Origin of the sequence: Sphingomonas sp. Ag1, from assembly GCF_000980895.1 — a bacterium.
GTDB classification, from domain to species: Bacteria; Pseudomonadota; Alphaproteobacteria; order Sphingomonadales; family Sphingomonadaceae; genus Sphingomonas; species Sphingomonas panaciterrae.
The window spans coordinates 54,846-111,613 of the sequence record NZ_LAZX01000088.1 but is presented as its reverse complement, the minus strand read 5'-3'; the positions used below and the strand labels follow the sequence as shown (position 1 = coordinate 111,613).

Annotated in this window: 57 protein-coding genes (2 of these 57 cut by a window edge); 29 read left to right on the top strand and 28 right to left on the bottom strand. The window is 65.1% G+C overall.

Features of this window, described 5'->3' with window-relative positions; all coding sequences use genetic code 11:
* From XM50_RS08030 to XM50_RS08010, 5 genes are all read left to right on the top strand, one after another.
* Positions 1-903, top strand: the 3' portion of a protein-coding gene (locus XM50_RS08030; protein ID WP_046408812.1) for a hypothetical protein. Its footprint begins 708 nt before the window's first position; 903 of the gene's 1,611 nt are visible here — the last part of the coding sequence; the start codon falls outside the window, past its left edge; its stop codon occupies positions 901-903.
* Positions 904-1,037: 134 nt separating this feature from the next.
* On the top strand, positions 1,038-1,499 hold the full coding sequence (locus tag XM50_RS08025; protein ID WP_205499273.1) for a hypothetical protein: 462 nt from the start codon (positions 1,038-1,040) through the stop codon (positions 1,497-1,499).
* A gap of 126 nt (positions 1,500-1,625) precedes the next feature.
* Positions 1,626-2,384, top strand: coding sequence for an ImuA family protein (locus XM50_RS20825; protein ID WP_231621901.1), 759 nt, complete (start codon positions 1,626-1,628; stop codon positions 2,382-2,384).
* A gap of 271 nt (positions 2,385-2,655) precedes the next feature.
* Positions 2,656-4,083 (top strand): Y-family DNA polymerase, encoded by a 1,428-nt coding sequence (locus XM50_RS08015; RefSeq protein ID WP_046408811.1) that lies wholly within the window; start codon positions 2,656-2,658, stop codon positions 4,081-4,083.
* Positions 4,080-7,343, top strand: coding sequence for an error-prone DNA polymerase (locus XM50_RS08010; RefSeq protein WP_046408768.1), 3,264 nt, complete (start codon positions 4,080-4,082; stop codon positions 7,341-7,343). Before XM50_RS08015 ends, XM50_RS08010 begins: the two co-directional genes overlap by 4 nt.
* Positions 7,344-7,765: 422 nt before the next feature.
* On the opposite strand, the gene XM50_RS08000 is transcribed toward XM50_RS08010, so the two are convergent.
* Positions 7,766-9,172, bottom strand: coding sequence for a hypothetical protein (locus tag XM50_RS08000; RefSeq protein WP_205499285.1), 1,407 nt, complete (start codon positions 9,170-9,172; stop codon positions 7,766-7,768).
* Between the two features lie 151 nt (positions 9,173-9,323).
* Between XM50_RS08000 and XM50_RS07995 the strand changes: the two genes are divergently transcribed.
* The gene (locus XM50_RS07995) at positions 9,324-9,881 is read left to right on the top strand and encodes a hypothetical protein (protein ID WP_046408764.1); all 558 of its coding nucleotides are present in this window, start codon (positions 9,324-9,326) and stop codon (positions 9,879-9,881) included.
* Positions 9,882-9,888: 7 nt separating this feature from the next.
* On the opposite strand, the gene XM50_RS07990 is transcribed toward XM50_RS07995, so the two are convergent.
* A complete protein-coding gene (locus XM50_RS07990; RefSeq protein WP_046408763.1) occupies positions 9,889-10,725 on the bottom strand; it encodes a GIY-YIG nuclease family protein in 837 nt (278 codons plus the stop codon).
* Positions 10,726-10,829: 104 nt separating this feature from the next.
* Here XM50_RS07990 and XM50_RS07985 point away from each other — a divergent pair, with 104 nt between their 5' ends.
* Entirely contained in the window at positions 10,830-11,360 is a 531-nt protein-coding gene (locus XM50_RS07985) for a hypothetical protein (RefSeq protein ID WP_052742499.1), read from the top strand.
* Between the two features lie 32 nt (positions 11,361-11,392).
* Here XM50_RS07985 and XM50_RS07980 read toward each other — a convergent pair whose 3' ends face one another.
* On the bottom strand, positions 11,393-12,253 hold the full coding sequence (locus tag XM50_RS07980) for a hypothetical protein (protein WP_052742498.1): 861 nt from the start codon (positions 12,251-12,253) through the stop codon (positions 11,393-11,395).
* 119 nt (positions 12,254-12,372) lie between these two features.
* Here XM50_RS07980 and XM50_RS07975 point away from each other — a divergent pair, with 119 nt between their 5' ends.
* Positions 12,373-13,524, top strand: coding sequence for an ImmA/IrrE family metallo-endopeptidase (locus tag XM50_RS07975; protein ID WP_046408762.1), 1,152 nt, complete (start codon positions 12,373-12,375; stop codon positions 13,522-13,524).
* Positions 13,525-13,534: 10 nt separating this feature from the next.
* Complete coding sequence (locus XM50_RS07970) at positions 13,535-14,032, top strand: DUF4411 family protein (RefSeq protein ID WP_046408761.1); 498 nt, start codon at positions 13,535-13,537, stop codon at positions 14,030-14,032.
* Here XM50_RS07970 and XM50_RS07965 read toward each other — a convergent pair.
* The 7 genes from XM50_RS07965 to XM50_RS07935 form a co-directional block, all read right to left on the bottom strand.
* Positions 14,007-14,492, bottom strand: a complete 486-nt coding sequence (locus XM50_RS07965; protein WP_046408760.1) for a hypothetical protein — start codon at positions 14,490-14,492, stop codon at positions 14,007-14,009. The genes XM50_RS07970 and XM50_RS07965 overlap by 26 nt on opposite strands.
* Positions 14,493-14,680: 188 nt before the next feature.
* On the bottom strand, positions 14,681-15,775 hold the full coding sequence (locus tag XM50_RS07960) for a site-specific integrase (protein WP_046408759.1): 1,095 nt from the start codon (positions 15,773-15,775) through the stop codon (positions 14,681-14,683).
* Positions 15,772-17,037, bottom strand: coding sequence for a hypothetical protein (locus tag XM50_RS19185; protein ID WP_052742497.1), 1,266 nt, complete (start codon positions 17,035-17,037; stop codon positions 15,772-15,774). Before XM50_RS19185 ends, XM50_RS07960 begins: the two co-directional genes overlap by 4 nt.
* A 158-nt stretch (positions 17,038-17,195) precedes the next feature.
* Positions 17,196-18,731: a hypothetical protein gene (locus XM50_RS07950; protein WP_046408758.1), complete on the bottom strand. Its 1,536-nt coding sequence runs from the start codon at positions 18,729-18,731 to the stop codon at positions 17,196-17,198.
* Complete coding sequence (locus XM50_RS07945) at positions 18,728-20,122, bottom strand: toll/interleukin-1 receptor domain-containing protein (RefSeq protein WP_046408756.1); 1,395 nt, start codon at positions 20,120-20,122, stop codon at positions 18,728-18,730. Before XM50_RS07945 ends, XM50_RS07950 begins: the two co-directional genes overlap by 4 nt.
* A gap of 51 nt (positions 20,123-20,173) precedes the next feature.
* Positions 20,174-20,569: a type II toxin-antitoxin system VapC family toxin gene (locus tag XM50_RS07940; protein ID WP_046408755.1), complete on the bottom strand. Its 396-nt coding sequence runs from the start codon at positions 20,567-20,569 to the stop codon at positions 20,174-20,176.
* Positions 20,562-20,810, bottom strand: a complete 249-nt coding sequence (locus XM50_RS07935; protein ID WP_046408754.1) for an AbrB/MazE/SpoVT family DNA-binding domain-containing protein — start codon at positions 20,808-20,810, stop codon at positions 20,562-20,564. Before XM50_RS07935 ends, XM50_RS07940 begins: the two co-directional genes overlap by 8 nt.
* A 233-nt stretch (positions 20,811-21,043) precedes the next feature.
* Here XM50_RS07935 and XM50_RS07930 point away from each other — a divergent pair, with 233 nt between their 5' ends.
* A complete protein-coding gene (locus XM50_RS07930; protein ID WP_046408804.1) occupies positions 21,044-21,700 on the top strand; it encodes a recombinase family protein in 657 nt (218 codons plus the stop codon).
* 111 nt (positions 21,701-21,811) lie between these two features.
* Here XM50_RS07930 and XM50_RS07925 read toward each other — a convergent pair whose 3' ends face one another.
* The gene (locus tag XM50_RS07925) at positions 21,812-23,182 is read right to left on the bottom strand and encodes a DUF4403 family protein (protein ID WP_231023657.1); all 1,371 of its coding nucleotides are present in this window, start codon (positions 23,180-23,182) and stop codon (positions 21,812-21,814) included.
* A gap of 361 nt (positions 23,183-23,543) precedes the next feature.
* On the opposite strand from XM50_RS07925, the gene XM50_RS07920 reads away from it, so the two are divergent.
* Positions 23,544-24,098, top strand: coding sequence for a DUF4142 domain-containing protein (locus XM50_RS07920; RefSeq protein ID WP_231621900.1), 555 nt, complete (start codon positions 23,544-23,546; stop codon positions 24,096-24,098).
* A gap of 66 nt (positions 24,099-24,164) precedes the next feature.
* Here XM50_RS07920 and XM50_RS07915 read toward each other — a convergent pair whose 3' ends face one another.
* From XM50_RS07915 to XM50_RS07885, 7 genes are all read right to left on the bottom strand, one after another.
* Positions 24,165-24,659, bottom strand: a complete 495-nt coding sequence (locus XM50_RS07915; protein ID WP_046408752.1) for a MarR family transcriptional regulator — start codon at positions 24,657-24,659, stop codon at positions 24,165-24,167.
* 36 nt (positions 24,660-24,695) lie between these two features.
* A complete protein-coding gene (locus XM50_RS07910) occupies positions 24,696-26,123 on the bottom strand; it encodes an efflux transporter outer membrane subunit (protein WP_046408751.1) in 1,428 nt (475 codons plus the stop codon).
* A complete protein-coding gene (locus tag XM50_RS07905) occupies positions 26,123-27,649 on the bottom strand; it encodes a DHA2 family efflux MFS transporter permease subunit (RefSeq protein ID WP_046408750.1) in 1,527 nt (508 codons plus the stop codon). The genes XM50_RS07910 and XM50_RS07905 overlap by 1 nt, the downstream gene beginning before the upstream one ends.
* Positions 27,649-28,785 carry an HlyD family secretion protein gene (locus tag XM50_RS07900; protein WP_046408749.1) on the bottom strand — a complete coding sequence of 379 codons (1,137 nt, stop codon included), beginning with the start codon at positions 28,783-28,785 and terminating at the stop codon, positions 27,649-27,651. Before XM50_RS07900 ends, XM50_RS07905 begins: the two co-directional genes overlap by 1 nt.
* A gap of 438 nt (positions 28,786-29,223) precedes the next feature.
* Positions 29,224-30,030, bottom strand: coding sequence for an NUDIX hydrolase (locus XM50_RS07895; protein ID WP_046408748.1), 807 nt, complete (start codon positions 30,028-30,030; stop codon positions 29,224-29,226).
* Between the two features lie 23 nt (positions 30,031-30,053).
* Entirely contained in the window at positions 30,054-30,503 is a 450-nt protein-coding gene (locus XM50_RS07890; protein WP_046408747.1) for a PaaI family thioesterase, read from the bottom strand.
* A 1-nt stretch (position 30,504) separates the two neighbouring features.
* Positions 30,505-31,314 (bottom strand): enoyl-CoA hydratase-related protein, encoded by an 810-nt coding sequence (locus tag XM50_RS07885; protein WP_046408802.1) that lies wholly within the window; start codon positions 31,312-31,314, stop codon positions 30,505-30,507.
* A gap of 135 nt (positions 31,315-31,449) precedes the next feature.
* Here XM50_RS07885 and XM50_RS07880 point away from each other — a divergent pair, with 135 nt between their 5' ends.
* Genes XM50_RS07880 through XM50_RS07840 form a run of 9 tightly spaced genes read left to right on the top strand, consistent with a single transcriptional unit; the run spans position 31,450 to position 41,565 of the window.
* A complete protein-coding gene (locus tag XM50_RS07880) occupies positions 31,450-32,205 on the top strand; it encodes a FadR/GntR family transcriptional regulator (protein ID WP_231621899.1) in 756 nt (251 codons plus the stop codon).
* Positions 32,206-32,251: 46 nt separating this feature from the next.
* Complete coding sequence (locus tag XM50_RS07875; RefSeq protein WP_046408745.1) at positions 32,252-33,388, top strand: NAD(P)H-dependent flavin oxidoreductase; 1,137 nt, start codon at positions 32,252-32,254, stop codon at positions 33,386-33,388.
* Positions 33,389-33,417: 29 nt separating this feature from the next.
* Positions 33,418-34,590, top strand: a complete 1,173-nt coding sequence (locus tag XM50_RS07870; protein ID WP_046408744.1) for a thiolase C-terminal domain-containing protein — start codon at positions 33,418-33,420, stop codon at positions 34,588-34,590.
* Entirely contained in the window at positions 34,587-35,045 is a 459-nt protein-coding gene (locus tag XM50_RS07865; RefSeq protein ID WP_046408743.1) for a Zn-ribbon domain-containing OB-fold protein, read from the top strand. The genes XM50_RS07870 and XM50_RS07865 overlap by 4 nt, the downstream gene beginning before the upstream one ends.
* Positions 35,046-35,049: 4 nt before the next feature.
* Entirely contained in the window at positions 35,050-36,270 is a 1,221-nt protein-coding gene (locus XM50_RS07860; RefSeq protein WP_046408741.1) for an acyl-CoA dehydrogenase family protein, read from the top strand.
* Positions 36,271-37,365, top strand: coding sequence for an acyl-CoA dehydrogenase family protein (locus XM50_RS07855; protein WP_046408740.1), 1,095 nt, complete (start codon positions 36,271-36,273; stop codon positions 37,363-37,365).
* 17 nt (positions 37,366-37,382) lie between these two features.
* The gene (locus XM50_RS07850; protein WP_046408739.1) at positions 37,383-38,996 is read left to right on the top strand and encodes an acyl-CoA synthetase; all 1,614 of its coding nucleotides are present in this window, start codon (positions 37,383-37,385) and stop codon (positions 38,994-38,996) included.
* Between the two features lie 5 nt (positions 38,997-39,001).
* A complete protein-coding gene (locus XM50_RS07845; RefSeq protein ID WP_231023660.1) occupies positions 39,002-40,597 on the top strand; it encodes a flavin-containing monooxygenase in 1,596 nt (531 codons plus the stop codon).
* A complete protein-coding gene (locus tag XM50_RS07840) occupies positions 40,594-41,565 on the top strand; it encodes an alpha/beta fold hydrolase (RefSeq protein WP_046408737.1) in 972 nt (323 codons plus the stop codon). The genes XM50_RS07845 and XM50_RS07840 overlap by 4 nt, the downstream gene beginning before the upstream one ends.
* 5 nt (positions 41,566-41,570) lie before the next feature.
* Here XM50_RS07840 and XM50_RS19180 read toward each other — a convergent pair whose 3' ends face one another.
* Together XM50_RS19180 and XM50_RS07830 are read right to left on the bottom strand one after the other, a co-directional pair.
* Positions 41,571-42,002, bottom strand: a complete 432-nt coding sequence (locus tag XM50_RS19180) for a PaaI family thioesterase (RefSeq protein ID WP_052742494.1) — start codon at positions 42,000-42,002, stop codon at positions 41,571-41,573.
* Positions 41,999-42,394 (bottom strand): PaaI family thioesterase, encoded by a 396-nt coding sequence (locus XM50_RS07830; protein WP_168770733.1) that lies wholly within the window; start codon positions 42,392-42,394, stop codon positions 41,999-42,001. Before XM50_RS07830 ends, XM50_RS19180 begins: the two co-directional genes overlap by 4 nt.
* A gap of 131 nt (positions 42,395-42,525) precedes the next feature.
* Between XM50_RS07830 and XM50_RS07825 the strand changes: the two genes are divergently transcribed.
* The 4 genes from XM50_RS07825 (at position 42,526) to XM50_RS07810 (ending at position 46,725) form a co-directional block, all read left to right on the top strand.
* Positions 42,526-43,470, top strand: coding sequence for an MlaD family protein (locus XM50_RS07825; protein WP_046408735.1), 945 nt, complete (start codon positions 42,526-42,528; stop codon positions 43,468-43,470).
* 124 nt (positions 43,471-43,594) lie between these two features.
* Positions 43,595-44,272, top strand: coding sequence for a TetR/AcrR family transcriptional regulator (locus XM50_RS07820; protein WP_231023661.1), 678 nt, complete (start codon positions 43,595-43,597; stop codon positions 44,270-44,272).
* A complete protein-coding gene (locus tag XM50_RS07815; RefSeq protein ID WP_046408733.1) occupies positions 44,272-45,870 on the top strand; it encodes an ABC1 kinase family protein in 1,599 nt (532 codons plus the stop codon). Before XM50_RS07820 ends, XM50_RS07815 begins: the two co-directional genes overlap by 1 nt.
* Positions 45,871-46,047: 177 nt before the next feature.
* Entirely contained in the window at positions 46,048-46,725 is a 678-nt protein-coding gene (locus XM50_RS07810) for a sigma-70 family RNA polymerase sigma factor (protein ID WP_231621898.1), read from the top strand.
* 145 nt (positions 46,726-46,870) lie between these two features.
* Here XM50_RS07810 and XM50_RS07805 read toward each other — a convergent pair whose 3' ends face one another.
* From XM50_RS07805 to XM50_RS07780, 6 genes are all read right to left on the bottom strand, one after another.
* Positions 46,871-47,695 (bottom strand): SDR family NAD(P)-dependent oxidoreductase, encoded by an 825-nt coding sequence (locus tag XM50_RS07805; RefSeq protein WP_046408732.1) that lies wholly within the window; start codon positions 47,693-47,695, stop codon positions 46,871-46,873.
* Positions 47,692-48,678, bottom strand: a complete 987-nt coding sequence (locus XM50_RS07800; protein ID WP_269430564.1) for an aldo/keto reductase — start codon at positions 48,676-48,678, stop codon at positions 47,692-47,694. The genes XM50_RS07805 and XM50_RS07800 overlap by 4 nt, the downstream gene beginning before the upstream one ends.
* A gap of 68 nt (positions 48,679-48,746) precedes the next feature.
* Positions 48,747-49,226, bottom strand: a complete 480-nt coding sequence (locus tag XM50_RS07795) for a YciE/YciF ferroxidase family protein (protein ID WP_046408731.1) — start codon at positions 49,224-49,226, stop codon at positions 48,747-48,749.
* 445 nt (positions 49,227-49,671) lie between these two features.
* Positions 49,672-50,817 carry a TniQ family protein gene (locus tag XM50_RS07790; protein WP_082102867.1) on the bottom strand — a complete coding sequence of 382 codons (1,146 nt, stop codon included), beginning with the start codon at positions 50,815-50,817 and terminating at the stop codon, positions 49,672-49,674.
* Between the two features lie 3 nt (positions 50,818-50,820).
* Positions 50,821-51,744 (bottom strand): TniB family NTP-binding protein, encoded by a 924-nt coding sequence (locus tag XM50_RS07785; protein WP_046408728.1) that lies wholly within the window; start codon positions 51,742-51,744, stop codon positions 50,821-50,823.
* On the bottom strand, positions 51,741-53,423 hold the full coding sequence (locus tag XM50_RS07780; RefSeq protein WP_052742492.1) for a Mu transposase C-terminal domain-containing protein: 1,683 nt from the start codon (positions 53,421-53,423) through the stop codon (positions 51,741-51,743). The genes XM50_RS07785 and XM50_RS07780 overlap by 4 nt, the downstream gene beginning before the upstream one ends.
* Before the next feature lie 294 nt (positions 53,424-53,717).
* Between XM50_RS07780 and XM50_RS07775 the strand changes: the two genes are divergently transcribed.
* From XM50_RS07775 to XM50_RS07760, 4 genes are read left to right on the top strand one after another with little or no spacing between them, the layout of a single operon-like run.
* Positions 53,718-53,960 carry an AbrB/MazE/SpoVT family DNA-binding domain-containing protein gene (locus XM50_RS07775; RefSeq protein WP_046408726.1) on the top strand — a complete coding sequence of 81 codons (243 nt, stop codon included), beginning with the start codon at positions 53,718-53,720 and terminating at the stop codon, positions 53,958-53,960.
* Positions 53,957-54,346 carry a type II toxin-antitoxin system VapC family toxin gene (locus XM50_RS07770; protein WP_046408725.1) on the top strand — a complete coding sequence of 130 codons (390 nt, stop codon included), beginning with the start codon at positions 53,957-53,959 and terminating at the stop codon, positions 54,344-54,346. The genes XM50_RS07775 and XM50_RS07770 overlap by 4 nt, the downstream gene beginning before the upstream one ends.
* A 45-nt stretch (positions 54,347-54,391) precedes the next feature.
* A complete protein-coding gene (locus XM50_RS07765; RefSeq protein WP_046408723.1) occupies positions 54,392-55,276 on the top strand; it encodes a Shedu immune nuclease family protein in 885 nt (294 codons plus the stop codon).
* Complete coding sequence (locus tag XM50_RS07760; RefSeq protein ID WP_046408722.1) at positions 55,273-56,139, top strand: restriction endonuclease; 867 nt, start codon at positions 55,273-55,275, stop codon at positions 56,137-56,139. The genes XM50_RS07765 and XM50_RS07760 overlap by 4 nt, the downstream gene beginning before the upstream one ends.
* Positions 56,140-56,165: 26 nt before the next feature.
* On the opposite strand, the gene XM50_RS07755 is transcribed toward XM50_RS07760, so the two are convergent.
* Positions 56,166-56,429, bottom strand: coding sequence for a hypothetical protein (locus XM50_RS07755; protein WP_231621897.1), 264 nt, complete (start codon positions 56,427-56,429; stop codon positions 56,166-56,168).
* Between the two features lie 128 nt (positions 56,430-56,557).
* On the opposite strand from XM50_RS07755, the gene XM50_RS07750 reads away from it, so the two are divergent.
* Positions 56,558-56,740: a hypothetical protein gene (locus XM50_RS07750; RefSeq protein WP_046408719.1), complete on the top strand. Its 183-nt coding sequence runs from the start codon at positions 56,558-56,560 to the stop codon at positions 56,738-56,740.
* A gap of 8 nt (positions 56,741-56,748) precedes the next feature.
* Here the strand turns inward: XM50_RS07750 and XM50_RS07745 are convergent, their stop codons facing one another.
* Positions 56,749-56,768, bottom strand: the final stretch of a protein-coding gene (locus XM50_RS07745) for a conjugal transfer protein TraG N-terminal domain-containing protein (RefSeq protein ID WP_046408718.1). Its footprint extends 2,812 nt past the window's final position; 20 of the gene's 2,832 nt are visible here — the last part of the coding sequence; the start codon falls outside the window, past its right edge; it ends in the stop codon at positions 56,749-56,751.

Below are 56,768 nucleotides of genomic sequence, written 5' to 3'. Positions count from 1 at the left end.
TGGGTCCAGCCAAGCGGGCTGAGTACACGCATCCGGGGCGACAAGGATCCCCATACCACGAGCTTCATACTGGAGAGTGACGGCACCCGCAGGTCGGGCGATGGTCTGGCTGGGGTGTCGACATGGTTATATTTCGATCCCACCGTCGTCTCCACCTTGATGCGCCATCGCGGCGCGAGCCTGCATTGGTACAGCGCGGAAACCGGAGGCCTGGGCGCCAGCACCGGTGTCCACTTCGGGGTCAACCGGCTCGGCCTGATCACGGTCTTCGCAAAAGACATCGGAGCACTCGATCCTTGGGAGCAGCGGCTGTGGAGCGCTCATAACGTAACGCCCGACGGCGGCGTGGCAGAGGAGTTGTTCGCCGCTCAGATGGATGTGACACCGGCCAGTACGATCGCACCAGAATCGCAGCTGGCCGCGGCGCTTGCGGAGATCGACGCGGCTTTCAGCGGCAAATATGGCGTCCCGCTCCTCCGCGACGACCAGGCCGTGCCTCGGCTGTTGCGCCGCGCGCACCGCTTCCAGGCGGCTGAAGCAGACGGTTTGCTGGAGCTAGCCAAGGAGGTCACTCGCCTTTTCATGGAGCGGGTCGACGTCGATGCCGTCCTTGCGCCTCTCAACCTGCCCAAACCCAAGGATGGTCGGAAGCCGGGTTCGAATAAGGCGCTGGAGAAACTCCTCGGCAGTCTAATCCCTGGGAACGACGCGAGCACGATGATGGCGCCGCTCTTCGGGATCTACGATCTTCGGCTCGCCGACGCACATCTTGGTTCGAGCAACATCGCCAGCGGCAAGGAGCGGGCAGGGGTCGATGATACCGCGCCAGCAGCGATGCAAGGCCGTCAGCTGCTGGATACCTTCGTGGCTACGCTTCGCCAGATATCGGCGGCGATCGCCTAATCGGGAAGCATATCGACGATGGTCACTTCAGCAATTTTCGATCGCTCGACCCGGAAACGGCCGATCTTGCACACGAGCTGATCGATAACGCTGACCGGCAACGCTCAGCCTTCATGTCATTTATGAGCCTTTGGATGGGCTTCAACGGCTGGATGGAATCGGTGACCGGCGCGGACCATGACGCGGCCATGATCACCGCGATTGCCGAAAACCGGCGGGCTACCGATGCCTATGAAGAGCTGATGCAGGATGACGATTTTCAACGACGCGTGATGGCCTTCTCGCAATTATGGCCGGTGCTCAACGTCCGGGACGTGCGGCAGAAGCTCGGTCGTGATGCCTTCTGGGCGCAGGACCGCGACGAGCTTTTCGACCGCCGTCGACGCGTGGGCGTCCGGATGCAACCAGTGGGCTGGACAGACGGAGATGTTCCAACCTGGCCGCAGCTCTTACGGACCATATATTGCGTTCGCTGCAACCTGTTTCACGGTGCGAAATCGCCCCAGCACGGTCGCGATCGTGACTTGGTGCGGCGATCCGGTCGTATCCTGCGGATGTTCATCGAGCGTGGTCGCTGTTTCGAGTGGACGGACTAGGGCTGCCGCCGAGCCGATGCGCGGTCTGAAAAGGTCGTCCTCGGACGGGAGCTCGACACGATCGAACTGTTGACCCAAAGACAAGGATGGCAGAACATAAGGGGAACGCTCCGAGTCTTTGTTTTTATGCCTGCCGTCGATTCCCGCCTTGCGAACATAGCCCAGCTTCGCTCCATCGCGACACCCATCGCCGAGTACCGGACGATGCCCTTCGGGGTGCCCGAGTTTGACCAGCGGCTTGCCAGCGGGGGCTTGAGAGCGGGAGCGCTCCATGAGGCGACCGCGCATTCATGCTCGCTCGTTGACGATGCGGCGGTGACCCTGTTTTTGTGCGGTATAGCCGCTCGGGAAGCTGCAATCAGCGCAGGACCGGTCCTTTGGGCAAGCTGTCGCAGCGATCTGTACGCCCCGGCGTTGTCTCAGGCGGGGTTGTCCTCAGCTGCCGTCATTCACGCCCAGCCGCGCGATGATGCTGAGTTGCTCGCGGTGGTCGAAGATGCGATCCGAGACGGTACGCCTGCTGCCATCGTTGCCGAGGCTGAGAAGGTCTCGATGGTCGCCTCCCGCCGCCTTCAGCTTGCTGCAGCTGATGCCGACCTCCCGGTCCTGCTCCTGCGACGGCGGCGGCGCCGTGATCACGATCCGTTTGGCGAGCCATCGGCTGCCTGGACTCGCTGGCGGATCGCGAGCGCCCCTTCGGAGAGGCTCGGCGTCGCCGGTGTAGGACGGCCACGCTGGACGGTCGAACTCGCGCGCCAACGAGGTGGCGAGGCTTTTTCCCTGATCGTGGAAGGCAGCGATGAGACGGGTCGTCTCCGCGTTCCTGCCGCACTTGGCCATCGAACGGCTGAGACGGCAGGAACGGTCCGCCACGCGGCCGCCTAAACGGCCGAGCCTCCAGCTACCCGTCGACGACGATCCCGGCGCTTGCTCGGTCCCGCGCGGGGGCGGATGGCGGCCGGGCGCCCGGTGGGCCCGCAGCGGAATGCTCACGCGCGCGGATGTTGAGGCACAGATCGTGACCTTGCCACGGCATGCGCAGCCGCCTGCCCGCGAGCTGGGCCGTCGATCGGAGGCCGCCCAGCATCCATTCAAAGCGCCGCCAGCGGCGAAACCGCAACAGACCGCACCTGTCGCGGAGGCGGTCGCTACCCCGCTGGCTCTCTTCGGGAAGGTTGGGCGAAGAGAAGAGATCGTCGCGGCGTGCGCTGGCGCGCAAGCGCTCGGAATCCATGTCGGCATGGCTGCCACGCACGCGCGTGCGCTTGTGTCGGACCTGGACCTTCGTCCCGCCGAGCCGGAGGCCGACGCGGCGCTGCTCGATCGGCTGGCGCTTTTCGCAGTTAGGCAATGGTCGCCGATCGCAGCGGTGTCGCCCCCCGATGGCCTGTGGATCGACCTCACCGGGTGCGAGCACCTCCATGGCGGCGAGTACCAGTTCTGCCAGAGACTGCTCGTCTTTTGCCGACGGGCGGGATTTACCGCTCGCGTGGCCGTCGCCGATACCCCCGGTGCGGCTCACGCAATCGCCCGGTTTGGCGCCGACGATCTCGCCTGCGTGACGCCGGGTGCCACCACGGTCGCGCTCTCCTCGCTGCCGATCGCAGCACTCAGGCTCGACCCAACGGCGCTCAGCGCAGCGCGGCGCTTCGGCTTCGAGAGAGTAGCTGATCTCCTGCCGGTGGCGCGCGGTCCCCTAGCGCGGCGACTAGGCTTGCCGGCCATCACCCGGCTCGATCAGGCGCTTGGCTCGACCGCGGAGCCGATCACTTCGCGCGACGATCCATCCATCCCCGTGGTGGAGCGCCGCCTTCTGGAGCCGATCGGCACCGCCGACGCGATCGAGCAGGTCATGGGCGATCTCCTGCATGATCTCGCCGAACTGCTGCAGGGGCGGGGGCTTGGCGTCCGCTCGCTCCGCCTTGCCGGCCTGCGGGTTGATGGCAGCGAACAGATCGTGGGCATCGGCACGTCGCGGCCGACACGCGAGGTGCCGCATCTTCTGCGACTGCTGAAGCTGCGCATCGAGCGCATCGACCCAGGCCTGGGTGTCGAGCGGTTTTGGCTGGCAGCGCCCCACACGGAGCCTCTCGACGCGATTGATCTAGGGGCGGTGCTCGCAGGAGACACGCTCGTCCGCGACCCAGCTCGCTTGGTGGATGTGGTCGCTGGCCGTATCGGCAGTGGCTCGGTTTTTCGGATCGCTCCCGTTGAAAGCCATGTTCCGGAACGCGCGGTAGCACGCACGAACCCTGTCCATATTCCAGGCGACTGGCCCAAATGGCAGCGTCCGGTTCGACTGTTCGCTCGACCAGAGCCGCTATGGGGCGTCGTAGCACTCCTTCCCGATCAGCCGCCCCGCCGCTTCGAATGGCGCGGCACAGCTCACCGCGTCGTCGCCGGCGACGGACCCGAACGCGTCCATGGCGAATGGTGGCGGCGCGATGCAGAGGTCTGGGCCGTCAGGGACTATTATCGGGTCGAGGACGAAGATGGCGGCCGGTACTGGCTGTTCCGGCGCGGCGATGGGATGGACGACAACACTGGCGACCTTAGCTGGTGGATCCACGGCGTCTTCGCATGAGCGCCTATGTCGAGCTTCAGGTGCTGACGCACTTTTCCTTGCTGCGCGGCGCATCGAGCCCGGAAGAGCTATTTTCAGCCGCAGCCCTGCTCGGCTATCCCGCTCTCGGGATAGGTGACATCGGCACCGTCGGAGGCGTCGTGCGCGCCTGGGAGGCGCAGAAAGCGACTGGGGTGCGATCGATAGCGGGCACACGCGTCGATTTGTCGTGCGGTCGTCGCCTCATCCTGTATCCGACCGATAGACCAGCGTGGTCGCGCGTCACCAGGCTTTTGACCGTCGGGAAGAAGCGCGCGGGGAAGGGCGGGTGCCTCCTTCATTGGCATGACCTGCAGCCGTGGTCAGCGGGCGTCATCGCGATCCTCTTGCCGCACGAGGCTGACACAGAAAATCTGAGCAGCCTTGCCGACCTGAAGGCCATTTATGGTCGCAGGGCCTACATGGCGCTGTTTCAGCGTCGCCGTCCCGACGACGCGGTGCGGATTGACGCGCTTGCCCGTCAGGCGGGCGGTGCCGGCGTCCGTGCCGTCGTGACCGGCGACGTCCTCTATCACGCGCCTGAGGCTCGCCTCCTGCAGGATGTCGTGACTGCGGTTCGCGAGAAGTGCACCGTCGACGAGCTCGGCTACCGGCGGGAGGTGAATGCCGACCGAGCGCTCAAATCACCCGACGAAATGGCCCGGCGCTTTCGCGCCTACCCCGATGCGCTGCAGGCCAGCGTCGACATCGCGCGCGCTTGTACCTTCAGTCTGGACGAACTCGCTTATCAATACCCGCACGAGCGGGTGGTCGAGGGTCTCACGGCGCAAGAAGCCCTTGAGCAGATGGCGAACGATGCGGTCGACCGGCTGTTCGATGGTGATGTGCCGCAACCTTACCGCAGCCAGATCGACCACGAACTGCGGCTGATCCGTGAACTAGGTTACGCCCCCTACTTCCTGACCGTCCATGCGATCGTGCGTGAAGCGCGACGTCGCGGCATCCTCTGCCAGGGACGCGGGTCTGCGGCGAACAGCTGCGTGTGCTTCGTGCTGGGCATCACGTCGATCGACCCGATTAAGCACGAGTTACTCTTCGAGCGCTTCGTATCGGGCGAGCGCCGCGAACCGCCGGACATTGACGTCGATTTCGAACATGAGCGCCGTGAAGAAATTATTCAGTGGATCTACGAGACCTACGGCCGTGACCGCTCCGCTCTGACAGCCGTCGTTACCCGCTATCGCGCGCGCGGCGCGGTGCGCGATGTCGGCAAGGCGATGGGCCTGCCCGAAGATCTGACCGCCTCGCTTGCAGGCTTGGTCTGGGGTTGGTCGGCCGAAGGCGTGGGCGAGAAGCAGGTCGAAGAACTCAATTTGGATCTCGGAGATCGCCGGCTGCGCCTGACGCTCGATCTCGCGCGCAAGCTGATTGGTACGCCGCGCCATATGTCCCAGCATCCCGGCGGCTTCGTCCTCACGCATGACCGTCTCGACGACCTGGTACCTATCGAACCGGCCGCGATGGACGACCGGCAGATTATTGAATGGGACAAGGATGACATCGACGCCCTGAAATTCATGAAGGTCGACGTCCTCGGCTTGGGGATGCTTGGCTGCATGAACCGCGCCTTCAACCTTCTCGAGGAAGCGAAAGGTTGCCAGATCGGCCTTGCGGACCTGCAGGATGATGACCCTGCGGTGTTCGCTATGATCCAGAAGGCCGATACGCTTGGGACCTTTCAGATCGAAAGCCGCGCGCAGATGTCAATGCTGCCGCGGATGAAGCCGCAGCGCTTCTACGATCTCGTCATACAGGTCGCGATCGTCCGGCCAGGGCCGATTCAGGGGGACATGGTGCATCCCTACCTTCGGCGGCGCGAGGGTTTGGAGAAGCCGGAATATCCCCGGCCCGAGCTGCGTGCGGTGCTGGAAAAAACGCTGGGGGTTCCGCTCTTTCAGGAACAGGCGATGAAGGTCGCTATCGTCGGCGCAGGCTTCACGGCCGCCGAGGCGGACGCTTTGCGGCGGGCTATGGCGACCTTCAAATTTACCGGCGGGGTCTCGCATTTCTCGGAGAAGCTGATCGAGGGGATGGTGGCGCGCGATTATCCGCGCGAATTTGCCGAGCGCACCTTCCGCCAGCTCGAAGGCTTCGGCTCCTACGGCTTTCCGGAGAGCCACGCCGCCTCCTTCGCGAAGATCGCCTATGCCTCGGCCTGGATGAAGCATCATCACCCTGACGTCTTTTGCGCCAGCCTGATGAACGCCCAGCCGATGGGCTTCTATGCGCCCGCGCAGATCGTTCGCGACGCACGCGATCACGGTGTGGAGGTCCGTCCGCCCTGCATCAACGCGAGCCGGTGGGACTGTACGCTGGAGCCCACGAACGGCCGCTATCTCGCGGTGCGGCTTGGACTGCGCCAGGTCCGCGGTCTTTCGAACGCAGACGGTGCGGCAATAGTCGGCGCGCGCTCGACCGCTCTGTTCGATTCTGTCGAGGACGTGTGGCGCCGATCACGGGTCCAGCGGGCGGCTATCGAGAAGCTGGCAGACGCCGACGCCTACCACGCGTTCGGCGCCGATCGTCGCCAAGGGCTCTGGAAGGTGAAGGGCCTCGGCGAGGCACCTTTGCCGCTATTTGCGGCCGCTGACCGCGAAGCGCAGACCGTGAGCGCCGAGGGCCTCGAGCCGGCCGTCACCCTGCGGCCGCTAACGGATGGTCGCGAGGTGATCGAAGATTACCGCTCGCTCCAATTGTCACTGCGCGCCCATCCTCTCACATTCGTCCGCGACGAACTGGCGCGGCGAGGCGTGACCCGTTGCGCGGATCTCGCGAGCATCCGAGACGGTCGCCATGTCGAGGTCGCCGGCATCATCCTTGTTCGACAAAAACCTGGTTCGGCAAAGGGCGTCCTCTTCATCACGATTGAAGATGAGACAGGCATCGCGAATGGCATACTCTGGCCGGACCGGTTCGAGGCGCAGCGCCGAACCGTCATGTCGGCATCGATGATCGGCATGAAGGGCAGGGTCCAGAAAGAAGGCGAGGTAATCCACGTCATCTGCGATCGGATCATCGATCACGGGGATCTGCTTCACCGAGTGGGCGAGCTGTCATTCCCGCACCGGACCGGTCGAGGCGATGGAGCTCGCCATGCCGGCGCCCCCGACCGCGGAGACAAGGGTTGGAAGCCCGAGCCACGCAACTGCTATTGGCCGCCTCACGCTGACGGCATGGATCCAAAGGAGGTCGTGCGGTTCAAGTCACACGATTTCCGCTGAGCTATGAGTGCCCTTCCGCGCCACCAGCGCGTCGTCATCGCCCTTTCCGTCCATATCCTTCGCTCCGCGACCGCACGATCCTCCGACACTCGCGTCGACGTCGTCGAGGTACGTTTGGCCTTGCGCTGCCTGCTTCAACACTGCCCGGAGCGCTGGCCTCTGGAGAATTTCTGGGACGCGGCAGCCCAGGCCAATGACATCGGTCGCTCGCAGGGTGTGACCGCTGCCTTCAATGGAATCGTCCGCCAATTGCGCCAAGCGGGACGCTACGATGAGGTGTCACCGCTCTGAAATAGTGGCCCCAAGTCGTTCCAGCCGGAAACACTTTGCCGGTTCCCGGAAAAGTCTTTCCAACCACGTGGGGGGCGCTCCCCACCACGCATGCGGTGCACGCATGCGCTCAGAATAAGCCACGGGATGCATCACCGGCCAGCGGCGATCCGGGCGCGGGTTAGAGCGTGGAGGAGATCGAGCATCTGGTGCAGCCGGGCGTCGCCTTCCTCGCTGGACCATGGCTCGACGAGATTGCCATGCATCACCGAGTTGCGAATCTCGTACCAAGTCTGCACGTGCGCCGCCTCCAGCGTGCCCGCCTTGCCGAGTTGGCGCATGAAGGCGACGACGCTGCGCTTGCTCACCATCCCAAGGTTGGAGAGCATTCGGCCGCGCAAGGCGGGGTCGTCCTTCCACGCCTCGATCTGCTTTTTCATTGACGCAAGAAGTTCATCGGAGAATTCTGGCCGTCTGTCGTCCTCGGTCATCAACTCGTTCGCCAGTGCCTCAGCCGCGCCGGCGAGCGTCAGCGTGAGCACCCAGCGCGAACCGAGCTGGGCTTCGGCGAGCTCATCGTAATAACGTGTCAGCGGATTCGCTTCGAAAGATCCGACCTTGACGATGAACGTAAGAATGTCGGCGTAGAGCTTCCAAAAGGCTTCCGCCCGTCCGTGTTCGATCGCGAAGGGCTGCAGCAAGCCGATCGCAGACGGCTCCCGATGGCGCGGCGATGGCCGCAGCCACACATGCGCAGTGCCGTCACCGAGGTTGCGCGCGACCATGCGCGGATAGACCGGCACGCCGAGCAGGATACGCAGCGGCTCTGTCAGCCAATTCTCCAAGAACGGATGAGAGAGAACCCCGCCCGCGTCGGCAGTGATCCACAACGCCTGGCCTGACGGCTCATACGAAAAGGTGATGCTAGTCCCGAGGACCTCAATCACGTGTTGGCCCGGCCCGCGGCTCGCCAAGATACGGCGCTCGCCGATGAATGCCGTGGTTGTCAGCGGCTCGCTCATCGGCAGGTCGATTGGCGGCACGAGCAACAGCTCGACATTGCTCCGCTTCGATACCCAGTAGCCTTTAGCCAGCGCGTGCAGTGCGTCGATTTCGCCGCTCAGCGGCCACCCGTTATTGTGGTCGGCGAAGAAGTCCACCTGGGTATAGCCGCCCACCCATTCGACCCCGCGATAGTCCGTCGCAAACAAGCGGAGGAGGTCACGGGCGTCATACGGCTGCGACTTCTGCCGGTTGAACACCTCCAGTGCCTGCCGCAAATCTACCGAAGGCGCCGCATGCATATAGAACCGCATCTTGGTCGTGCTGACGATTTCGATGCGACCCGAACCCTTGAAGATCGCGCCTTCCTCGTCGCGCCCGAACAACGTCATTTGCGGGCACTCGATCGTTCGCGGCAGACCCGACAACATCTGTCGCCAGCTGTCGAGTGTATGGAGATCACGCTCGCTGGTTTCTTGGAGCGCGGCGGTCTCGGCCGGCTCCTCAACACGTAGCGCGTTGGCTATCCAATTGCGTAAGTTGTTTAAGAGCCGCATCCTCATCACCCTCTAGCCGCGCCCCGCCGTCAAAAATCCGTACCGCTCGCGGCACTTTACCTCGCTCGGTGAAGTGCCACGAGCGGTTAAAGTCTTTGTGGCCCTCCTGTGCGGGATTCACTTTGCCGGCACTCTGTGCTTGTAATGTTCCATGTTTCAGCCCGATCTCTTTTCCCTTGAGGACTGTGCTCGGCCGGTGAAAGCCGGAGAGCCTACGCGCCCGCTTGACCTACCGGCCATTCTGGAGCGGCTGACGATCGTATGCGAGCGACCGCGTTACAGCTTCATGGTGCTCAACTTGATCGCCCAGGCGAGTGCTCAGACGGGATCGGCGGGACCGTACATCCGCGAGGGTGACCGCCGGATTCCCGTCCGGGATTGGCTATGCGACGCACTGGTTCCCGTCGCTCAGCGCGACCCCCGTCGTCTCGCGATCGCAGACAAGGTGCGACAAGACCTTGAGGCTAAGTGTGCCCTTCCGGTCGATCCGGTGGCGGCAAACAGGATCGTCGACGCTCAGGTTCGCAAGCGGGTTCGTCAGTCCGGCCGCACAAATGTCAGCCGCGCCGTTTCCGAGTTGGTTCGCGCCGGCTTCGTCAGGCGGCATTATCAGGGCTACCGGGTGGATCACCAAAATCGGGGCGCCCAGCGGCAAGCGGTTTACACGATCACCGAGGAAGCACGTCGGGCACTTCACGCCGGTCGGTGAAACACCCTCAATTACGGTTAAGGCCCAGCTCCCGGCTTTGTAGCTTCGCTTTCCAAAGCTGCTCTGCAGCGATGATCTCCTCGACGGTGGCGCTTGATCCGCTCACTTCGAGAATGCTGGCCTGATAGTCGCTCGGGTCGCGACTTTTCAGACCCAGATTGCCGCCATGGCCATCTCGGATGTAGGTGAGCCAGCGGCCGAAGAAACCGCTCTCGCCTGTGGCCGAACCAACATATTGCTCGCGCGTGCGCGGGCAGGTCAGAAGGTAAACGCCCCGCGCCGCGGTAAGCGCGGCGATCCAGCCCTTTGGCAGTGCTTCCAGCGACGAGAGGTTGCCGATGAACCGCACATAACCTGGGAACGCTTCCTCCTGAAACGTGCGGCTCAATTCGAGTATAGCCTTCGCCTGGCTACCGGCACGCTGGATCCAACTCCGGGTTCCTGCGCCCCAGTCGATGGTCAAACGGCCGCTCATGTCCTCCAACGCGAATACGGAGGTTTGCGCATAGAGATCGAGCGGCCGGGTGCCGCCTTCGGTTGCGAGCTTGTGACGCAGCGGGTCGACAATGTCGTCGGGCGCACTCCCGATGAGCGAGATTTCGTAAAGTCCCACGAACAGGGTGGCTGCCGCGGGCGTCACGACGAAGCTCGCCCAATATCTTGCGGAAAGACGAGCGCGGTTCTGGCTCGTCTGAAGGCTTTGATACACGAGGAAGCCCGCCCGATCGTCGCGCCAGAGCGAATAAGGCGTCCGGCCCGCAGAATGCGTTTGATGCCGCAGGAGACGAACGGAATCAGGGCTTATGCCCGCTTCGTCGAGGACCGCGTTGAAAGTCAGCGCCATATGTTCATAGTCTGCTTCTTGCCGGAATCTGCGGATGCTTGTGGAGCAGGGTGGTGGCGGCTTCAATGAGCCGATGCCGACGGCTCCGACCGACGGACAAAAAGATGAGCCTTGCGACCTACCGCCTGTCCGATGACCTCGCGCGACGACGAATGCTCTATCCCTCGACGATCATCTCAGCGCCAAGCGTTCTCTTGGTCGATGTGCCCGTACCGCTGCGCGGCGACGGTCTCGGGCTCGGACGCTATTACGCGATGATTTTGGAGACCAGCCACGAACAAGCGGAAGCGGAACGCCTTCTGAACCTTCCCCGTCCGGGGCCCGTGGCTCCAGACTTTTTCGATCACCGTCCATCGGCCCTGGTCTCGGACAATGTGCTGATTTCTCGCTATGAGCCACCCACCACCGGCTGGCCCTGGCTCATCGTCTGTCGCTGGCCGGACAGCTACGTCTCGCTAGTTCAGGATATACCAGGCTGCAGCATGGCGCGTGGGCGTTACACGACGGAGATGTTCACCACCGCAGACGACGCCGAGGCTCACAGCGTTTTGCTGCTCGAGCAGCTTGCTGGACATGGCGAGCTTGCGGTCCGGATGATCAGCGCCGAGACGCTCGCTCCCGCCGGCACCGCCTAAAAAGCTAGCGCGACCCGTGCGAGCCAACCGGATCAAACGATGAAGTCGGCGAAGGCGGGTGCGACATGGTCGTTCCAAACCTCATCACCCCGAAGTTTCTCGCCCGCGCCGTTTATCTGCTCCAGCCCGACATCGCTGATCCGCACGCCAGCGGGGACGTAGCGGAGTACCAGTTCGCCATAGCGGATCTCACTGCTTGGGAAATTGCGACTGAAATCCTTCAGGTTTGGGACCAGGCGGTGATGGAGTTGGCTGTCTTCTCGTCCTTCATCACGAGCGATCCGGGCGCGAAGCTGAGCGGAAACGACGTCGTCGACGGTCGGCTTCACCATCGTCGTATGCTCTACCGCAACAATGGCTGGGGTGTAGCTGTTCATTGGGTCGCCGACAGGATTTTGCAGCCGGATCGTTCCGTCGACGATCACGAAAGGCGGCGCAACGACCCATGCGTGGCCCAGTTCGGCACCAGGGAAATCGGAGAGGTCACACATCGACTGTCCGCGCCAAAGATCTTCGCTGGCTACTTCGGCAATCATCGAGCCTTTCAGCCCGAAACTCCAGACACCGAGCCGATCGAGGATACGCTGCATCATCGACGAGACATGAACACAGCTACGCTGCATATCCTCACGTTCGAACAGATCCGCCAGGAATTCGGCGAGCCGGGGGACGATCGCACGGACGCGCTCATCATATTCGGCGGTGCGCGGGCGGGATTGCACCCACAAGGCGTATTGATCGAGGAAGGTGCCGTCGCGACCTTCCTCCGCCGCAAAGGCCGGCTGATCGAAAAAGCCAAACTGGGTGGTGTCGATGCCGAGCCCCCGCAGCCGAGCATCAATTTCCGCGTGAACTCCTGCACGCGCGGCTGCTCGCTGCTTCGCCTGCCCCATTCGACATCACTCCCTATGTTTCAACGGTTTAGCTTCCGCGCCGCGCTTCGGCGATGACAGAGGCCTGCACCATAGGCATATAGCAAGGGAACATCATCAGCGGAGTAGCCCCACCAAGCATGCCGAAGGTCAATCCTCAGATCCTGTCATGGGCGCGCGAGAGCGCGGGCCTGACGCTTGAGGATGCCGCCAAAGGGATCGGTCTTGGCGGTGAAAGCGCCGCTGCACGCCTGGCGGAGATGGAGGCGGGCGATCGCGAGCCCAGCCGCCCCCAATTGCTCAAAATGGCGGATCGCTATCGTCGTCCATTGCTCACGTTCTACCTACCCGAACCACCGGCAGCGCCCCCCCGAACCCATGACTTTCGGACGCTTCCGGATCGGGAGGCCGGAGCGGAGGCGACCGTCGGTGCGCTGGTCCGTGACGTTCGCACCCGCCAGTCCCTTGTTCGTGGTGCATTAGAAGACGCCGAAGAGGCTGAAATCCGGACGTTCGTCGGGTCCATTGACCCACGGGCGGGTGCGGATGCCCTTGCTCAGGCGATGGGTGAACTGCTGAACCTTGATCGAGGGGGTTACCGCCAGGCCCGGACGATCGAGCAAGCCTTCCGGATCTTGCGCGATGCGGTTGAGGCTGCGGGCGTCTATGTGCTGCTCATCGGCAATCTCGGCCACTGGACGAGCAATCTCAGCCCAGGTGTTTTCCGGGGAATGGCTCTCGCGGACGAGGTCGCGCCGTTCATCGTCGTCAATGAAACGGACTCCAAGGCAGCTTGGCCGTTCACGCTTCTTCATGAGCTCGGCCACATCCTTTTGGGGCAGAGCGGTATCAGCGGATATGACAGCGAACAGGTGATCGAGCGGCTGTGCGATGACGCGGCGGCGAAATTCCTTCTTGGCCGCGAGGAGCTGCAGGAGCTCGCCGGTGTCGCCGACCTAGACGGATTGATCGACCAAATCGGCGTCTTTGCAAACGCTCGCAAAGTCAGCCGCAAGATGGTCGCCTACAACCTCTTACGGGAGCGCCTCATCGATGCGGCCATGTACCGGCAGCTCGCCGCCCGGTTCGATGAGGACCGTCTCGAGTTTCCGCGAAAGCCAGCGAAAGGCGCGCCTGACTATTATGTCGTAAGGCGCCACCGGGTTGGACAGGGTCTCCTCGCGCTTGTCGATCGGATGGTCGCGGGTGGCGCCTTGACGACGACCAAGGCGGGCAAGGTGCTCGGCGTAAAACCCACGGCGATCGGTCGCATGACCGAACAGATGGCATAGCGGGGGTCGCTTGCTCTACCTGCTCGATGCCGACACGCTCATAACAGGAGATCGCAGAGCCTATCCGCTCCGGCGTTTTCCCGTGTTTTGGGAGTGGTTGCGACACCAAGGCACCCTCGGCAACGTCAAAATTCCATTGGAGCAATTCGAGGAGGTCACCTCCGGTCGGGGCGACATCGTGGACTGGCTCTGCACCGAAGAATGCCGCGCGGCGCTGATCCTGGCCGAGGATCTCGACCCCGCGCTGGTCGCCGATACAACCCTGCAAGGCTATGGTCCCCTCGACGAGAACGGCGTCGAGCTAGTCGGGCGCGATCCCTTTCTGGTGGCCTACGGACGCGTCGAGCCGGGCGAACGCACGGTCGTAAGCTTCGAGGTATCGAAACCCGGCAAGCAGGGTGCCAACCGGAAGGTGCCTGATGTCTGTCGTGACTTCGGGGTCCCGTGCTGCTCTCTTTTCGACATGATCGAGGCTCTCGACTTCACGACCGCCTGGCAACAGCCGTAAGGCGCGATTGCGCTCGGCGTCGCATCGCGCGACCAGCCAAGAAGAGGTGCAGCCTGTCCCGGCCGTCGTCGGTAATCCGGTCCCAGATGTGCTTGGTGGTCCAACCTGAAAACATCACGTAGAGCGCAATGTAGAACGTCAGCAGCACAGGGACCTGCCCCGGAAGTTTCGGCGCCTCACGCCCCACCACGGCACCCATGAATGCGACGAAGAGATAAAGTCCGATACTCATCAGGAAGATAACGAGGCTGCGTGTGCCGGAGCTGTAGCCCTTGATCGCGGCCTTCAGGATAATGCTTGCCGCGGTCCCCAGCACCATGATGCACACATATCCGGCCATAAATACCAGGACGGTCGCATATGGCAGGACGGCACTTGGTAGATGGCTCGATGCCGTCGGCGAGCGCAACCACAGATACAGCAGAGCCATGGGCGTCAGGAGCTGAACGATAATGGCCAATCCGGCTGCGCCCCACCCAAGCAGGAAGGTGCGGCGCGCGTATCGCCTGGCTCGCGCGATGCGCCGGCGGACTGGCCGACGCACCAGGACCATTTTTTCGCTACCCCAACCGCGCACAGCTACACCTGCAGCCCGCGCCCGGAAGCTAATCGCACGCGCGGCAGCGGAGATTGCGGCTCCGCGTGACTTCAAAGGAAGCCCTCACCTGCATGCTCTCGGAACCGCTCATGATCGCGGACATACTCCGCGACCATCTCGAGCGAAGCGTGCCGGCTATGCTCTTTCATCTTGAAGAGGTTTGCGTTCTGGCGTCCTGCTTCGGTCAGGAACCCGGCTCGGAGGCTATGACCTGAGAAGAGCTCCGGCGGATAGCCGGCAGCCACAGCCGCCGCCTTGACGACCAGTGCTACGCCCTGCGCGCTCATTGCCTTCCCGGTCAGTCGACCCTGCGGTGTCAGCTTGCGAAAGATTGGCCCGCTATCGATTCCAGCTTTAGCGAGCCATGCCCGATAATGCTGCACCGGCTCGAGACGCTGGCCGTCTGGGATCGCGACCGTGTGCCCTTGACCTTCCTGATCGGTTTTCGAGGAGGGAATGCGGATCAGCAGGCCTCGACCATCTTCGGATACCCGCCCGACCGTCACCGCGACCAATTCGGAGCGACGCATTGCACCGGCCATTCCGATGGCGAGCAGCGCCCTGTCACGATAGGCGCGGAGATCCTCGCCTGTGATACTGCGGAGCATGTCACGAAGGACGTCCCCATCAGCCGCGCGCTTCTTTCCGGGGAGCTCTCCCTTTTTGTCTTTACGAATGCCGCGCACGGCTTTCTCGAGACGGGCGGCGTCAGGCTGAGTAGTGGGGGGCTCCATGTCCGCTGCGCGATGGGCGAAGACGATTGCGGCCAAGCGACGGCCGACAGTGGCACGGCCCAACGGCACGGGATCTCTGCGCTCGAGGACAGTGCCGCGCTTCGTTCGCCGCGGCTCGGCCGGCACGAACCCGCGTTCGGCAAGCAGGGTCAAAAAGGCTGCAACGGTTGCGGGTGCCGCCGGAAGCGGCCGATATCCATTCTCCCCGCACCAGGCACAGAAAAGCCGCCAGTCGGATTTGTATGCGCGCAACGTCGCCTCGGCCGAGGCCCGCGCGACATAAGCGTCAACCCGCTCGCGATCGTCAGGCGAAAGGTCAGGAAGAAACGGCTCCAGGGAAGTTACCTGATTGAGCACCGCGACGGTGCCCGCCATGATCGCTTTGAGGCTTTCGCCGTCGTTTTGGCTCATTCCGATAGGCCTCCCATATCTGGGCGATCGGCACGGACACCGTCGATCCAATCGAGATTGTCGCCATTTCGGCTCCAATGACCTAGCACCCGATCTGCATCGGTGAGATCGGGGAAGTTACGCCGCTGCACATGCATGATCGAGACCGTGTTCCACCGCTGAAGATGCTTCTCGCGCATGGCAAATCTGCCATGCTCTTTAGCGTCTGCGTCATTGGCAAGGGTCTGCTGGTCGCCTGCGAAGTAGCCCCCAGCGCCAGCGGTGCCGTAGCCAAACACGAAGTCGTAGCAGTGATCGGCCTTGGAGAGCGTCGAATCCACCAAGCCGGATGCGACGTCGAAACACTCGTCCTGGCTATGTGTGCACGTCAGGCAGATCCCTTCGTTGATGACATCGCCCTTGCATTCGGTCTGACCGCACGGCGCGCGCTCGGTAACAGTCGTCTCTTCGCACACTAGGCAGTAGAGCTCGGTCGCCCCAGGCGATTTGGTCGTCAACTGAGCAAGGCGGGGCCAGTCGTCCTGCCAATCGCGGTTCGACGCGAAATAGCAGTGCGGGCACACATAGCCCCGCCGATCGTCATCATAGCCGAAGAAGCGCTTGGCCTCAGCGGGCTTCAGATGACGGATGGCGGTGGCGATCTGTCGCAGGACGTGGTTTCGGGCATTGTCGACGAAGCCGAGCGAGGCGAATTTGCTCTCGTCCTCCAATTCGATCAACCGTTGCGCCCACGGGACCTCCGAAAAGAGCGCTTCGATCGCTGTCAGCAGCGTCTTCACCACCTGCTCGGGCGTGAACGTGCCCGGCGCCGATGAATGCATGATCTTGTTGCGATCGCGCCTGACTTGTTCCCAGAACGTCTTGAACGGCTCGTCCAAGGGAGAGGCAACCACACTGTTATGGACGGGTATGAGGTCCGTGGCGTCGAGCGTGCGAAATTCACCGAACGAGACCGGCCCAGTGGCGGTGCCCTTCGGCCAATCCTTCGGCCCACCAATCAGGAGATAGGGCGATACCGCCGCGATCCGACCCTTGAGCGCCAGCTCCATGCCTTGCTGGATGAGGCTGTACGCGTTGGCGAGCGCGGGCTGCGAGCGCTGCCAAAATTCCTCAACCGCTTCCTCGGGCGTTTCGTCGGCCAGCTTGTAGTACGTTGCACCATCGTAATCATGCACCGAGTCCATCGCGATCTGCCACGCCAGGTGAACCTGCTTGAGGCCGGCGGCATGAAATTCGCCGGCGGTTGGGATGTCGATGATCATGGTCAGGATCGTATCGAAGCTGTAGGTTTTCCTGAAATGGTGGACGGCATCTGCCCGGCGGCACGCTTCCGAAATAGCGGATTGCACCTAAATTGGTGGACGTCAGAGTCTTCGCCTTACGCTCGACCTGCCATCGGCATCAGTCGGCGCTCATGGGATCAGATGTAGTGCCGGAACGGCAGCGGCGGTGCGGTAACGGTATGAGGCGACGCCATCAGGATCTCACCCACCCGGTCGGCGAACTTGAGCGTCACGGGCAGGGCGCTCGCAAAATCGCAGGCGTTATAGTTTACCTTGGTGAGCGCAAGGATGTCGCCGAGCACCTCTACAATGTCCCCTTCGCCATGCGTCACGTCGACGGTGAGCGGCTTGGGTGTCTCGAACCCTTGATACCCTGCCAGCCGCGGCACGAACCCCCGCGCCCAAAGGTAACCTGACCAGTCACCCACGGTAAGGGCTGTGCCGCGCAGGACCGGTGTCGACGCAGAGGGGCGGAACAGCCGAACATCATCGAGCTGCTTGATCCTGACTCCTACCAGCTGTGTTTCAGTGGGCACTGCGCTGCAAAAGCCGTCCCACTCATCGTGGGAAAAGCGGTGACGGCCATGGATGAACAGCTGGTTCGGTGGCTTGCCGTGCTTGAGCTTATAGCCCTCGACCACCGAGGTCATCAAATTCGCCGCCGCGCTCCTCGACAGGTGATATTCCTTGCGCTCGTCGGAGTACCAGGGCCCAAGGGCGCCGCGAAATACGAGACCGTCGCCTGAGTTGAGGAACATCTGCGCGGCGCAACAGGCTTCGCCCGTTGCCGCAGGCGTGTCGTCGTTCTTAAACACCAGTCCGACGTAGCAAACGCCAGGGCGGACATGGGCCAGCGCCCACGGCTTGGCGTCCATCTTGAAGTAGAGCGTGGTGCAGAAGTTCCAGGCAACCGTGGCCTCGTCCTGGAGGCCGCGCCGGCGGTCGTTGGTGATGTTGAGGTTGCGGTCGACCAGCGTGCTTTCGAGGATCAGCTGGAGGACGACGCCGTCCTGCAGCAACTCGGCTTTCAACTGGTGGTGGAAATTGCTCGAGAACAGGTAGGTTTCGGCATCCCGCACCGTGTCTGGGAACAGGTCGCCGCCCATCTGGAAGAAGCGTTTGGCGTCCTTGAAGCTCGTGATGTCAGAGGGAGTGCGCTCGTCTCTGGGCGGTGGTGCTACCTGGGGACGTCCGTAGCGATAGACGACGTCCGGAACGACAACGAGCCAGACGTCGGGACGGCGCTCCTCGGCGCGGATGTGCGCGCGGATCGCGTCGGCGAACAGCAGCACCGTGGATCGGACCGCGTCGGCGCGATTGTTCTTCTTGATGCAATGATCGATGTCGCCGCTCTTGAGCGCTAGCTCGACCATGCCGCGGGTTGGCAGCGCGATGCCGAAGCAGGCCTCGAAGCCTGGCCATGCGGGTGCCCATAGAACGGGCTTGCCCTTCGCATCGACCTTGCCGGGGATATGTAGGCTGATCCGCTCTAACCAGCGGCGGGATAGGCCGACGCCGCTCTCCGTCCCGATGACGCCCAAGCGCACCTGGGAGCGGCCATCGGGGCCTTCGAGCGGCCCGAAGAGGAAGAGCCCATCTTTTGGCGCTTCCATCTGCTGCCCGTGACCGAACTCAAGCAAAGGTTCGGCGATGCGATGCGTGAGAATGCTCATGCGTCGGCCTCCTCCGGCATCTCATCCCGGTCGAAAGCCGTTTCGAAGTCCTCTGACAGGGTTATCTGGCCGGATTCGTCCTCCTCGACTCGGCGGTCCTCTTCCGCGGCGAAGCTGACTGGGAAGTCGAAGCTCATCGGTAGGCTGGCAACCGCAAGGCGCTCACCGGACGCGGCAATGTCTAGGGTCGGATCACCTTCGGCAAGCCACCCCATCGCGGCGAGCAGCATGTCGCGCCATTTGTCGTTGAACCAAGACCGCGTGAGGCGCAACCGGATACGCTGCAGCTGTTCACCCGGGAGCGGGGTTCGGCCATCGGTCGTCACCGCGACATTGGCATGGACCCGGAAGAGAGCATCCGGCCAGAGCTTGGGTTGAGCGACAAGGCACAGATGCCAGCGCCGATCCTTGAACTTGCCGCTCAGGACCCGGTCGACCCGATGTCCATCGCTCAGCGTCAGCTTCACTCTTCCGTCGATGAGTCCGTCGGGGAAGAAGCGGCCGCGGGCGCCCGAGGCGAAATCGACAGGAAGTAGCCCGAGACGATGCATGGCCAAGTCCCAGTGCTGACGCATCAAATTGACGGCGATCCGCCGTGCATTGGAACGCTCAACGAAGTGGCGGCTATAGGTACCGTCGATCACGCCGTTGAATGGCAAGCTGGCGCGCGCCTTCAAAGGCGGAGCGCCGTTGTCGAGACGCTCGATAGCATCGGGTCCGCAGAAGGCGATCACCCCTCCATCGTGTAGTACATGGGGAACACGTGTGAACTGGCTCCAGGCTTCCAGCTGCGCAGTCGTTCCCTTCGCCTCCAGGATCCAGACGTCAGGCCTCGCCCGGAGTTCGAACCAGTTGCTGTAGAGCGTCTCGGGACTTGAAGTGACCAGCTTTCGACCGTCCTCTTGGGCAGCGACGATCATCGCAAGCTGCTCGGCGTCCGGATGCTCGACCTTTGGCACACGTGAGGAGTCGAGCGTCTCGAACAGGGGCTGAAGGCAGGCAGCCCAGTTAGGGAACGCATTGTGTGCGTTCTGGCGGAGGATCTCCGTCGGGAAATCGCCGAAATCCACGTCGGCGATTCGGATCGGAATCATAAACTCCGCATCGCCGAGCTTGCGACGCATGACGTCGCCGAGGGCGAGTTCCTTCTTTACGCCTTGCTTGCCGATGTGCTCGGACACGACGACGATCTGCTTGATCGCCTCGTGCCGCAGCACGTGCTCGATCTTGTCCCAGAAATCGTCGCCACCCCGAAGCGCGCCAACGTCGACCCAGACCTTGTACCCGGCAGTGGTCAAGCGACCTGCGAGCCACCGCGCGAACCGGTTATCCTCGGGGTTGGCGTGCGTGATCAGAATGGTGTCGCGCACCAGTGTCGGAACGGTTGTCATGCGTGTCCCCGCCTGCAGCGTACCGTACCCAAAAGCACGAATATGGGCCTACTACGCCAGAGGGCGCACGTTGGTGATGGTAATGCCGACATCCGCGCTCGCCAGCGGGCCGTCCGTCGTGAACATCTGCGCTTGCAGATCGATCGCCAAAGCAAGGCATGCCCGGTCGCCAAGCGAAAGACCAAGTGCCTTCGTCGACGGCCGGAGGTCGCCTATGATGAGCGCCTGGGCAGGGGAGAGCGGCCGAACATCGAGGTGCAACCCGCCGAGCGCCTCACGCACCTCGTCCAGCGACAGGCCACGCTCCCGCAGCTTGGACACGACCTCGGCCAGGTTTGCCGTTCCGATGACACTGCGGGTCAGCACGTCGACTACCCGATCAGCCCCGGGCTCGTCGTTCAGAAGGCAGAGCAGGGCGGAGGCGTCGAGTACGACCTTGCTACTCACGCTCCGCCTCACGCCGGCGTTCGGCAATCAGCTCGTCAGCCAGGCCGACGCCTTCGGGCACATACTTGCGAAGGATCGCGCGAGCCCGCTCTAACGCTCTCGGTACGGACCGTACCCGCAACTCGCCATCGTCCACATCGACGAGAACGGTGTCACCTGTGGTGATCCCGAGCTCACGGCGCATTGCCGCCGGGATCACGAGCTTGCCACCATCCACGATCTTGACCCTCTGTGCTTCCATCTGCACTGACCTCGCTTGGCTGACCCAATCACCAGACCTTACCGGATGTCGGCGCTGACGGATAGCGCAAAGCAGGACCCTTCAACGGGTTTAGTGATTGGTGGCCGTTCATATCTGCGCGCGGTAGCTACTTAGGCCTGACTAGCTGAGCTAGGCTCGACAGGATCGGCGCTTGCTATTCCGAGCCGGATGCCGCAGCGGTGGCTCACAAGGGTATACCCAACGGAGCCAACATGAGTACGACAGTCCGCGCTGCTCGCGTGTACCTGCGCGTCAGCACCGACGAGCAGGATCTTGAACGACAAGAGGCGATGGTCGTGTCCTCGCGTGCCGCGGGGTATTATGTCGCAGCTGTTTATCGCGAGAAGGCTTCCGGCGCGCGTCCTGACAGGCCCGAGTTGCTTCGCATGATAGCCGACCTGCAAATGGGCGAAGTGGTTATCGCCGAAAAGATCGATCGGATCAGTCGCCTGCCGCTGGCTGAGGCGGAGAGGCTCGTCACCGCTATCCGCGACAAGGGAGCGAGGCTAGCCGTACCAGGAATCGTGGATCTTACCGATCTTGCCGAGGACAATGGCGGGGTGACGCGCATCGTCCTAGAGGCAATTCAAGACATGTTACTGAGGGTTGCGCTTCAGACCGCTCGCGATGATTACGAACTGCGCCGCGAGCGGCAGCGGGAAGGCATAGCGATCGCCAAGCGGGAGGGACGCTACACCGGTCGAAAACCAGACTTGGCCCATCATCGCCGCATCGTCTCACTTCGTGAGGCTGGGATGAGCATAGCGAAAACGGCGGCGCTGGCGGGTTGCAGCATCGCACAAGTCAAGCGCGTCACAGCCCTCCACCGGGCGACCAAGCAGAGCGATGCGCGTCCGACGATACCGTGAGACAGAGCCGGATGATTTGATTTGACCTTTGAATAGTTCTGCCAAGATCGAAAGAGGCTGCAGCGTTGCCGCTGGGACGATCAAGCAGGCGTCAAGGCTGCAGCAGAGATCTCAATTTCCGGCCCGCCGTGGCGCAAGGCCGATCGTGGCCGTGCCGCGCCCCCATACCGGCAGGTAGACGCCTTGCCCCGCCGCCTTCAGCTGGCCCGTCCGCACGTCCGTGATGCGGGCGCGCACGATCAGGTCGCCGATACGCTTCTCGTCGATCGCACGGGTGATCTTGCCGAACAGCTTGTCGAAATCCTTTTCGAAATTCTGGGTCAGCGCGGCTGACACAGTGCCAGATATGCCGGGAGTGTTGGCAAGCTTCAGCAGCAGGCTTGTCCGGACCGAGTCGGTCACACTGGCGACGGTGAGATCGTCGAACGCGACACGGCGATCGTTGACGGCGTTGCGCGGCGTGGCGGTAAGCCAGATCGTGCCCCGCGAAGGCTCCCCGCCTTCGGCTGCCGCGCTGAAGCGAAGCCCGACTGCGATCTTGCCGCCCGTCGTGCCGTAGATGGTCACTTGGTGGAACTGCGCGCGCACGGCCCCGACACCGGGCACTTCGAAGGGGCGGCGCGACCGCTTCACCAATGCCTTGGCGAGGACCGGCTCCAGCTGACGATAGTCGGCGATGACGGGTATGGCGAACAGGATGCGGCCGGGTCCGGGCTGCGTGCGCGTCATGTCGGGGAGCGGCCGGCGCTGCGGATCAGGTGGCCGGTCGCCGACGAACGTCTCCGTAACTGCCGTCAGCCCTAGAGCCAGGTTCACCCGGTTGCGCGAGATGGTGTAGCCTCCGTAGCTCAACTGCCGGGGCGTGATCCGCATCCACACCGGCGGGTTCGCCCGGTTCAGTTGGACGGAGGTGAACGCCGACCCCCAGACCTGCGCGACCTGCTCGCGCAGCTGCAATCTGCCGAGTTCCTGCGGCAGCGAACGCTCCAGGCGCGCGACGACGCCGGCGAGCTTGGCGTCAGCCTTGCTGGTGAACTCGATGCGCTGGCCAAGGAAGTCGACGTGGGGCTCGTCGGTCCAGTCGTAGGCGATCGACACCGTGCCGCGCGGCGACCAGTCGCGGGCGATGTCGAGCCTGATCACAGCCCGGACGCGGGCGTCCGCCTCGGCCGTTTCCCGGCTGAGTACGCCTCCCACGTCGCGCGCGCTGATCGCGGCGTGAAGCGGCATGGTGACAATGATCGTTTTTCCCGAGCCCTCCAGCACCAGCGGCCCTCGGACGACGGTGCCGGTGATGCGGCACTGGATGGCGGGCGTCTTTATCTTCGCGAAGAGGATCTTGACCTTCTTCGGCGGAAGGCAGGTCTGCCCCGGCTTGTCGATCGACCAGAGGCGACGTGGAATCGCCTGTTCGAGGCTTCGGGCCAGCTTGTCCAGGTCCGCGACGATCGGCACATCGACGGTGGACGTCTGCGGTGGCACGTTGATCGTGTCCGTCGCTCGCGGCGGCGCCTGGCGAGGCGTTCGGTCGCAGCCAGCGAGGCAGGCGACGCAGAGCAGGACGGATGCGATCGAGGCACTCGAGACTTCGCTCCTGCGCAAGAAGGACCCGGCAGTCCGGCCTGGCGCTTCAGCTTTTGACGCTGCCGGCGCGGGAACGGTCCCCCTGGCCGTCGTGTTCTTCATCGCCGCGCACCTCCAGCCGTCCGAGCGGCCATCCATCCAGTGGGTTCACCAAACGAGTTTAGAGAAAGGGAACCGTTCCGTTTCCTTATCGTTCAGCTCGTTGATTTCGGTCAACGCCTCACAACACCAATGGAGGATCTCAATGAAGACTGCGATAGTGGCTGCGTTGCTCACCCTGGCGCCGATACCAGTGTTGGCGCAGGCCGTTTCGCCCGCCACTTCGGGAACGATGACCAGCGCCGACGTCGGCGTTTCGCCGATCGCGAGCCAGAGCGGACCCAATTACGTGCTCGCGGCGGCCGACGCCAACCTTTACCAGATCAAGGCCGCGCAGCTCGCCGCGACACGCGCGCAGCGGGATGACGTCAAGGCCTATGCCAAGCGCGTGCTGGCGGAAACGCAGAGCAGCCACCAGGCGCTACTTGCGGCGCTGAAGAACGATCAGCGCACGATAAAGGCGCCGCCCTCGAGCCTGTCCGCCGACCGAGCCGCCCTGCTCAAGCTGCTCCAGAAGGCGCCCAAAAGCGCGTTCGACAATCTGTATCTGACCCAGTCCGCGCAGGTCCAGCAGGCCGCATGGGCCGTGCACAAGGGTTACGCGCAGGATGGAACCGATCCGGCGCTGCAGCAGGTCGCCGGCACTGCGGTCCCGGTGCTGGAGAACGAGCTCACCACTGGCAAGTCCCTTACCCCCTCCGGGCTTGCAGGATAGGTGAAACCGGCCGGGCCAGGTCGATGAAGCCCCCCTTCGACCTGGTCCGGCATCTGTTTGCGGCGATCACTGTCTGGAGTGCAGCCGGCGGAATTGCTCCCGTGCTTCGGCGCGCATGAGCTGCTGCATAACAATCCAGTAGCCCGTGACGGCTGTTTCTCCTGCCGCTTGGTAAGCGTTCGCCATGTTGCTCCTGAGATGCTCGAAAAGCGCGTTTTCTAGCGCTCGTCCCTTATCGGTCAAAGAAAGCAGCTTCTGACGACGATCGCGCTCCCCGACCCGTCCGGAGACGAGCCCGCGATCCATGAGGTCCCTCATGACCCTGCCAAGCGATTGCTTGGTGACGCTTAGAACGTCCAGGAGTTCGCTGACGGAAATTTCGGGATGCCTCCCCAAGAAATAAAGAACGCGGTGGTGTGCCCGCCCGAGGTTCTGCTTAGCCAGCTCGGTATCGACATGAGCCAGATGGGATCGGTGAGCAAAGAACATCAGGTCCATCCCTCCCCTGATCGCGTCATCACGCAGATACTGGGCAGGTGGCGGCAGAAGCGGCGCCGTCACGCGGTCAGGCCCCTCCCTGGCATGGCTGCAAGACCGTCACTGCTGGCTCCATCCCAGTCCTATCGCCTTCTGCAAGGCGATGAATGCACGATCAAGTTCACCCGTCGCTTCCAGGACCGACTGATCAGCAGCCAGCGCCGCGCGTTCGGCCTCGATGGATGTGGTCAGCGGGATCGCCCCCTGCTCGTATCGCTGCTTGGCGTAGGTCGCCGACTGCCTGGAACCATCCCGGCTCGCGATGCTCGAAAACAGGTTACGTCGCTGATTGCCGAAGCGGGTCAGGCTGGTTTCCGCATCGGACAGCGCGCCGAGAACAGCCTTCCGATATTGTGCTTCAGCCTCGTCACGGTCGGCCCGCGCCTGTTCGACCCGGGCACGATTGCGGCCGAAGTCAAGGAAGCTCCAGCTGATCCGCGGCAGCAGCAGACCCGCTACGCTGTCAGGATCGACCGCATCGGCAATATTGGGACCACCCAGGCCGATGATGCCCATGATACTGACCGAAGGGAACTGCCGGGCAATGTTGACGCCAATCTTTGCGTTCGATGCCGCCAGCTGCCGCTCGGCCGCGCGAATGTCTGGGCGGCGCCGAAGCATGGCGGCGGGATCGCCGATCGCGACAGTCCCGGGGATCATCGGAATCGGAGCGGGCGCGGAGAGCGCCGCGTCGTGCGCACCGGGCTCGTCGCCGGTGAGCAGGGCAAGCTGGTCCAGCGTGGTCGCGATCTGTCCCTCAAGCGGCAACAGTCCCGCCTCCGTGCGAGTCAGCTCGGTCTTCAGACGCACCACCTCGTCGCGCGATGAGGCGCCGCGCTGCTCGCGCTGTTGCAGCAGGGCGAGTGATCGCTGCTGAAGCTGCGCGGAGCGGCGCGCCAGGATCAGGCGCTGCTGGAGTTCGCGCAAGGTCACATAGTTCTGGGCCACCTCCGCCGAGAGACGAACTTGCGCATCAGCTCTATTGGCTTCGGCCGCCTGAGCCTGGGCCTCGGCACCTTCGGCCGCGCGGCGCCGTCCGCCGAAGAGATCGATCTCCCACGACGCATCAAGGCCGGCATTGTAGAATTCGGCCCTGATACGATCGGATTGCTCGCCCTGCGTCGGCAGCGCGAGCGAGCCTGCGGGAAGATCGGCGACGATCGCAGTGCCCGACGCCGAGACGGTGGGCAGCTGGTTCGCGCGCTGTTCGCGCAAGCTGGCGCGCGCCTTGCGGATGCGCGCCTCCGCGATCGCCACGTCGGGATTTGAGGCAAGCGCGCGGTTGATCAGCGTCGTGAGCTGCAGATCGCCCATGCCTTCCCACCAGCGCGCAACAGGGGCTTGCGGTGACGTGACTACCTGATCTGCGCGGCGAAATGTCGTTCCGGGACGCTCGCCGCTCGCGACGCCCGGCGGGCCTCCATAATTGGGTCCGACGACGCAGCCGGTCAGGAGGGCGGGCAGAATGGCCCAGCTAAGTCGCTTCATCAGTGCATCGCCATCTGCGTGTCGGAGGAGATCGGGCGGAGGAACAGCGCCAGCGGGGTAGTGATCGCAATCGCGACGCCGAGCGCGAAAAACAGATCGTTATAGGCCATGACGGTAGCTTGCTCGAGGAGCTGCCCGGCAAGCTGCCTATAGGCGCCCGCTTCGCCGGACGGCATGGACATGGCCTTCGCGAACCACTCCTGCGTGGTCGCCGCGTTGGCCGACACCGTCTCCCCTAGCCGATTGAAATGCAGGAAAGTCTGCCGGTCCTGGAGGGTCGCCATCAGGGCGAGGCCGATCGATCCGCCAAGGTTCCGTCCCGCGTTGAACAGCGCGGACGCGTCGCCGGCATCCTCGGGCGCCACGGCGCTGATCGCGGCCTGGTTAAGGAACATCATGGCGAAGATCTGCCCGAAGCCGCGGACGAGCTGGGAATCCCTCAGATCGCCCCCCGCCGATTGTGCGGTGAGGTGCCAATCCATGGCGCAACTGACGCCGATCAGCGTCATCCCGACGAAGACAGCCAGCCGGACATCGAGATATTTGAACGCGAGCGGCAGGAACGGCATCAGCATCAGGGCAGGGATGCCGGAGACGAAGACCACCTTGCCCGATTGCAGGGCGCTGTAATCCGCCATCGACGAGAGGAATTGCGGGATCAGGAAGGTCACGCCGTAGAGCACGACGCCGATGACAAGGCTGAGGACGAAGACGCTGCCGAACGACCGGCTGAAGATCAGCGACAGCTTGAGAACCGGATGCGCGGAGCGGACCTGTCCGATCGTGATGAGCGCAAAGCCGAACACCGTTGCGATCGCGAGCTTCACGATCATCGCGGACTCGAACCACATCTCGCGCTGTCCCTCCTCCAGCATGACGGTGAGCGCTCCCAAGCCGATCGCGAGCCCCGCGATCCCGAACCAGTCGGCATGGCGCAGCTGGTCGAGCCGCAGCTTCTCGTGCTTGAGCCCGAACAGCAGGAGCAGGACGAGCCCGGCACAGACCGGCACGTTGAGGAAGAAGGCATAATGCCAGCTGTAATTGTCGGTGAGCCAACCACCGATGATCGGCCCGAGCACCGGGCCGAGGATCGCGGTGCCGCCGAACGCGGCGGTGCCGATCGGCTGCTGTGACGGGGGCAGCCGCGTCGCGATGATGGTCATGGCAGTCGGAATCAGCGCACCACCGGTAAAGCCCTGGCCCACACGGCCAGCGATCATCATCGGCAGCGTCGTCGAGATGCCGCACACGACGGAAAAGCCGGTGAAGCTGATCGCCGCGCCCAGCAGGAAGTTGCGCAGACCGAACAGGCGCACCAGGAAGGGGCTTAGCGGGATCATGACGATCTCCGCCACGAGATAGGAGGTCGCGACCCAGGTGCCCTCGGTGCCGCTCGCGCCGATTTCGCCCTGGATTGTGGGCAGGGCCGCATTGACGATCGAGATGTCGAGAAGCGCCATGAACGACCCGATCGTGCCTGCAGCGACGGCAAGCCAGTCGCGCAGGCCGGCGCGTTCCGCCGCCATCAGCGCGCGCCCTGCGTCTCGCCGCGCTTCAGCCGCTCGGTTTCCTGCTTGATTCGTTCCCGGCTTCCCTTGGCGCCGATCGTGTCGACCGTCACCTCCACCGACAGTCCGGGACGCAGCACCCGCCGCGCCTCCGGACCCGCCTCGATGCTGATCCGCACGGGCACGCGCTGGACAATCTTGGTGAAGTTCCCGGTCGCGTTCTCGGGCGGGATGAGTGAAAACTGCGCGCCCGTCCCCGGAGAAAAACTGGCGACCCGGCCTCGCAGTTCGGCACCGTCCAGTGCATCCACCTTGATGGTCACGGGCTGCCCGACGCGCATCAGCGCGACCTGAGTTTCCTTGAAGTTCGCCTCGATGTAGAGTTGATCGACTGGCACCACCGACATCAGCCGGGTCGCCGGCTGGACATATTGCCCAGCCCGGACGGCCTTGTCGGCGACAACGCCGTCGATGCTGCTGCGGATCTCGACGGCCCCGAGGTCCGTCGAGGCGCGCGCAAGCTGCGCCTGCGCGGTGCCACGCTGCGCCTCCGCCTGACCGATGCGAGCCGCTTGGGTTGCAACACTGCGACGGGCGGCGAGGTAGGCCGCTCGCTGCGCGCGCAGCTCCGCGGCAGCCCGGTCACGCTGAAGCACCAGGCTTGCCAGCCGCTCACGCGATTCCGCCCCTGTCCGGGTGAGCGGTTCGTAGCGTCTTACCTCGTTCTCTGCCGCTGCGGCGGCAGCCTCGGCGCTCGCGACCTGGGCGGCCGCCTGGGCGACCGTGGCCTGTTGCTCATCAAGTGTCCGGCGCGCAGTGGTGATGTTGGCGCCGGCTGCGGCGATCTGGGCTTGCGCCTCTTCGACATTGGCGCGGTAGTCGCGAGGATCGAGCACGGCGAGCAGCTGACCGCGACGGACAGGCTGGTTGTCGGCGACGAGAACACGCTCGACATAGCCGCCCACCTTCGGCGAGACGGTCACGAAGTCCGCGCGCACATAGGCGTTGTTGGTCGACTGCAGGAACTGGCCGCTCGCGCGGTAATTCATGTACCAAACGATAGCCGCGATGATGCCGGCGACAAGCGCGGCGATGAGGACGTAGCGAATGATGGGGTAGCGCTCGAGAAGCGACGGCTTCTTTTCGCCATTCATCTCCTCGGAACCGTCCTCCGACCTGGATTCTGGGTGAAAATTCGCGTCCGGGTCGTCATGTCTCACTTTGTTTTCGTGGTTCTCAGCCCGATCGTCAGCCACCCTGCCGTCCCGTCAAATGTAAACCGAACCGTAGCATAGTCGGAGCTCGAGAGTAACGCTACAGACATTCCGGGCGTCGCACATATGACGCCCGAATGAGTCGCGTCGGGAAGCTAATCCGACGCTGGCCAAACCACGTTCGAATTGTGTCTCGCCGCCACCCAAGATGTGACGGTCGGTATGTGCAGATCCTGATCTCGATCTGGCCGGGCGCCAGCCGACGCGAAACGTCGGCCTTCGGCAACTTCCAGGTGTCAGGCCAAAGTCCCAAGAAAAGGCCGCTCTGTTTTGCCAGAGCGGCATGGGGAGGTTCTGCAATAGTCGGAACCTGGGATGTCAGGCCCTGAGCTCAGTCAAACTCTGTGTGACTTCACCATAGCCAGCATCGAGCGGAATGGTCAGAACGCGCTCTCCGTCCCGTGTCTCGATCTGCGGGAGCACGGTGACCAGCGGACGTGCCTCCGCTCGGGCGAGGCAATCCGCTGCGCTCTCGGCCTCGGCCAGCAGCTTCACGTTCATCAAGGTGGGGAAGATCACGGTTCGGGCGCCGCTTCGGGCGAGGTCCAGGACCGACTCTGGCGCGATCCACTCGGCATCGACCGTTTCATGTCCGTCGCAGATCGCGACCTGGTCGGCCGGAGCGGGGGCAGCGTAGAACCAGGTGTCGAACCGCTTCGGCATCATTTCTGGAGTGATCCAGCGGGCGAAAACGGTCAGGGCGGTCAGCGAGAGCTTCACCCCCAATCCGGCGACGACATCGAGGAAGGCGAGTTCCCCGGTATCGACCTTCCGGCGGGCCTCGGCGTCGCATACACTGGAGAAGCCGCGGCCGTCGGGATAGTTGGCCAGCAGGATCCCCGCTTCCTCGAACGCCTCGCGGATGGCGCCGATGCGCAGCGCGCGCTGGGTCGCGTCGATTTCGTCCCACCCGGTTACGTGATCGCGCCAGCGCGGATCGTCGTCACCGGGGTGCATCTTGCCTCCCGGGAACACCAGCGCTCCCGAGGCGAAATCGATCTGGTGGTGTCGTCGCACCATGAGCACCTGATATTCGGGCACATCCCGCAGCAGCAGGATGGTGCCGGCCGGTCGCGGCTCGGCCGGAGTGCGCCTGGCGTCCGCCGACGCGGTCTCGATGCTCATGATCTCTCCTATTCTCTGCACGGTCATGTCGCGATGCCGCCGTCCCGCATGAGATACGAACCGCGACCGCTGGCGAGCAGCACGTCGTCGGGCGAGCGCACCTCGCTGTCCGCGACCGACAGCGTCCGTCCTATCTTCACGACGCGCGCGTGGATGTGAAGCGGGCCGCCGCTTGCCGGACGGTGATAATCGACGTGGAGCGACGCGGTGGCGCTGACCGCACGCGTCCTCGTCAGCAGGACATACATGCCGGCGAGATCGATCAGGCTGGCGAGCACGCCGCCATGCACGGACGGGATCCGCGGATTCGATACGATCTCGTCGCGCCACGGCATGCTGAGGTGAAGGACACCGTCTGTCACGTCCTCGACGCGAAGCCCGAGCCAGGCGTGGAACGGCGCGATCGAGAGCGCGCCTTGCAATGCGGCGCCCGCCAGCCCGTTCGCGATACCCGAGGATGCCTCGTCAACCATCTCAACGTCCCTTGAAAACGGGTGTACGCTTTTCCATGAAGGCGCGCGGACCTTCGCGCGCGTCTTCAGTTCGGAACACCGGCGCGGCGAAGCCCGACTCGAGGTTCATGCCTTCGCTCTCCGGCCGCCCGATACAGGCGCGCGCCGACGCGCGGATCGCCTGCACCGCGATCGGGCCGTTGGCGGCGATCCGTCGCGCGAAGTCGAGCGCCGCAGGCAGCACCTCCTCCGGCGCAACGACGCGGTTGAGGAAGCCATAGTCGAGCGCGGTTCCGGCATCGATCAGATCGCCGGTGAGCAGCAATTCCATCGCGCGCGCAAAGGGAAGCTGGCGCGGCAGTCGCACCGTCGATCCCCCGCCCGGGAAGATCGCCCATTTGACCTCCTGCACGCCGAAGCGCGCGGCGCTCGATGCGATCCTGAGATCTGTACCCTGGACCAGTTCCATGCCGCCTGCGATCGCATGCCCGTTGATGGCGGCGATCACCGGCTTGACGACGTCAAATGTGCGCAGCAGCGCGGTGCCGAGAATATCGCGGTCAGCGAGCACGCGGCGATCCCACTCGTCCTCCGGCGGTCGCCCGCCGCTGACGAGCGGGATAAGGCGGCCGAGGTCGGCACCCGAGCAGAAGGCGTCGCCGGTGCCGGTCACGACCGCGACGCGGATCTCGGCGGCGTCGCGCACCCTGCTCCAGCAGTCGGCCAGTTCCACCAGCATCTGCGGATCAAGCGCGTTGCGCGCCGCGGGTCGGTTGAGATGGATGATGGCGATATATCCATCGGTTTCCATCCAGGCTGCGTTGTCGGTCATCAATTCCCCTCCCGCGCTTTAACATTATACCCTTTTAATAGCCTTGCAAGCCGGCGACGGCAGCAATTTGCCGCTGGACAAAGATAAAGCAGTGGAGCAACATAAAACCATGATAAGGATTCATTGATGCCGGACGTGGATGAGCAGGGCGAGGCGCTCTCGTTCGCAAGGGGCAAGCGCGCGCTTCGCGTGGCGCAGGCGATCGTGCACGACATCGAGGCCGACGCACGCCAGGTCGGCGACCGGCTGCCTCCGGAGCACGACATGCTCGCGCGGTACGAAGTCGCCCGCGCCACATTGCGTGAGGCGCTGCGTTTTCTGGAACTGCAGGGCGTGCTCCACCTGCAGCCCGGTCGAGGCGGCGGGCCGGTGGTCGCGCGGCCGCAGATTGGCGATTTCACGAGTTCGCTTGCGCTCGTACTGCACTTCGTCGGCACCGACCTGCGCGCGCTGATCGAGCTGCGCGAGGCGCTGGCCCCGCGGGCGGCCTCTCACGCTGCCCGGCGCGCAACGGCGGCGGATCTGATGGCGCTGGCAAGCTGCTTCGCCGATCTCGAGCAGCAGGTGGAATCGATGCTGTTCGAGGAAACCAACCGGCGCTTCCACGACCTTCTGGCATGGGCGAGCGGCAATCCGCTGTTCGGGTTGCTCACGTCCGCGCTGCATCTGCTGACCCGCGACCTTTCGCGCCAGCTCGGCTATTCCGAGCACGAGCGCGAGAACCAGGTTCGTCGCCTCGCGCGCGTCGTCCATGCGGTGCGGCTGCGCGACGCGGTCACGGCGCGGCGCGAGATGGAACGGCTCGTCGAGGGATCGGCGGAGTATCTCGGGCGGCGCAGCCCCGACCTGATGGATCAGAAGGTGCGCTGGACCCAGGCGTTCGAGGCGTAGCCGCCGGAGTAGATCAGCAACGAGAACGATGTGGGAGAGACGGACAATGGCCCTGAACAGCCGAATCTGCGGGATGCTCGGCATCGACTATCCGATCGTCCTGGCCGGCATGGGCGGGGCAAGCGTCCCGCGACTGGCGGCGGCGGTGTCCAACGCGGGCGGGCTGGGCGTGCTCGGCGCGGCAGCGTGCTCACCCGAGCAGCTCCGCGCGTGGATCCGCGAAACGCGCGCGCTGACCGACAAGCCGTTCGGCGTCGACACGCTCCTGCCCGCCTCGGTGCGGCGCGGCTCGGCGCCGCAAACCGGGGCCGCGCCGGCGGACCCGCGCGCGGTGCTCGCCGACTATCAGGCGTTCACGCGCGACTTCATGGAGCGCGAGGGGCTGGAGATCGTCGCGCGTGATTCCGGCCGCGCCGTCACGGAGGGTGCGGCAAACGGCGGCGCGGCGCTGTTCTCCAAGGAGTTCTTCGAGGCCCAGATGGAGGTCGTCGTCGAGGAGAAGGTGCCCGTCTACGCGGCGGGGCTCGGCAATCCGGGGCCGTGGATGGATCGACTCCACGCCAACGGCACGGTCGTCATGGCGGTCGTCGGCAAGGTGAAGCACGCGCTGCAGGTGGTGGAGTCGGGCATCGACGTGATCGTGGCGCAGGGGCACGACGGCGGCGGGCATAATTCGCCGATCGGCACCATCTCGCTCATCCCGCAGGTCGTCGATGCCGTGGGGGACCGGGTGCCGGTGCTCGGCGCTGGCGGCATCTCCGACGGGCGCGGTGTGGCCGCGGCCTTCATGCTGGGCGCCGAGGGCGCCTGGGTCGGCACCGCGTTCCTTGCGACGGAGGAGGCAGGGATCGAGGACTTCCAGAAGGAAGCGATCGTCGACAGCGGCGATGCCGATACCGTGGTAAGCCGCTCGATCACGGGCAAGCCTGCCCGCATGATCCGCAGCAAGTGGGCCGACGCCTGGGTGGCGGCGGGCAAGGAGCCGCTGCCGATGCCATACCAGTCGATGATCGCCGGTCCGGTGATGGCGTCGGGCATCCGTGCGAAGCGCAAGGACATCATCCCGGGCTTCGCCGGGCAGGGCATGGGGCTGATCCACGCCGTGCGCCCCGCCGCCGAGGTGATGCGCGACCTCGTCGCCGATGCCGAGCGCGCGCTCGGCCGCGCGGCGGGCCTCCGCTGAGGGTCGCGGCTGGTACAGGAGGGACAGATATGACCTTCTCGGACAAGGCGGCGATCACCGGCGTCGGGGAAACCGATTACGTCAAGGGCACCGAGCGCACCGCGGTGGACATGATGCTGGAGGCGTCGCGGCGCGCGATCGCGGACGCGGGGCTGCGCCCGTCCGACATCGACGGCATGGTGCCGCCGCCCATCTACACCACGTCGGAGGAACTGGCGGCGAACCTCGGCAACGACGTGCTGCGCTACGCCGCGACCGTCCACATGGGCGGCGCGAGTCCGACGACCGCGCTCCAGCATGCGGCGATCGCGATCGCGGCGGGGCTGTGCGACCACGTGCTCGTCACGCTCGGCTGGAACGGCTTCTCCGCGCTGCGGCCCAAGCCGGGCGCTCCGCCCACGCGGCCGATGAACATGAACACGCTGACCAACACGATCCGCGGGTATTACATGCCCTATGGCGTGTTCCTGCCGGTGCAGATGTATGCCTGGCTGGCGACCCGGCATTCGCAGCTCCACGGCGTCGGTCCGGAAGCCATGGGGGCGGTGGCGATGGCGTGCCGACGGCATGCGCAACTCAATCCGAAGGCGTTCACCTACGGCCGGCCGCTCGACTGGGAAACCTACCACGACGCCCGGATGGTGTCGGAGCCGTTCCGGCTCTACGACTGCTGCCTCGAGACCGACGGCGCGTGCGCGGTCGTCGTCTCGCGCACCGACCGCGCGCGCGACATGCCGCATGTGCCCGTCACAATCGCAGGCGCCGCCGAGGGGCATCCCTATCCCGCGGACGATATCCCCTCGCGCCCGGATCCGTTCAAGATCGGGCTGAGCTACGCCGCGCCCAAGGCCTTCGAAATGGCCGGTGTGCGCCGCGAGGAGATGGATTTCCTCCAGGTCTACGACTGCTTCACCTACGTCGTGCTGCTCCAGCTGGAGGCGATGGGCTATTGCGAGCCGGGCGGCGCGCTCGACTTCGTGCGTGACGGGCAGATCGAGCTCGGCGGGCGCTTTCCGCTCAACACCCATGGCGGGCTGCTGAGCGAGGCGCACGTGTGGGGGCTCAACCACGTCGTCGAGGCCGTGCGCCAGCTGCGGCACGACTGCGGCGAGCGCCAGGTGCCGGGAGCACAGACGGGGCTCGTCACCGGCTGGGGCGACCTGGGCGACGGCAGCATCGCCATCCTGCGGAGGTTCGCATGAACGACGACGACATTGCGCCCAAGCTGCGGGCACCCGCCGTCTCGCCGCCCAAGCCGTTGCCGCACCCGCAGGATCCGGTAGAGCAGGAGTTCTGGCAGCGCTGCCAGGGCGGCACGCTCCATTTCCAACGGTGCGGCGAGTGCCGGACGTGGCGCCACCTGCCCCGCTACATGTGCGCGCGCTGCGGCTCGCCGTCGTTCGCCTGGGAGCCGAGCAGCGGGCGCGGGCGGCTGTTTTCCTGGACGGTGACGCACCAGGCGCTTCACCCCGCCTTCGCGGCCGACGTGCCGTATGTAGCGGCGGTGGTCGAGCTGGACGAGGGCGTCCGCATGGCGACCCGGCTGACCGGCGCCGACCCTGCCACGCTCGCGCTCGACATGCCGGTGGCGCTGGCCTTCGAAACGATCGGCGACGGGTTTCGGCTGCCCGTCTTCACACCAGCTGCAGGAGCGTGAACCGATGGACCTGAGTTACGGCCCGGAATACGAGGCGTTCCGCGATGAGCTGCGCGCGTTCATCGCCGAGAACCGCCACCGTGCCCCGGCCGCGCCCGGCGCGGCGCAGCGCGCCGGGGCGGACGCGGTCGCGTGGCAGCAGCTGCTGCTCGAACACGGCTACACCGCGCGCACCATTCCGCGCGAATATGGCGGCTTCGGCGCCGAACCCGACATCCTCACCTCGCGCATCATCGCCGAGGAGTTCGCCGCGGCGGGCGTGCCGGGCGGGCTGTCGAACCAGGGCATCTCGATGCTCGTTCCGACGCTGCTCGAGCTCGGCACGGAGGAGCAGAAGCGCCGCTGGATCGCGCCGACGCTGCGCGGCGAAATCGTCTGGTGCCAAGGCTACTCCGAGCCGGGCGCCGGCTCGGACCTGGCGGCGCTGCGCACCAGCGCGCGCGAGGAGAATGGCGAGTTCGTCATCAACGGGCAGAAAATCTGGACTAGCACCGCGCATCAGGCAGACATGATCTTTTGCCTGGTGCGGACCGAGGCGGGCGCGCCCAAGCACGCGGGGATCAGCTACTTGATCTTCTCGATGAAGACGCCGGGCATCGAGGTGCGCCCGCTGCGCACGATGACGGGGCACGCCGAGTTTAACGAGACCTTCTTCACCGACGTGCGCGTGCCTGTCGACCAGATCGTCGGCCAGCGTGGGCAAGGCTGGATGGTAGCCAACGCTACACTCGGCTACGAGCGCGGCATGCTGGGCGATCCGGCGGCGCTGGAGAATCGACTCAACGCGCTCGTGCAGCTGATGCATGTGGAGGAGATCGACGGCACCCGCGCCATCGATAACGCCACGCTCCGCGACCGGCTTATCGCGCTGCAGGCCGAAGTCGCGGCGATGAAGTTCAACGGCCTGCGGCTGCTGTCCAATTCGCTGAAGGGCGAACCCGGCGGCCTCGCCAAGCTGATCGTCAAGCTCCAGTCGTGCGAACTGGCGCACCAGATCTCGGCGCTGGCGATCGACGCCATGGGGGAGCTCGGCCTGCTGTACGGCGGCAGCCGGCGCGAGCGGGCGGGCGGAAGCTGGCAGTGGAACTACATGTTCCAGCTCGGCCTCATCATCGGCGGCGGCACCGCGCAGATCCAGAAGAACATCATCGCCGAGCGGGGGCTCGGCATGCCGCGCGAGCCGAAGCTGGAGCACGCGCGCGCACCCAAGGCGGAGGCAGCATAGATGGACTTCGGCCTCTCTCCCGAGCAGCAGATGCTGCGCGATGCCGTCGACCGGCTGCTGCGCGAACATTGCCCGCTCGATCACGTCCGGAAGGTCGCCGCGGGCGGCAACAATGTCAGTGCGGCGGTGGTGGCGGCAATGGCCGAGCTTGGCCTGCCCGGCATCGTGGTGCCCGAGGAGCACGGCGGCCTCGGCCTGGGCCTGCTCGATGCCTTAGTAGTGGCGGAGGCGCTCGGCGCAGCGGTGGCGCCGGTGCCGTTCGTGGCGCGCTGCGTCCTCGCCCCGCTTGCGCTGCGGCTTGCCGGCACGCCGGCGCAGCAGGCGCGCTGGCTGCCGCGCATTGCCGACGGCAGCGCGCGCTTCGGCGTCGGGCTGACCGAGGTCGTCAACCGTCGCGACGGCGGCGGCGTCACGGCCGCGGACGGCACGCTCAGCGGCTCCGCGCTGTTCGTGCTCGACAGCGCCGACGCCGATGCCTTTGTCATCGCCGACCAGGGCGGCCAATTGCATCTGGTCGCCGGCGAGGCGGACGGGCTCGAACGCCTTCCGCTGTCCACGATCGACCTCACGCGGTCGGTGGGAGAGTTGCGGCTCGACGGCGTCGCGGCCGAGCCGCTCGGCGAGGACGACGGCGGGACCGCCAACCGGCTTGTCGCCGCGGGCCGCGTGCTGCTCGCGGCGGACAGCGTGGGCGCGGGCGACGTGATGATCGCGCGGGCGGTCGATTATGCCGGGGAGCGCGAGCAGTTCGGGCGCGTCATCGGCAGCTTCCAGGCGGTCAAGCACATGTGCGCCGAGATGGCGGCGCGGCTGGAGCCGTGCCGATCGCTCGTCTGGTACGCGGCGCATGCGTTCGACGCGGTCCCGGATGAGGCTTTGCTGATGGCATGTCATGCCAAGTCTCACACCGGGGAGGTGGGCCGATTCGTCGCGCGTACCGCCACGGAGGTCCACGGCGGGATGGGGTTCACCGACCTGCTCGGCCTCCATTACTGGTTCAAGCGCATCGGCTTCGACCGGCAGTTGCTCGGCGGGCCGGAGATCGTGCGCGCGGAGGCGGCCGCGCTGCAGGGCTGGGGCAAACGCGCCGCCTGAGACGAGGAGCAGCAGGCATGACGCAGTGGAACCTGGGCGACATCCTCGACGCGATCGAGCCCGTAATGCCCCACGACGCCCCCGCGCTGATCCACGGCGACCGGGTCATCACCTGGCCCGAGATGGCGCGCCGTTCAAACAACATCGCGCGGGCGCTGCGTGCGCGGGGCGCGGGACCGGGCGCCAAGGTCGCCTTCTATATGCGCAACCGGCCCGAATACGGCGAGCTGATGGCGGCGTGCTTCAAGGGACGCCTGACCCACGTCAACATCAACTACCGCTATCGGCCCGACGAGGTGTTCTACATCTTCGACGACAGCGACAGCGAGGTCGTGGTCTACAGCGCCGAGTTCCGCGCCTGCATCGAGGAGCTGCACGGCCGGCTCGGCAAGGTGCATACCTTCGTGGAGATCGGTCCTGAGGCGGAGCGCGCCTCGTTCGCGCTGCCCTACGAGGCGCTCGCGCGGGAGGGCGACGGCGCGCCGCTCGGCATCGCGCGCTCGCCCGACGACGAGTTGTTCATCTACACCGGCGGCACGACGGGGATGCCGAAGGGCGTGATGTGGCGGCACACCGACATGCGCGAGGCGCAACTCGACGCGCAGCGGCTGATGGGGCCGACGCCCGCCGACCTTGCAGAAACCGCGGCGCTGACCGCGCGCGACGGACCGGGCCGGCGTACGATGCCCGCCTGCCCGATGATGCACGGCACCGGCTTCATCACGTCCATCGGCACGCTGATGAGCGGCGGCTGCATCGTGACGCTCGGCGGTGAATCGTTCGATGCCGACGAGCTGTGGCGGTCGGTCGATCGCGACCGCGTCGAATCGATCGCGATCGTCGGCGACGCCTTCGCCAAGCCGATGCTGGCCGCGCTGGATGCCGCGCCCGGGCGCTACGACACGTCCAGCCTCGTCACGATCGTTTCATCCGGGGTGATGTGGAGCCGCGAGGTGAAGGCTGGGTTGATCCGGCACATCCCGCAAGTCGTGCTGATGGACAGCTTCGGCGCGTCGGAAGGGCTGGGGTTCGGCCTGTCGGTCACCAGCGCGGCGGGCGAGACGGCGACCGCACGCTTCACCATCGGCGGGCTGTGCGACGTGTTCGACGAGCATGACCGGCCGGTCGTGCCGGGCAGCGGCACGCCCGGTTTCATCGCGCGTAAGGGCGCGATCCCGATCGGCTACTACAAGGATCCGGAGAAAAGCGCGAAGACGTTCCGCACCATCAACGGCGTCCGTTACTCGATGCCTGGCGACTGGTGCACCGTCGCCGCGGACGGGACGCTGACGCTGCTCGGGCGCGGCAGCGTGTGCATCAACACGGCGGGTGAGAAGGTCTATCCGGAAGAGGTGGAGGAGGTGCTGAAGACGCATCCAGCGGTCGCGGACGCGCTTGTGGTCGGCGTGCCCGACGAGAAATGGGGCCAGGCGGTGACGGCGGTGGTCCATGCCGCACCGGGGGCGACAGTAGACGAGGCGGCGGTGCGCGCTCACGTGCGCGCCGCGCTCGCCGGCTACAAGACGCCCAAAGCGATCGTCGTCACGGACCGACCGCTGCGCGCGCCGAACGGCAAGGCGGATTACAAGGCGGCGACCGACATCGCCGTCGCGGCAGTCGCTGCGCGATGACGGGCGTGCCCGACATCGACGCGCTGGTGATCGGCGCGGGCTTCAGCGGGATCTACCTGCTCGGGAAGTTGCGCGAGAACGGCTTCAACGTTCGGCTGGTGGATGCGGCGGCGGAGCCGGGCGGCATCTGGTACTGGAACTGCTACCCTGGCGCGCGAGTCGATTCGCATGTTCCGATCTACGAGTTCTCGGACGAGCGGGTGTGGCGCGACTGGACCTGGTCGGAACGCTTCCCAGGCTGGCGCGAGTTGCGTCGCTATTTCCGACATGCCTGCGACGTTCTCGACCTCTGGCCTGCAATGACGCTCGGCGTCAGGATGCGCTCCGCCGTGTTCGACGAACATGCCGGCTTCTGGCGAGTGGAACTCGCCGATGGAGAGCGGCTGACCACCCGCTATCTGCTACCGTGTACCGGCTTTGCGGCCAAGGCGTACATCCCGTCACTTTCGGGACTCGACAGCTTTGCCGGCCCGGCCCACCACACCGCCCACTGGCCGCAGGAGGGCATCGACTTTGGCGGCAAGCGCGTCGCGATCATCGGGACCGGCGCGAGCGGTGTGCAGGTCGCTCAGGAGGCGGCACGCGAGGCTGCGCAGCTGACGATCTACCAGCGCACACCTATACTGGCTCTGCCGATGCGCCAGCGCCCATTGACCGCGGCTGAGCAGGAGCAGGCCAAGCCCGGTTACCCCGAGATCTTCCGTCAACGCCGACTGAGCAGCGGCGGGTTCGAGATCCTGCGGCTCGACCAGTCCGCGCTCGAGGTGTCAAGCGAGGAGCGCACCGCGGCGTTCGAGCGGCTGTGGGCGGCGGGCGGCTTCCACTATTGGGTCGGCAACTACGCCGACATCCTGGTGGACGAGCGCGCCAACCGGCTGGCCTACGATTTCTGGCGAGACAAGGTGCGCGAGCGGATCACCGACCCAGCGTTGCAGGAGAAGCTCGCACCCAGCGACCCGCCGCATCCGTTCGGGGTCAAGCGGCCGTCGCTCGAGCAGACTTATTACGACATCTTCAACCAGCCGAACGTCGAACTCGTCGACCTGCGGGAAGAGCCGATCGAACGGATCCTGCCCGACGGCATAGCCACGAGCGTCGGTGAGCGCCGACACGACGTCCTGGTGCTCGCGACCGGTTTCGACGCAGTGACGGGAGGGCTGATGCAGATGGACATTCGCGGGCGCGGCGGGGCGACGCTGGCGCACGCGTGGGGCGAAGGCGCACGCACGCATCTCGGCTACGCGGTTTCGGGCTTCCCTAACATGGTGTTCCTCTACGGCCCGCAGAGCCCGTCCGGCTTCTCCAATGGTCCGACTGCCGCGGAGGTGCAGGGTGACTGGGTCGTCCGGTTCCTCGAGCATCTGCGCACGGGCGGGTGGTCCCGCTTCGAGGCCGAGCCGGACGCGCACGCGGCATGGGCGCGCCACATCGACGAGATCGCCGCCATGACGCTCTTTCCCAGGGCCGATTCCTGGTACATGGGAGCGAACATCCCAGGCAAACCGCGTCAGCTACTCAACTATCCGTCTGTGGTCGGCTATGCCGAGATCTGCGATGCGGTCGCCGAGGCGGGCTATAGCGGTTTCCGGCTGTCGGCATGAGCGCCGCCGAGGCTACCGGATCGTCGGACATCGACCCGATATGGGCCGAGGACGGGTCGCACCTGCCGGACTGGTTCGTCGATGCGCTGGCCGTTCCGCGGGAAGAAGGCTTCGTCACCGTAGAGGGCGCGCAGATCCACTACCTGCGCTGGGGCGACCGCGCAAAGCCGGGCGTGCTCATGGCGCACGGCTTTCTTGCCCATGCGCGCTGCTGGGCGTTTATCGCGCCGTTGCTCGCCGCGGACTACCATGTGGTCGCCTATGATCTTGCGGGCATGGGCGACAGCGACGCGCGCGTGGGGATCGATGGTGACGGCCGCGGGCGCGAGATGATCGCGGTGGCGGAGGCGACCGGGCTGTTCGACGGTGCTGCGCCGCCCGTGATCATCGGCCACAGCTTCGGCGCGGGGGTCGCGGTGACCGCGATGACGATCGCGGCCGAACGGTTCGCGGGCGCGATCATCTGCGACCTGATGATCATGCGGCCGGAGGCGCTTGCCGCCTACTGGCGTGGCGGACGCGGCAGCCCCGGCTCGGGCGACCCGAACAAGCCCGCCAGCCGGTATCCCGATTACCCGACCGCACGCGCGCGCTACGTGCTCGCGCCGCCACAGCCCGCGGGTGAGCCGTTCCTGATGGACTACATGGCCTATCATTCGCTCCGGCGGGACGGGGACGCGTGGACGTGGAAGTTCTCGCCCGCGGTGTTCGCGCGCGGCAACTCGGCGGACGAATGGATGACGATGGGTCGCCGTGTCGCCGCGGCGCCCGGTCGGCTGGCAATCATCTACGGCGAGCACAGCGCGCTCTTCGGCAGGGATTCCGCGGCATATCTGCGCGAACTGGGAGCCGGCGCGATCCCGATCGTCGCGGTGCCCAACGCGCGCCATCACCTGATGCTGGATGAGCCGCTCGCCTTCGCGACGGCGCTCAGAAGCATCCTTGCTCTCTGGAGATCGGCCCGCTGAACCAATCAGGAATGTCGGGTGTGATCCTCGTCTCCGGAGGATTGTCCGACGGCGAATTCCAGCTGCGCAAGGCACAGTTTTCCGGTTCCGTTTCGCTCGACGCCTTCGGCATGCACCACTGCGACACGACGCCCTACGCGCACCAGCGTCGGCGTCGTGCTGACTGCGCCCAGTCTGACCGGGGCGAGAAATTGAAGGTTCATGCTGATCAGCCGGCAGGACTGCCCTGGCGAGAGTGTGCGGGAGAGAGCAAGCTGTGCGGCCAGCTCAAGAAAGGACGCGATCGCGCCTCCATGCAAGGCGGGCAGAATGGGATTCCCGACAAGCTCCTCCGTGGGGATCAGCGTGAACGTTTCACCGCTTTGCGTCATCATGGTACCGAGTAGCTTCGCAAAGCCGTTCCGCCCGGTACTGGCCCCGATCGCGCCTTCGTTCATGGGGCGACAGCCCGATTGATCGAAAAGACGCCTTGGGCAGTCGCGATCAGGTGAGACGGATCTGTATCCCAGACTTCGGCGCGTACGAACGCACGGTGCTCGGTCGCGTCGTAGCAGTGAGCCCACGCCGTCGCGGGGCATCTCGCCTCGGCGGATCGCACATGGTCCACCTTCAGGTTAAGGGTGGAGATCGCCAGCCGTCTGCCCAATCGAGACATCACGGCAACGCCGCAGGCCTGATCGATGAGGCTCGTCAACACACCGGTCGCGAGCGCCTCCTCCTCGTCCGCCAGCTCCGCGTGCCAATCGACCCGGAGCGAACTGAGCCCGTCGCCGATCGAAACGAGCTCAAGGCCCAGCCGATTGCCCCACGGTATGTCGCCCGGTCGCAAGCTCAAGTCTCCAACCATAAAACCCCTCCCTGCCCAGACGATTCCTGTTCCCCGCCGCGTCCACAAGCCAAGCACAGGAAAACGGTACGGTTTACTTACAAACTTCTTCGCCTTAACGTCTGCATCCTGCGATGGAAACGCGATCCAACAAATTCCTTGTGCTCGCGGTCACCGGCCTTCTGCTGAGCACGCTTCTCGTCTTCACCCTTTGGCTTTTCGATGCGCGAAGTGGAGACGGAAACCCGTATCTCATCCGTTTCACCGGGAGCGTCGCCGGCCTGGAAAAGGGATCACCAGTGACGTTCTCGGGCGTCCCGGCGGGCCATGTCACGTCCATACGGTTTGACGGAGCTGATCCCTCAGCGGTTCTCGTCACCATCAGCCTCGAACCGGGAACCCCCATCGTCACAGGTGTCAAGGCAACGATCGCGCGATCCGCACTGGCAGGGACGGCCAACATCAGTCTCGACGGCGCAAAGTCCGGTGCATCCCCGATCGTCGCGACGAGGGTCGGTGAGCTTCCCATCATCCCCGCCAAGGAGGGTGGGCTTCTTGGCGGGGGAGGGGATCCAGTCGCGCTCGTGGACAAGATCAGCCGGACAGTCGACTCCGTGTCGCGCAACCTCGATGCCGCCCAACAGCAGCGGGCCAGCGATCGGCTGGCGGCGCTCGCGGAGAGTTCCGCAGGCTGGGCAGACAAGGCTGGAGCGGCATCTGACGCGCTTACCGGCGCCCGCGGGCGTGTCGTGGCCCTGGGGGACGCCTTGCAGCGATCCGGCGAAAGCGCCGAACGGTTGGGGAGCGCTGTGGTAGAAAGCCGCGCAACCGTCCTCGCCAGGGCGAACCGTGCGTTGCTGAATGCCCGTGGCGGAGCCGTGCGTCTCACGGCTCGCGTCGAGGCTGTTCGACCCACGATCCGCAGCGCGACCGTGAAAGAGGCCCAACTGCGTGAAACCGTTCGTTCAGCAAGGAAGAAGGCAGGCGCTGTCAGAGATACGGCCGTTCGCCTCGATCAGGAAGGGCTGGGTGTGGGTGCACCGTCCCTCCCGACCTACAAGCCGGGGTCGCGGCAGTGATCGACCGCGACACGATAGGACAACTCTGGTCGGAGAGCGGGCTGGCAGGCGAGGAACCGACCGTCCCGGCGTGATCCTCGTCAACGGGTCCGGATCGCGCTACCCTCGCTCCAGGAGAACGAGATTGAGCGATGACGAGAAGAAGAGCCGGCGCCCAGGGAAGATGGGCAGACCGACGACCGAGGACGCGCTCCGACTGACTTCGCATATCCTCAAGAGCGCCCGCGAGCTGTTTTTCCAGCACGGTTTCGACGGCGCCAGTGCCGACATGATCGCCGAACAGGCGCGCATCTCCAAGCGAACCCTGTACGCGCGGTTCGGCAGCAAGGCTCGCGTGTTCGAGGCTGTCATCCTGGACGAGATCGATACGCAGCTGCGCGCGCTCGAACCCTCCGGCAGCGACGAACCCGACATTGCATCGCGCCTTCGCGTCATCGCCGATCGCCTGCTCGAGTGGCTCCTGACGCCTCGGATCGCCTCGATGGAACGCGTCGTCATTGCCCAAGCGGTGCGTTTTCCTGCGCTCGCGGCGAACATCCACGACTTCGGCTATCAGCGGGCTGTCCAATGGGTGGCCTCCATCCTCGCCCATGCCGATGCCAAGGGCGAGCTGTCGCTGGCGGACCCGGTGTTCGCTGCCGAGCAGTTCGTCACGCTCGTCGTCGTCGCGCCCATGCGCCGCGCGGCGCTCGGGCTGTCTCCTCCCGCGTACGACGATGCAGCTCGCGAACGTATCTTGCGCGTGATTGATCTGTTTCTCGACGGCTGCCGTCCGCGGCACGTCGACAAAGGGACCATGTGATGCTCGTCAACGACGACGAGCCTCAACTCGGTGAGCGCGCGCGCCTTGCCGAACTCATCCAGATCATGGGCCGCCACGGGCTGAACGGCTTGGCCGCTCGCCTGGGTCTGCTGCCAGGTCGCTCGGAGCAGCCGGCAGACGTCTGTACGCCCGAGCGGGTCGTCGCGCTGCTGCGGGACCTTGGACCTGTCGCGGTGAAGCTGGGGCAGGTGCTCGCGACCCGTGAAGACCTGCTAGGGCCGGAATGGGTGCGTGCGCTGGCAACGCTGCAGGATCGCGTGACACCGCTGCCGTTCGAGGCGCTGGAGCCGACGATCCTGGCCGCGCTCGGCTCCCCGATCGAGGACGTGTTTGCGAGCTTCGGCCGCGACCCGATCGCCGCGGCGTCGATCGCGCAGGTTCATGCCGCCACCCTTCGCGACGGAACCGAAGTCGTAGTCAAGATACGCCGGCCGGGGATCGCGGAACGAGTCGATGCCGACCTTCGGCTGCTCCGCCGCATCGCGCGGCTTGCCGCGAGGCACTCGCCGGAGATACGGCGCCTCAAACCTGACGACCTGCTCCGGTTTTTCGCGGAGAGTCTGTCGCAGGAAATGGACCTCAGTGCCGAAGCGGCAGCCTGCGAGAGCATCGGGGCCTTCCTGCAGCCGCTCGGCGTCCGCACGCCCGCCTTCTACTGGGATCAGGTCGGGCGCCGGATCAACGTGCAGGAGCGGCTCAACGGCGTGCCAGTCCGCGAGATTATCGACGGGGCGCAGGAGGGGGGCGTGGAGGTCGCCGGCCGCTACGCGGATGCCGTGCTGCGGATGATCATCTTCAACGGCCGGTTCCACGCGGACCCCCATCCCGGCAACGTCTTTGTCCTTGCCGATCGCTCGCTCGCGTTCATCGACTTCGGCGCGGTCGGCGTGCTCAGCCCCGCCCGGAGGAACGAGGTCGTCACGCTCATCCTTGCGATCGCAAGCGAGGATACGCGGTCGGTCACGGACGTGCTGCTGCAATGGTCCGGCGAAACCGATGTCGATCGCCAGGCGCTGACCCGCGACCTCGACGCCCTGATCGGCCAGTTCCGCGGGGCGGTACTCCAGCAGATCGAGCTGGCCGACATCTTCGGCCGCGTGTTCGCGCTGCTGCGTACCTACCGCCTGGCACTGCCGCCCGACTTGGCCTTGCTTCTGCGTACCCTGCTGATTGCCGAAGGGTTCGTGCGACGGCTCGATCCTGGCTTCGACATTGCGGCGCGCGCCGCGCCGATCGCGCGCGAACTGCTGCGGGAGCGGATCGGCCCGGCCGGCCTCAAGCGAGGCGGACGCCGGCTGGCGACGAGCCTTGGCCGTCTGGCCGCCGCCTCACCCGAGCTGGTGGCTTTCGCCGAGCGGGTTGCGCGGTCGGGCGCGCTGCCGATCGAATTACAGGGAAGCGCGGTTTCCTCAACGCCGGCATCACCCCGGCGCGCCGATCCCAACGTCCTGTCCGCCGGCCTGCTGGTCGCCGGCGCGATCCTCCAGCGCGACCATTATGTTGTTGGAGCGATCCTGCTGGCGTTTGCGGTGTTCCCTGCAGGCTGGGCTTGGTACGCCAACAGGCGGCGGCGCTGACCTCTTGTTGTCAGGCTATCACGTACCCGGTTCCACCCTTCCTCTACCGCGCGTTTGTTTCGCCACTGATATTTCATCTCTGAGGAGCGGAACAAGCCAATCGAGTCGACGTTCTGCATAAAGTAAACTGGTCGGTATCAAAATAGCTGCCTGGTTCGACTGAACAAGGGGTTCTGCGTGTCCGAACAAACGGTTGACGAGCCGCATTTATCACATGAAGACTGGTCGGACTTCGGTGCCGCGCTCAGCGCGCTTATGCCTAATCTGGCCAGCTATGCGCGATCGCTGGCCAGGAATCCCGATACTGCACAGGACCTTGTTCAGGAAACCGTGCTGAAAGCCTGGCGCAGCCGCGCATCCTTCGAAGCCGGTACAAATATGAAGGCGTGGACCTTCCGGATCCTTCGCAACTCATTTCTTTCGCAGGTACGCCGTCGAGGCACGGTACAAGTTAGCGAGACCGCCGAACTCGGCGACATTCCGGTGGCGTCGAACCAGGAATCCGTTGTGACGCTGAGCGATGTTCGCCGTCTATGGCCGCGCCTGACGCCTGAGCAGCAGCGGTGCATCAATTTCATCGGGATCGAGGGATTGAGCTATGAGGAGACAGCCACAATCGAGCAGGTTCCCGTCGGCACAATCAAGAGCCGCGTAGTAAGAGGGCGGCAGATGTTGCGCGCACTCCTAGATCACATGAACAGCGATAAGGGATACGAAACGGAATCTCAGGTCGTGGCGGCCGGTGCAACCTGTCAGGCCGAGCCACCAGTTATCGACGAGGTGCACGAGAGACAGATCGAGCTGCTGCAAAGCTGGCGGACGAAGCGTGCGGCCGACCGCTGTTTGGTAGGCTGAATGGGCCGGGATCTTTTGATCCCGGCCTCGTGCGGCCAATTTCAGGTCCTTTACCGTCTCGATTAGCAGAAGACCTGTCGCTGGGGATATCGCACAAAAGGAGTAAGAGACCACGGCCGGCCGAGCGGATATCCTGTGGTCTGCCCTAACAGCCTACATCCTCCAGCGTGTCATTTGTGCGCTGACTTCCGGGCTGCTCTCCCATCCACCGCCGGGCATCCAGGCGCTTACCCGTCACCGCCGCGGCAGCGTCAGAGCAGAGCCAGAGCAAGGGCGGCACCACGATCTCGGGTGACAGCAGGCCGGTGCGTGCACTATCCGGCAGTCCTTCGGGAATCATGCCGGTCAGCGTCGCGCCCCCCGGCAGGAGCGCGTTCACCGTGATGCCGCTGTCCCCAAGGTCCTGCGCCCAGATCGCGGTCTCCGATTCCAGCGCCGCCTTGGACGGGCCGTAGGGCGAGAAGCCGCGCCGTCGCATCGTCTCGCGGTTCATCGAGATGTTGACGATTCGGCCCCATCCCGCCTCCAGCATGGCGGGGACGGCGGCGCGCGCCATCAGGAACGGGCCGTTGACGTTGGTGTCGGTCACCATGCGCCAGGTGTCGGGGGCGACCTCCCAGAACCGGGTCGGTTCTGTCAGGAAGGTGTCGCTCACATACTTCATGCCGCGCCCGGCATTGTTGACCAGGATGTCGAGCCGGCCGAAGCGCACAAGCGCCGCGCGCACGACTGCGGCACAATCCTCCGCGCGCGTCACGTCGGCGAGCAGCGGCCGCACCCGATCGTCGCCGCATGCCCGCTCTGCCTCCCGTGCGACCGCTTCGACCTCGGCGAGTTCGCGCGCGGCGGTGGCGACGACCCGCACGCCGGCCTGCGCCAGCCCGAGCGTCATCGCGCGGCCCAGCCCGCGACCGCCGCCCGTCACGATCGCGACGCGGCCTACAAGGCCGTGTCCGTCGCTCCCGCTCATCGGTTCAGCGCCTGCATCTGCGGCGCGGCGTAGCGCTCGCCCGCCGTTGCCCCCTTCGGCGCCGCGCGGTCGAGCCGCTCCAGTTCGCCTCGGGTGAGCGTCACGTCGAGCGCGCCGACATTCTCCTCCAGGTAGCCGCGGCGCTTGGTGCCCGGGATCGGCACGATGTCTTCGCCCTGCGCCAGCACCCAGGCGAGCGCCAGCTGGGAAGGGGTGCAGCCCTTCTCCCGCGACATCGCCTCGACCGCCGCGACGAGATCGAGATTGCGCTGGAAGTTCTCGCCCTGGAAGCGGGGGCTGTGCCGGCGATAGTCGTCAGGCGCGAGATCCTCCACCCGCCGGATCGCGCCGGTCAGGAAACCGCGGCCGAGCGGGCTGTACGGCACGAAGCCGATGCCGAGCTCGCGCACCGTGTCGAGGATCTCGCCCTCGGGATCGCGGCTCCACAGCGAATATTCGGTCTGCAGCGCCGCGATCGGATGCACGGCGTGCGCGCGCCTGACCGTGGCGGGCGCCGCTTCGGAGAGGCCGAGGTGGCGCACCTTGCCCTCGCGGACCAGCCCGGCCATCGCGCCCACCGTGTCCTCGATCGGCGTGTCGGGGTCGACGCGGTGCTGATAGTAGAGGTCGATCGTCTCGACGCCGAGCCGTCGCAGGCTCGCCTCGCAGGCGGAGCGGACGTAATCCGGGCGCCCGCACACGCCCTTGAAGGTGCCGTCCTCGCCGCGAACGTTGCCGAACTTGGTGGCGAGAACCACCGCGTCGCAGCGATCGCGGATCGCACGCCCGACCAACTCCTCGTTACGGCCTACCCCGTACATGTCGGCGGTGTCCAGAAACGTCACGCCGAGATCGATCGCGCGGTGAATGGTCGCGACCGCCTCGGCTTCGTCGGCCTGCCCATAGAATTCGGACATGCCCATGCAACCGAGGCCCAGCGCAGATACGCGCAGCCCGTCGCCCAGCTTTCGTTGCTCAAGCACCAATTATCCCCTGTTGTAAGATCATGCCGGTTGGCCAGTCGTCGGTAGCAAGGCGGGCCGGCACCGGTTCAGCCTTCTGACAGCAACTGCTCGGCGAGCTGGCTGTGCTTTTCGTCGGCCTGCTTGGCCTCGTCCACGCACGCCTTCATGTCGCGCGCCGCATCGTCCATGCCGGTCTGCCGGCAGTAATTGGCCATGGTCCCGAACGAAGCGATCCAGTAGTGAAGCGCGAGCTGCCCGCTGGCGATGATGCCGAGGTCGCGTGAGGCATCGTCCGGTGCCGCTTCGCGGATCCTGCGGCTCACCTCGTAATGCGCTTCGAGCACAGGGTTGTCCTGCTGATCGGCCGGGCCCGCCTGCTCGGCGGCGCGACGGATGCGGTCCGCCCATTGGCGGGAAGTCCGGTTGCCCTCTTCGAGCGCGGATCGCAGCGCCGGGTGGCGCGCGTCGTTGTTGATCTCGTCGGTCGCCTTGGCGGCGACGTCGCTGCCGGCCTGCATCGCGGACAATCCTTGCGCGACCAGCTTCTTCAGGTTGTTCTCGTTCATCAGGTTCGTCCTCGTCCTGCCGTGCCTCGTTCAGGCACGGTGAGGGATTCTAATCTCGTCGCTCCGTTCTGTTCCGTCGGTCCTTCCTCGATCAGAGCGCAATCAATGTTTGGAGCTCATGGCCGACCTCCCGGCCTGCACCTCCTGCGGCTTGCAGGAGCGGGCTGCGTGAACCAGCGCGGCAGGGCAGGCATGCGGGAAGCTCGGACCGGCGTTGCAGGCGTGAATAGCGTCGTAAGCGGTCCGAACCGAGCCGAAGCGGACCCTTCTTGGAAGCCTTCCCGACAGGAGCATGCTGACGGTGGCTCCAGGCTGAAGTGATTGGACGGAAGCACTGCAGTGACGGGAGCCCGCGGAAAATAACGCTCAGATGCTTAACATAATCTATGTTATCGGACTGGCAGATTTGCTCTGTCGATCAGCTGTTTAGGGGCTTGTTGCGCCCTTACCCGATCAGCGACGTTCGTTCGCGCAAGCGCTGCTCCCGCTCGTCAAGCCACGCGCCAAACTGCTCCAGAATGTCGTCGACGTCCAGACCCGTCCGCCGATGATGCGCCACGACGCGCCCGCGGAGCGGTGCCGGCCAGCGGGTGCTTTCGCGGACCAGCGTCGCCTGGACCCATCTGGGCGTGCTGGCGAGCAGCCATTCGAGCGAATGCCGTTCGTAAGCGAGCCTCACGCCCGACATCAGGCGGCTGACCGGCTCATCCGACAGCAGTGCGATGACAGCGCATGAGACGTGAGCACGATATGCAGGCGACAGCTCGTGAAAGGGCTGCTCTTCCCAGGTTTGTGGCTCGTGATTGGGCAGGTTTGGTACCAGCGGGCTGTTGAACAGGTTTATGCGGCTGGTGCGGTTGATGTCGGGTGCGAGAAAAGCTCGCGTGAGCCCGTCCAACACGGCGAGGAACTGCCGAGCCGAGACCTGCCCTACCCCGGTCAGCGACGCAGACCTGCCGAGCAGCGCCTTCCGCAACTCGCCATCGAAGGCGAACAGCAGGCTTAAGGCGGCGGACACCTCCTCCGACCGACAGTCGGACGCGGGTCTCGGGCCGCTCCAATGGTTCGTTCTGAGAGGTACGCCGCAGTCGGTGCAGGTGAACTCGATCCGGCTCCGCCAGCTGAAGCGGGGCTCCTGGTGGGGCTGACAGCGGCGGCAGAAGTCCTGCCGCCAGGTGCCGTGCCGGTGACAGAAGATGAGCGGGAGCGCCGCTTCGGCATCGAGGTAGGTGCCACCTGTGGCGTGGCCCTCAGCAAGGCAGACATGGCACCAGGCGAGATCGAGCTCGCCTCGCGCTCGCCCTTTTCCGTCGGTTCGTGGCAACCAGGCGGTCACCAGCCACGGCCAGCGGCGCTTCAGGTTGAGGCGCATGATCGCATTCTGATCAACACGGAGCCGTTGCGCCGCGGATTTCGCCTCCGACCCCTTCCATCCTACGTCCGCTCTGACCTTGGTGCCTGCACTGCCCGGGGATAGCTCCTGCCGCAACTCAGTGATGGACATCTCGTAACAAGCGGCGATGCGCGCCAGCCAGGAGGAGATAAGCTCGTCAGAATGAGGCCGTGGCGCGATCGGCAGCGCGCCCGGCACGGCTCAGACCGTTTCCCTGGCCCGCGCCCGCCCCCGGCGCTGGGCAATCACCTTCATGCTGACCGAGGGCAGCACGAGGTCGTCGGCATCGAGGTCTCTGGCCTCGATGCATTCGCTGCCGTTCTCGATCGCACGAACAGCCAACGTCTCGACGAGGCGGAAGATGCGCCCGGTATTGCCGTCGGAGAGATCGAGTACCGACGTGCGGCAACGCTCCTCTTCCAGCTGTGAAGGTCTCCGAAGCGGCAGGATCGCAGCTAGCGTGACCATCAACAGGCGGAACGCTTCGTCGTTCTGCCACCGAGCCAGCTCGACCGCGTCGAACCGCTCGGCGAGCGCCGCGTCGGTGAGCAGCGCCGCCTGCGCCTCGTGGTTGCCAGTGCAGACGAGCGGGATCTGCAGGTCGTTCGCGAGGTAGCGGATCGTGTTGAGGAAGATGCGCTGCTGGCGCGGCGTGCAGGCCAGCATGTGGTTGATCTCATCCAGGATCAGCATGCGAGCACCCACCTGCCCCATCAGCCGGCGAGTCAGGAGGCGCGCACGCTGCGTGTCCCCCCGCGCGGCGAAGCCGGCGCCGAGCTTCTCGAGCACCTCGCCGTAGAACTCGCCGTCGGTCGGCTGCGGTGGAAGCTGGACGGCGACGACCGGTATCGTCGCCACGCCGATAGCCTCGTTGAGCCCGCGCGGGTTCTCTGCCTCAAAGCGCTCCACGATGCGCGACTTGCCCATGCCGGTTTGGCCGTAGATCAGCAGGCACGGCATGCGCGTGCGCGGCGGATAGCGCAGCATCGCGTCCAACGTCTTGCGCACCGCTTCCGCCTTCGGGAAGCCGAGCCACCGGTCCTTGCGGATCCAGGCGATCCGGTCGGCGTCGGGCCAACGCGCGCGCTCGCGATAACCATCGGCGAGATGGGAGAGGTCGCTCATTGGGGCATATCCTCGACAAGATAAGGAAGCCCCGGCTGATCGCCGCCCGTCCTCTCCTCTACCGCAGATAAGCCAACGGCAGGGGTTACCTGCTCAAGCCGGAGCTTGCTGCCACCCCTCGCCCGACGGGCGTCGCGCAGTGCCGCTTTGGTCCGCTGAAGCGCGAACCGCGCGGATTTGGTCTTGTGCGCCGCTTCCGCGACGATCAATCGCTGGGTCTCCACAGCCTGGAAGATCATCGTCTCGTCGACAGCCTGCTGGCCGCGCTCCCGCAAAGTGCGAACCGCCTCCTTCTGTTCCCAGCGGGTGATCGCGGGACGCCGCAGATCGCGGTAGGGCACCTCGAGGTGCTCGCCGTGTGGTAGCTCGAGCCAGACGCGCGAAAGGTCGCGGGGATCCCAACGCACCGGCATCGTCTGCCCCGGCCGCGTGTACCAGCAGGATAGCGCATCATCCCAATAGTGAGTGCGGAACAGCTCGATGCCGTGTGGTGTCACGGCGCGCAGCTCGCAGGGTAGAAAGTCGAACAGGAACGCGGCATCGTCGGCCGGAAGGCGGACCAGCTCCGGGCGTCGTTCCACCCCCTCGGCCCAAGCAAGGGCGGGCGGAATGCCGATCCCGCGGTGCCGCTCCGCATGATATGGGCCGATGATCTGCGCGGCGAGCCAGACTTCCAGCTCGCTCAGCGTCATACACGCCTCACCTTCCGCATCGTAGTCGCCACGCTCGGCGACGTTAGAGAAGGTCGTTCCGGGTAGGAGGTGGACGGCCCCCATCATCGTGCCAATCAGCCGCTCGATGTGACCGCCGAAGTGCGGCCGACGCACCGGCCGATATTCGAGCGCAATCGAATGAGCTCGGCAGCCGCGCTTCAGCGCGTCTGAGCGGTGCTCGCGCGCGTTGTCGAGGTGCAGCCGATCCATGAGCCCCTGGCTGTCCCACGGTGCCTTCATGCTCCGCTCGGCCAGCCAGTCCCGCTTGGGGAGAACGGCGTGCCGCATGCACATACCGACCGAAACAGCGGACGGCGCCAGCATGTCGAGGTGGAAGCCGGGCACGGTTCGGCTCGCCAAGTCGATCATCAGCGTGAGCCAAGGCCGGCCGATAGGCTTGCGGTACAGGTCGTCGACAACGATCACGTCGACCAGCGTGTGGTCCGACTGGACGAGCTCAAGCGCGTAGTCCGCCTCGAGCACGCCTCGCGTTGGCTCCCACTTGTCAGCGGCTGCCTTGGCACCCTGTCTGCGGGCCGTAACGAGCTGGGGAGCGAGCCGGTCCAACCGGGCCTGGATCGCCTTGGTGCTGGGCACCTTGACCCCGATCTTCGTTCCTTCGTGTCGCAGCCAGCGGCGGAGCGCCTGAACGCTGGGCTTCTCGAGCGTGAGGTAGAAATCAGCGATGCCGCGAGCGATAAGATGCTCAGCCGCGGCCGAGAGCCGCTGCTCCCCCTTCTCCCTTCCTCGCGGTCGCGGCAGCAGTGACGCCGCAGCGGGCGTGGCTCGGTAGAGTTGCAGGAGCTTGTGGAAGCGAGCGCGGCCGAGTTCCAGCTGGACCATGGCTTGGGTGGCCACATCGCCGGGCACGCGCGTCATCGAGGCGAGCGGGCGAATGATCTTCTCGCGGCGATGCGCCTCCGCCCAGTCGGCGTCGCTCGCCGTCCTCAGGTCCGCGGTTCGCATGGCACGACGCCTCGGGTGGTCCCAGCTGGGCGATCGTCCGCTGTTTCGGGAACAATGTCCACTGTTTCAGGTGCACGTCGTCGCTAAGCGGCAATCTAGCCGCGAGTCCACCCTTTCAGGAGAACCGACAAGTGCTCCCGAAACCGCCAACATCTTTTTCGCGGGAATCAAGTTTATCGCTAATTACATCGAGTGGCATGTGTTGCAAATCTTGGCATATGCAACAACGCTGTTCCTATGAGGCACCATGTGGTATGTGATCCCTCGCTTGCCACAGCGGAGACGATGCGACTCATGACCGTCCAAGTGAACATAACGCCCAACGGACGCATGAGCTTGCCGGCAAGCATCCGCAAGCGGCTCGGTCTCGAAGGCGGCGGCGCGGTCTTGCTCGAGGAAACCGAGGATGGCGTGGTGCTGAGGACGGTTCAGCAGGCGGTCGCGCGCGCGCAGGCGATCGCGAAGAAATATGCTGACCATCCCGACGCGTCCGTGGGCGCCTTCCTTACCACCCGTCGGGCGGAAAGTGGCGAGTGACGGAGGCGGTTCTCGATGCGTCCGCGATACTCGCGCTGCTGAAGGGAGAGCGCGGAGGAAGTAAGGTTGCCAATGTGGTGGGCGACGCGGCGGTGGGGGTCTTCAACGAGGCTGAGGTGGTGAGCCATTTCGTTCACCTTGGCGCGCCGATCGAAGAGATCAGGGCGATGCTCGGCGCGCTGCCCTATACCGTCCTACCCGCAGACGAAGCGCTGGGCTGGGAGGCGGGCGCGTTGCGCGCTGTCACCAGCGCGGCGGGTCTTTCGCTCGGTGACCGCTTCTGCCTCGCGTTGGCGAAGCGGCTTGGCGTGCCGGCCTATACTGCGGACCGCGCCTGGAAGGATGTGGCCGCAGACGTTGGTGCGAAAGTGGTGGCGATCCGCTGAGGGCGCCTTTTCCGACAAACCAGCATAAAGAGAAAAAGACCACCCATGCGACAACCGCCGGACGAAGCGCTCGCCTCCGCCTTCGAGCAATTGCTCGCCGACGATGGCAAGAACGAAAACGACATTCAGACTTTCCTCGAGCAGCATACCGAACTGCTCGACACGAGTTCCTGGCTGCTAAACCACCGCCTCCATATGAACTGCGTGATTGCGAAGTTCCCGATCGCGGGGCGCACCGCTGACTTCGCCTATCTCACCAAATCGTCCGATCGCTGGATCCTGGTGCTGATCGAGATCGAGCGCCCAAACAAGCCGCTGTTCACCACCAGCAGCAAGCACGTCGGCGGCTCCTCGGCGTTCAATGAAGCGCTTGCTCAGACAGCGGTCTGGCGCGACTATTGGGAGCAGCACCAGTCCGAGGTGCGCGAGCGTCTTCTGCCGCTGCTCGTTCCTTCGCCTATGGCGCGCAATCGCATCGAGCTGCGCCGGGTGCTGATCATCGGCCGCTCGACCGGCAAGGATTTCAACCAGGCGCAGCGCGACCGGATCGCGAGCATCGAGGACGACCAGAAGATCAAGATCCTGACCTATGACTCGCTCCTGCGAAGCTACCGGTCCGGATGGGGTGAGAAGAAGTGCGTGCTGTCGCCGCGCTCGACCGGCTATGCCATCAAGCACCTCGACGGCTTGCCCAAGCTGCTCTTCGCCTATGTCCTGCCCGAGCACCTCTCGGTGCCGGCATCGGTCGAGACAAGGCTGAAGGCGGAAGGCTACCAGATGTCTGCGTGGCGCAACAATCAGCTGCTGCGCTTCAACGAGAAATGGGCATCCGAGCCGACCGACGAGGAAGCCGGCGACGTACACCCGGCGGTGCTCAGCGTTATCCGCGCGGCTGACCGCGCCCGCCCCTCGAAGGCGAAGCGGCGGTGAGCAGTCTGCGCTCGATCGAGCTGGGCCTGATCGACGAGGTCTTCCGCGGCGGTGAGAAGGGCTACGTGCTCGACTTTTCGAACCGGACCTTCGCCGAGTTCTTCGTCCGCGAGCTCGAGATCGACATCGACGCGCCACAATATGCCGTCGACGGGACGTCGAAGGCGAAGCGGTTGCGCTGCTTTCTGGCGCAGGTGGACGACGGCACCGCGGCCCGGACGCTGCGCGTTCTTTGGGAGCAGCGTGAGGCGCTCCGGGGAAGCGGCGCGCCGGATCCGATGCCCCGGGCGGCCGCTCAGATTGCCGGGTTGATCGCCAAACTGGAAGGCTCCGCGACCCCGGCACCGGCGAACGTCGTTCCCGCGCCGATGCTCGATGCGATCGATTTCGCCCGGATGCGAGATCGGCTGATCGCGATCCGCGACCTCGAGCCGCATCGCCGAGGCTATGATTTCGAGCGCTTCCTGACCGACCTGTTTGACGCCTTCCGGCTGAAGGCCCGAGAGCCGTTCCGGCTCGATGGCGAGCAGATCGACGGCAGCTTCGAGCTTGCGGACGAAACCTACCTGGTCGAGGCCAAGTGGCTCAATCGCAAGATCGGCGTCGCTGAGCTTCACACCTTCCACGGCAAGGTCGAGCAAAAAGCTTCGTGGGCCCGCGGCGTCTTCATCAGCTTCGGCGGCTTCACCGACGAGGGGCTGCGCGCGTTCGGCCGCGGCAAGCGCGTGATCGGCGTCGAGGGCAAGGACCTTTATGATGCACTGGATCGCGGCATCGGGATCGACCGGCTGCTCGCGCTCAAGGTCCGCCGCGCGGCCGAGACCGGCGAGGTGTTCGTGCCGATTAGCGATCTTTCCCCGTGAAAACCTGTTGGGGGCGAGAGCCTGTTTCAGCCGGACACGTACAGCACGACCGCTAACGACATGCAGAAGATCGACAGCCAGATTGCTATCTGACCGATGATGTGAAGCACGAAGCCGAGCCAGCTATAACGCCGCCGGAGGGCAAGGCCGCTTGCGACCGCTGCGAAGAACGCGATCACAACCGGCACTGAAATTGAAGGCGATCGCCTGAGGCTCGCCTCCACGACCGGCATCAAGCCTACGGCCATCACAAGCACCCACGAAAAGCCGAACACAGCCCAGTTGGCCATATCTAGCTCAGGGACAGCACACTGCCTTTCTTCTGGCCCGGTCTCGATTCTTGTCATTAAGCCGTGTCCTCAATCCTTGTGGCGAAACCTCGAACCTTGTATGTTTAAGACGTTTGGAGGTTCGTCACATGCTGGACACGCACACGCTGCTGGTCACAGAGGACCGCCCGTCGGGGCCGCTGCTGCTGATCGAGGACGTCCCGGTCACCGACAACAGCGATGCGCCTCTCTCGTTCGGCACGGTCATCGGCCAGATTCTTGGCGTCGCTGTCGTGATCGGGCTCGGCGTATACATGACATTGGCCATCTGACACGGCGATCACTCCCGCAGCTTCGGAT

Coding starts and splice junctions, on each gene's coding strand:
- XM50_RS08025 (WP_205499273.1), top strand. CDS start 1,038: ATGGGCTTCAACGGCTGGATGGAATCGGTGACCGGCGCGGACCATGAC.
- XM50_RS20825 (WP_231621901.1), top strand. CDS start 1,626: ATGCCTGCCGTCGATTCCCGCCTTGCGAACATAGCCCAGCTTCGCTCC.
- XM50_RS08010 (WP_046408768.1), top strand. CDS start 4,080: ATGAGCGCCTATGTCGAGCTTCAGGTGCTGACGCACTTTTCCTTGCTG.
- XM50_RS08000 (WP_205499285.1), bottom strand. CDS start 9,172: ATGCGGCTCTTAAACAACTTACGCAATTGGATAGCCAACGCGCTACGT.
- XM50_RS07995 (WP_046408764.1), top strand. CDS start 9,324: ATGTTTCAGCCCGATCTCTTTTCCCTTGAGGACTGTGCTCGGCCGGTG.
- XM50_RS07990 (WP_046408763.1), bottom strand. CDS start 10,725: ATGGCGCTGACTTTCAACGCGGTCCTCGACGAAGCGGGCATAAGCCCT.
- XM50_RS07985 (WP_052742499.1), top strand. CDS start 10,830: ATGAGCCTTGCGACCTACCGCCTGTCCGATGACCTCGCGCGACGACGA.
- XM50_RS07980 (WP_052742498.1), bottom strand. CDS start 12,253: ATGGGGCAGGCGAAGCAGCGAGCAGCCGCGCGTGCAGGAGTTCACGCG.
- XM50_RS07975 (WP_046408762.1), top strand. CDS start 12,373: ATGCCGAAGGTCAATCCTCAGATCCTGTCATGGGCGCGCGAGAGCGCG.
- XM50_RS07960 (WP_046408759.1), bottom strand. CDS start 15,775: ATGAGCCAAAACGACGGCGAAAGCCTCAAAGCGATCATGGCGGGCACC.
- XM50_RS19185 (WP_052742497.1), bottom strand. CDS start 17,037: ATGATCATCGACATCCCAACCGCCGGCGAATTTCATGCCGCCGGCCTC.
- XM50_RS07950 (WP_046408758.1), bottom strand. CDS start 18,731: ATGAGCATTCTCACGCATCGCATCGCCGAACCTTTGCTTGAGTTCGGT.
- XM50_RS07945 (WP_046408756.1), bottom strand. CDS start 20,122: ATGACAACCGTTCCGACACTGGTGCGCGACACCATTCTGATCACGCAC.
- XM50_RS07935 (WP_046408754.1), bottom strand. CDS start 20,810: ATGGAAGCACAGAGGGTCAAGATCGTGGATGGTGGCAAGCTCGTGATC.
- XM50_RS07930 (WP_046408804.1), top strand. CDS start 21,044: ATGAGTACGACAGTCCGCGCTGCTCGCGTGTACCTGCGCGTCAGCACC.
- XM50_RS07910 (WP_046408751.1), bottom strand. CDS start 26,123: ATGAAGCGACTTAGCTGGGCCATTCTGCCCGCCCTCCTGACCGGCTGC.
- XM50_RS07905 (WP_046408750.1), bottom strand. CDS start 27,649: ATGGCGGCGGAACGCGCCGGCCTGCGCGACTGGCTTGCCGTCGCTGCA.
- XM50_RS07900 (WP_046408749.1), bottom strand. CDS start 28,785: ATGAATGGCGAAAAGAAGCCGTCGCTTCTCGAGCGCTACCCCATCATT.
- XM50_RS07895 (WP_046408748.1), bottom strand. CDS start 30,030: ATGAGCATCGAGACCGCGTCGGCGGACGCCAGGCGCACTCCGGCCGAG.
- XM50_RS07890 (WP_046408747.1), bottom strand. CDS start 30,503: ATGGTTGACGAGGCATCCTCGGGTATCGCGAACGGGCTGGCGGGCGCC.
- XM50_RS07885 (WP_046408802.1), bottom strand. CDS start 31,314: ATGACCGACAACGCAGCCTGGATGGAAACCGATGGATATATCGCCATC.
- XM50_RS07875 (WP_046408745.1), top strand. CDS start 32,252: ATGGCCCTGAACAGCCGAATCTGCGGGATGCTCGGCATCGACTATCCG.
- XM50_RS07870 (WP_046408744.1), top strand. CDS start 33,418: ATGACCTTCTCGGACAAGGCGGCGATCACCGGCGTCGGGGAAACCGAT.
- XM50_RS07865 (WP_046408743.1), top strand. CDS start 34,587: ATGAACGACGACGACATTGCGCCCAAGCTGCGGGCACCCGCCGTCTCG.
- XM50_RS07860 (WP_046408741.1), top strand. CDS start 35,050: ATGGACCTGAGTTACGGCCCGGAATACGAGGCGTTCCGCGATGAGCTG.
- XM50_RS07855 (WP_046408740.1), top strand. CDS start 36,271: ATGGACTTCGGCCTCTCTCCCGAGCAGCAGATGCTGCGCGATGCCGTC.
- XM50_RS07850 (WP_046408739.1), top strand. CDS start 37,383: ATGACGCAGTGGAACCTGGGCGACATCCTCGACGCGATCGAGCCCGTA.
- XM50_RS07840 (WP_046408737.1), top strand. CDS start 40,594: ATGAGCGCCGCCGAGGCTACCGGATCGTCGGACATCGACCCGATATGG.
- XM50_RS19180 (WP_052742494.1), bottom strand. CDS start 42,002: ATGAACGAAGGCGCGATCGGGGCCAGTACCGGGCGGAACGGCTTTGCG.
- XM50_RS07825 (WP_046408735.1), top strand. CDS start 42,526: ATGGAAACGCGATCCAACAAATTCCTTGTGCTCGCGGTCACCGGCCTT.
- XM50_RS07815 (WP_046408733.1), top strand. CDS start 44,272: ATGCTCGTCAACGACGACGAGCCTCAACTCGGTGAGCGCGCGCGCCTT.
- XM50_RS07805 (WP_046408732.1), bottom strand. CDS start 47,695: ATGAGCGGGAGCGACGGACACGGCCTTGTAGGCCGCGTCGCGATCGTG.
- XM50_RS07795 (WP_046408731.1), bottom strand. CDS start 49,226: ATGAACGAGAACAACCTGAAGAAGCTGGTCGCGCAAGGATTGTCCGCG.
- XM50_RS07785 (WP_046408728.1), bottom strand. CDS start 51,744: ATGAGCGACCTCTCCCATCTCGCCGATGGTTATCGCGAGCGCGCGCGT.
- XM50_RS07780 (WP_052742492.1), bottom strand. CDS start 53,423: ATGCGAACCGCGGACCTGAGGACGGCGAGCGACGCCGACTGGGCGGAG.
- XM50_RS07775 (WP_046408726.1), top strand. CDS start 53,718: ATGACCGTCCAAGTGAACATAACGCCCAACGGACGCATGAGCTTGCCG.
- XM50_RS07765 (WP_046408723.1), top strand. CDS start 54,392: ATGCGACAACCGCCGGACGAAGCGCTCGCCTCCGCCTTCGAGCAATTG.
- XM50_RS07755 (WP_231621897.1), bottom strand. CDS start 56,429: ATGGCCAACTGGGCTGTGTTCGGCTTTTCGTGGGTGCTTGTGATGGCC.
- XM50_RS07750 (WP_046408719.1), top strand. CDS start 56,558: ATGCTGGACACGCACACGCTGCTGGTCACAGAGGACCGCCCGTCGGGG.